This window comes from Paraburkholderia sp. BR10936, from assembly GCF_040965735.1.
In the GTDB taxonomy this organism is placed as follows: Bacteria; Pseudomonadota; Gammaproteobacteria; order Burkholderiales; family Burkholderiaceae; genus Paraburkholderia; species Paraburkholderia nodosa_A.
Genome location: NZ_JBFRCM010000003.1, coordinates 56,314 through 112,674, shown reverse-complemented (window position 1 = coordinate 112,674; position 56,361 = coordinate 56,314). Strand labels below are relative to the sequence as shown.

52 protein-coding genes, 2 pseudogenes and 1 riboswitch (1 of these 55 only partly in view) are annotated in these 56,361 nt (G+C 67.4%); of the genes and pseudogenes, 35 read left to right on the top strand and 19 right to left on the bottom strand.

Annotated features, from left to right (window positions below):
* Positions 1 to 44 precede the first annotated feature (44 nt).
* The 14 genes and pseudogenes from cheW (at position 45) to AB4Y36_RS06980 (ending at position 17,097) form a co-directional block, all read left to right on the top strand.
* A complete protein-coding gene (cheW, locus tag AB4Y36_RS07045; RefSeq protein ID WP_028203349.1) occupies positions 45 to 581 on the top strand; it encodes a chemotaxis protein CheW in 537 nt (178 codons plus the stop codon).
* Between the two features lie 189 nt (positions 582 to 770).
* On the top strand, positions 771 to 2,633 hold the full coding sequence (locus AB4Y36_RS07040; RefSeq protein WP_368606871.1) for a methyl-accepting chemotaxis protein: 1,863 nt from the start codon (positions 771 to 773) through the stop codon (positions 2,631 to 2,633).
* Positions 2,634 to 2,861: 228 nt separating this feature from the next.
* On the top strand, positions 2,862 to 3,809 hold the full coding sequence (locus AB4Y36_RS07035) for a CheR family methyltransferase (RefSeq protein ID WP_069264370.1): 948 nt from the start codon (positions 2,862 to 2,864) through the stop codon (positions 3,807 to 3,809).
* Positions 3,806 to 4,624: a chemoreceptor glutamine deamidase CheD gene (gene cheD, locus AB4Y36_RS07030; RefSeq protein WP_368682624.1), complete on the top strand. Its 819-nt coding sequence runs from the start codon at positions 3,806 to 3,808 to the stop codon at positions 4,622 to 4,624. Before AB4Y36_RS07035 ends, cheD begins: the two co-directional genes overlap by 4 nt.
* Positions 4,621 to 5,742, top strand: a complete 1,122-nt coding sequence (locus AB4Y36_RS07025; RefSeq protein WP_141710660.1) for a chemotaxis response regulator protein-glutamate methylesterase — start codon at positions 4,621 to 4,623, stop codon at positions 5,740 to 5,742. The genes cheD and AB4Y36_RS07025 overlap by 4 nt, the downstream gene beginning before the upstream one ends.
* A gap of 130 nt (positions 5,743 to 5,872) precedes the next feature.
* The gene (gene cheY, locus AB4Y36_RS07020; RefSeq protein ID WP_028203354.1) at positions 5,873 to 6,268 is read left to right on the top strand and encodes a chemotaxis response regulator CheY; all 396 of its coding nucleotides are present in this window, start codon (positions 5,873 to 5,875) and stop codon (positions 6,266 to 6,268) included.
* Positions 6,269 to 6,398: 130 nt separating this feature from the next.
* Positions 6,399 to 7,055, top strand: a complete 657-nt coding sequence (gene cheZ / locus AB4Y36_RS07015) for a protein phosphatase CheZ (RefSeq protein ID WP_069264724.1) — start codon at positions 6,399 to 6,401, stop codon at positions 7,053 to 7,055.
* A 312-nt stretch (positions 7,056 to 7,367) separates the two neighbouring features.
* The gene (locus AB4Y36_RS07010; RefSeq protein ID WP_342949253.1) at positions 7,368 to 7,868 is read left to right on the top strand and encodes a DUF2844 domain-containing protein; all 501 of its coding nucleotides are present in this window, start codon (positions 7,368 to 7,370) and stop codon (positions 7,866 to 7,868) included.
* Between the two features lie 19 nt (positions 7,869 to 7,887).
* A complete protein-coding gene (locus AB4Y36_RS07005; protein ID WP_368682826.1) occupies positions 7,888 to 9,165 on the top strand; it encodes a DUF3443 domain-containing protein in 1,278 nt (425 codons plus the stop codon).
* 240 nt (positions 9,166 to 9,405) lie between these two features.
* Positions 9,406 to 10,578, top strand: a pseudogene (flhB, locus tag AB4Y36_RS07000) (flagellar biosynthesis protein FlhB); the annotation flags it as partial.
* Positions 10,579 to 10,733: 155 nt separating this feature from the next.
* On the top strand, positions 10,734 to 12,833 hold the full coding sequence (gene flhA, locus AB4Y36_RS06995) for a flagellar biosynthesis protein FlhA (protein WP_069264366.1): 2,100 nt from the start codon (positions 10,734 to 10,736) through the stop codon (positions 12,831 to 12,833).
* Positions 12,834 to 13,129: 296 nt separating this feature from the next.
* Complete coding sequence (flhF, locus tag AB4Y36_RS06990) at positions 13,130 to 15,235, top strand: flagellar biosynthesis protein FlhF (protein ID WP_368682623.1); 2,106 nt, start codon at positions 13,130 to 13,132, stop codon at positions 15,233 to 15,235.
* Positions 15,228 to 16,010 (top strand): annotated as a pseudogene (locus AB4Y36_RS06985) (MinD/ParA family protein); the annotation flags it as partial. The gene flhF and the pseudogene AB4Y36_RS06985, both read left to right, overlap by 8 nt.
* Before the next feature lie 355 nt (positions 16,011 to 16,365).
* Positions 16,366 to 17,097: an RNA polymerase sigma factor FliA gene (locus AB4Y36_RS06980; RefSeq protein WP_069264361.1), complete on the top strand. Its 732-nt coding sequence runs from the start codon at positions 16,366 to 16,368 to the stop codon at positions 17,095 to 17,097.
* Positions 17,098 to 17,269: 172 nt separating this feature from the next.
* Here the strand turns inward: AB4Y36_RS06980 and AB4Y36_RS06975 are convergent, their stop codons facing one another.
* The 3 genes from AB4Y36_RS06975 to flgA form a co-directional block, all read right to left on the bottom strand.
* On the bottom strand, positions 17,270 to 17,713 hold the full coding sequence (locus AB4Y36_RS06975; protein WP_069264359.1) for a flagella synthesis protein FlgN: 444 nt from the start codon (positions 17,711 to 17,713) through the stop codon (positions 17,270 to 17,272).
* 50 nt (positions 17,714 to 17,763) lie between these two features.
* Positions 17,764 to 18,108, bottom strand: coding sequence for a flagellar biosynthesis anti-sigma factor FlgM (gene flgM / locus AB4Y36_RS06970; protein WP_368682622.1), 345 nt, complete (start codon positions 18,106 to 18,108; stop codon positions 17,764 to 17,766).
* A gap of 181 nt (positions 18,109 to 18,289) precedes the next feature.
* On the bottom strand, positions 18,290 to 19,591 hold the full coding sequence (gene flgA / locus AB4Y36_RS06965) for a flagellar basal body P-ring formation chaperone FlgA (RefSeq protein WP_368682621.1): 1,302 nt from the start codon (positions 19,589 to 19,591) through the stop codon (positions 18,290 to 18,292).
* 246 nt (positions 19,592 to 19,837) lie between these two features.
* On the opposite strand from flgA, the gene AB4Y36_RS06960 reads away from it, so the two are divergent.
* The 12 genes from AB4Y36_RS06960 to flgL all read left to right on the top strand — a co-directional run bounded on the left by AB4Y36_RS06960 (position 19,838) and on the right by flgL (position 32,087).
* A complete protein-coding gene (locus AB4Y36_RS06960; protein WP_069264353.1) occupies positions 19,838 to 20,353 on the top strand; it encodes a flagellar basal body protein in 516 nt (171 codons plus the stop codon).
* A gap of 93 nt (positions 20,354 to 20,446) precedes the next feature.
* Positions 20,447 to 20,872 (top strand): flagellar basal body rod protein FlgC, encoded by a 426-nt coding sequence (flgC, locus tag AB4Y36_RS06955; RefSeq protein WP_028203363.1) that lies wholly within the window; start codon positions 20,447 to 20,449, stop codon positions 20,870 to 20,872.
* 201 nt (positions 20,873 to 21,073) lie between these two features.
* Positions 21,074 to 21,721: a flagellar hook assembly protein FlgD gene (locus tag AB4Y36_RS06950; protein ID WP_083245249.1), complete on the top strand. Its 648-nt coding sequence runs from the start codon at positions 21,074 to 21,076 to the stop codon at positions 21,719 to 21,721.
* A 26-nt stretch (positions 21,722 to 21,747) separates the two neighbouring features.
* A complete protein-coding gene (flgE, locus tag AB4Y36_RS06945) occupies positions 21,748 to 22,986 on the top strand; it encodes a flagellar hook protein FlgE (protein WP_368618529.1) in 1,239 nt (412 codons plus the stop codon).
* 27 nt (positions 22,987 to 23,013) lie between these two features.
* On the top strand, positions 23,014 to 23,772 hold the full coding sequence (gene flgF, locus AB4Y36_RS06940; RefSeq protein WP_069264348.1) for a flagellar basal-body rod protein FlgF: 759 nt from the start codon (positions 23,014 to 23,016) through the stop codon (positions 23,770 to 23,772).
* Positions 23,773 to 23,835: 63 nt separating this feature from the next.
* Positions 23,836 to 24,624, top strand: coding sequence for a flagellar basal-body rod protein FlgG (gene flgG, locus AB4Y36_RS06935; protein ID WP_069264346.1), 789 nt, complete (start codon positions 23,836 to 23,838; stop codon positions 24,622 to 24,624).
* A 119-nt stretch (positions 24,625 to 24,743) separates the two neighbouring features.
* The gene (locus AB4Y36_RS06930; RefSeq protein ID WP_256094710.1) at positions 24,744 to 25,370 is read left to right on the top strand and encodes a flagellar basal body L-ring protein FlgH; all 627 of its coding nucleotides are present in this window, start codon (positions 24,744 to 24,746) and stop codon (positions 25,368 to 25,370) included.
* On the top strand, positions 25,364 to 26,563 hold the full coding sequence (locus AB4Y36_RS06925; RefSeq protein ID WP_083245231.1) for a flagellar basal body P-ring protein FlgI: 1,200 nt from the start codon (positions 25,364 to 25,366) through the stop codon (positions 26,561 to 26,563). Before AB4Y36_RS06930 ends, AB4Y36_RS06925 begins: the two co-directional genes overlap by 7 nt.
* Before the next feature lie 10 nt (positions 26,564 to 26,573).
* The gene (gene flgJ, locus AB4Y36_RS06920) at positions 26,574 to 27,575 is read left to right on the top strand and encodes a flagellar assembly peptidoglycan hydrolase FlgJ (protein ID WP_069264342.1); all 1,002 of its coding nucleotides are present in this window, start codon (positions 26,574 to 26,576) and stop codon (positions 27,573 to 27,575) included.
* A 268-nt stretch (positions 27,576 to 27,843) separates the two neighbouring features.
* Entirely contained in the window at positions 27,844 to 28,614 is a 771-nt protein-coding gene (locus tag AB4Y36_RS06915; RefSeq protein WP_028203371.1) for a flagellar brake protein, read from the top strand.
* A 210-nt stretch (positions 28,615 to 28,824) separates the two neighbouring features.
* Positions 28,825 to 30,831 (top strand): flagellar hook-associated protein FlgK, encoded by a 2,007-nt coding sequence (gene flgK / locus AB4Y36_RS06910; protein ID WP_368607131.1) that lies wholly within the window; start codon positions 28,825 to 28,827, stop codon positions 30,829 to 30,831.
* Positions 30,832 to 30,842: 11 nt separating this feature from the next.
* Positions 30,843 to 32,087 (top strand): flagellar hook-associated protein FlgL, encoded by a 1,245-nt coding sequence (gene flgL / locus AB4Y36_RS06905; RefSeq protein WP_342949214.1) that lies wholly within the window; start codon positions 30,843 to 30,845, stop codon positions 32,085 to 32,087.
* Positions 32,088 to 32,170: 83 nt separating this feature from the next.
* Here the strand turns inward: flgL and fliR are convergent, their stop codons facing one another.
* The 13 genes from fliR to fliF all read right to left on the bottom strand — a co-directional run bounded on the left by fliR (position 32,171) and on the right by fliF (position 44,195).
* Entirely contained in the window at positions 32,171 to 32,962 is a 792-nt protein-coding gene (gene fliR / locus AB4Y36_RS06900) for a flagellar biosynthetic protein FliR (protein WP_368682620.1), read from the bottom strand.
* A gap of 52 nt (positions 32,963 to 33,014) precedes the next feature.
* Positions 33,015 to 33,284 (bottom strand): flagellar biosynthesis protein FliQ, encoded by a 270-nt coding sequence (fliQ, locus tag AB4Y36_RS06895; RefSeq protein ID WP_069264333.1) that lies wholly within the window; start codon positions 33,282 to 33,284, stop codon positions 33,015 to 33,017.
* Positions 33,285 to 33,294: 10 nt separating this feature from the next.
* Entirely contained in the window at positions 33,295 to 34,038 is a 744-nt protein-coding gene (gene fliP, locus AB4Y36_RS06890; protein ID WP_246089067.1) for a flagellar type III secretion system pore protein FliP, read from the bottom strand.
* 102 nt (positions 34,039 to 34,140) lie between these two features.
* Positions 34,141 to 34,641, bottom strand: a complete 501-nt coding sequence (gene fliO / locus AB4Y36_RS06885; protein WP_368682825.1) for a flagellar biosynthetic protein FliO — start codon at positions 34,639 to 34,641, stop codon at positions 34,141 to 34,143.
* A 125-nt stretch (positions 34,642 to 34,766) separates the two neighbouring features.
* On the bottom strand, positions 34,767 to 35,225 hold the full coding sequence (gene fliN / locus AB4Y36_RS06880; RefSeq protein ID WP_069264329.1) for a flagellar motor switch protein FliN: 459 nt from the start codon (positions 35,223 to 35,225) through the stop codon (positions 34,767 to 34,769).
* Positions 35,218 to 36,216, bottom strand: a complete 999-nt coding sequence (fliM, locus tag AB4Y36_RS06875) for a flagellar motor switch protein FliM (protein WP_069264713.1) — start codon at positions 36,214 to 36,216, stop codon at positions 35,218 to 35,220. Before fliM ends, fliN begins: the two co-directional genes overlap by 8 nt.
* A 46-nt stretch (positions 36,217 to 36,262) precedes the next feature.
* Complete coding sequence (gene fliL, locus AB4Y36_RS06870) at positions 36,263 to 36,766, bottom strand: flagellar basal body-associated protein FliL (protein WP_368682619.1); 504 nt, start codon at positions 36,764 to 36,766, stop codon at positions 36,263 to 36,265.
* A gap of 232 nt (positions 36,767 to 36,998) precedes the next feature.
* Positions 36,999 to 38,564, bottom strand: coding sequence for a flagellar hook-length control protein FliK (locus AB4Y36_RS06865; RefSeq protein ID WP_368682618.1), 1,566 nt, complete (start codon positions 38,562 to 38,564; stop codon positions 36,999 to 37,001).
* Between the two features lie 21 nt (positions 38,565 to 38,585).
* A complete protein-coding gene (gene fliJ, locus AB4Y36_RS06860; RefSeq protein ID WP_069264319.1) occupies positions 38,586 to 39,038 on the bottom strand; it encodes a flagellar export protein FliJ in 453 nt (150 codons plus the stop codon).
* Positions 39,035 to 40,738: a flagellar protein export ATPase FliI gene (gene fliI, locus AB4Y36_RS06855; protein WP_069264317.1), complete on the bottom strand. Its 1,704-nt coding sequence runs from the start codon at positions 40,736 to 40,738 to the stop codon at positions 39,035 to 39,037. The genes fliJ and fliI overlap by 4 nt, the downstream gene beginning before the upstream one ends.
* A complete protein-coding gene (gene fliH / locus AB4Y36_RS06850) occupies positions 40,732 to 41,409 on the bottom strand; it encodes a flagellar assembly protein FliH (RefSeq protein ID WP_069264316.1) in 678 nt (225 codons plus the stop codon). Before fliH ends, fliI begins: the two co-directional genes overlap by 7 nt.
* Positions 41,402 to 42,397: a flagellar motor switch protein FliG gene (gene fliG / locus AB4Y36_RS06845; protein ID WP_069264314.1), complete on the bottom strand. Its 996-nt coding sequence runs from the start codon at positions 42,395 to 42,397 to the stop codon at positions 41,402 to 41,404. Before fliG ends, fliH begins: the two co-directional genes overlap by 8 nt.
* Positions 42,387 to 44,195, bottom strand: coding sequence for a flagellar basal-body MS-ring/collar protein FliF (gene fliF / locus AB4Y36_RS06840; protein ID WP_069264310.1), 1,809 nt, complete (start codon positions 44,193 to 44,195; stop codon positions 42,387 to 42,389). The genes fliG and fliF overlap by 11 nt, the downstream gene beginning before the upstream one ends.
* Positions 44,196 to 44,501: 306 nt before the next feature.
* Here fliF and fliE point away from each other — a divergent pair, with 306 nt between their 5' ends.
* The 5 genes from fliE (at position 44,502) to AB4Y36_RS06815 (ending at position 47,793) form a co-directional block, all read left to right on the top strand.
* Positions 44,502 to 44,837 (top strand): flagellar hook-basal body complex protein FliE, encoded by a 336-nt coding sequence (gene fliE / locus AB4Y36_RS06835; protein ID WP_069264308.1) that lies wholly within the window; start codon positions 44,502 to 44,504, stop codon positions 44,835 to 44,837.
* Between the two features lie 144 nt (positions 44,838 to 44,981).
* On the top strand, positions 44,982 to 45,428 hold the full coding sequence (gene fliS / locus AB4Y36_RS06830) for a flagellar export chaperone FliS (protein WP_368682617.1): 447 nt from the start codon (positions 44,982 to 44,984) through the stop codon (positions 45,426 to 45,428).
* Positions 45,425 to 45,757, top strand: coding sequence for a flagellar protein FliT (locus AB4Y36_RS06825; RefSeq protein ID WP_069264304.1), 333 nt, complete (start codon positions 45,425 to 45,427; stop codon positions 45,755 to 45,757). Before fliS ends, AB4Y36_RS06825 begins: the two co-directional genes overlap by 4 nt.
* An 84-nt stretch (positions 45,758 to 45,841) precedes the next feature.
* Positions 45,842 to 47,389: a flagellar hook-length control protein FliK gene (locus tag AB4Y36_RS06820; RefSeq protein WP_368682616.1), complete on the top strand. Its 1,548-nt coding sequence runs from the start codon at positions 45,842 to 45,844 to the stop codon at positions 47,387 to 47,389.
* Positions 47,389 to 47,793, top strand: coding sequence for an EscU/YscU/HrcU family type III secretion system export apparatus switch protein (locus AB4Y36_RS06815; protein ID WP_368682615.1), 405 nt, complete (start codon positions 47,389 to 47,391; stop codon positions 47,791 to 47,793). The genes AB4Y36_RS06820 and AB4Y36_RS06815 overlap by 1 nt, the downstream gene beginning before the upstream one ends.
* On the opposite strand, the gene AB4Y36_RS06810 is transcribed toward AB4Y36_RS06815, so the two are convergent.
* Positions 47,771 to 49,222 carry a coniferyl aldehyde dehydrogenase gene (locus AB4Y36_RS06810; RefSeq protein WP_368606139.1) on the bottom strand — a complete coding sequence of 484 codons (1,452 nt, stop codon included), beginning with the start codon at positions 49,220 to 49,222 and terminating at the stop codon, positions 47,771 to 47,773. The two genes, AB4Y36_RS06815 and AB4Y36_RS06810, sit on opposite strands and share 23 nt — an antisense overlap.
* Before the next feature lie 81 nt (positions 49,223 to 49,303).
* Positions 49,304 to 51,025 carry an isovaleryl-CoA dehydrogenase gene (locus AB4Y36_RS06805; RefSeq protein ID WP_368682614.1) on the bottom strand — a complete coding sequence of 574 codons (1,722 nt, stop codon included), beginning with the start codon at positions 51,023 to 51,025 and terminating at the stop codon, positions 49,304 to 49,306.
* A 378-nt stretch (positions 51,026 to 51,403) separates the two neighbouring features.
* Between AB4Y36_RS06805 and AB4Y36_RS06800 the strand changes: the two genes are divergently transcribed.
* On the top strand, positions 51,404 to 53,032 hold the full coding sequence (locus AB4Y36_RS06800; RefSeq protein WP_368682613.1) for a GMC family oxidoreductase: 1,629 nt from the start codon (positions 51,404 to 51,406) through the stop codon (positions 53,030 to 53,032).
* A gap of 26 nt (positions 53,033 to 53,058) precedes the next feature.
* Here AB4Y36_RS06800 and AB4Y36_RS06795 read toward each other — a convergent pair whose 3' ends face one another.
* Positions 53,059 to 54,006: a LysR family transcriptional regulator gene (locus AB4Y36_RS06795; protein WP_069264295.1), complete on the bottom strand. Its 948-nt coding sequence runs from the start codon at positions 54,004 to 54,006 to the stop codon at positions 53,059 to 53,061.
* 214 nt (positions 54,007 to 54,220) lie between these two features.
* On the opposite strand from AB4Y36_RS06795, the gene AB4Y36_RS06790 reads away from it, so the two are divergent.
* The 3 genes from AB4Y36_RS06790 to ahcY all read left to right on the top strand — a co-directional run.
* Entirely contained in the window at positions 54,221 to 54,649 is a 429-nt protein-coding gene (locus AB4Y36_RS06790; RefSeq protein ID WP_035512721.1) for a CidA/LrgA family protein, read from the top strand.
* A 38-nt stretch (positions 54,650 to 54,687) separates the two neighbouring features.
* Positions 54,688 to 55,410: an LrgB family protein gene (locus AB4Y36_RS06785; RefSeq protein WP_342949222.1), complete on the top strand. Its 723-nt coding sequence runs from the start codon at positions 54,688 to 54,690 to the stop codon at positions 55,408 to 55,410.
* An 82-nt stretch (positions 55,411 to 55,492) separates the two neighbouring features.
* Positions 55,493 to 55,600: riboswitch (S-adenosyl-L-homocysteine riboswitch) on the top strand.
* A 33-nt stretch (positions 55,601 to 55,633) separates the two neighbouring features.
* On the top strand, positions 55,634 to 56,361 hold the 5' portion of the coding sequence (gene ahcY / locus AB4Y36_RS06780) for an adenosylhomocysteinase (protein WP_069264292.1). 691 nt of this gene lie beyond the right edge of the window; 728 of the gene's 1,419 nt are visible here — the first part of the coding sequence; its start codon is at positions 55,634 to 55,636; the stop codon falls past the right edge of the window.

Sequence of the window (56,361 nt, the reverse complement as noted above, 5' to 3'; positions counted from 1 at the left end):
CGGACGCACTCAACCCATCATCTCCCAACCGTTCAGGGGCTAACGTGGCAGAAGTCCAATCGATTCAAGGCAACGGCGCACACGGCGCGATTGCCGGCGCGCAACGCCGCGACGCGCTGCAGGCCGACGCAGGCGGCCAGGAATTCCTCGTCTTCACCCTCGGCGCGGAAGAGTACGGCATCGACATCCTGAAGGTGCAGGAAATCCGCGGCTACGACAGCGTGACGCGCATCGCGAACGCGCCCGACTTCATCAAGGGCGTGATCAACCTGCGCGGCATCATCGTGCCGATCGTCGACATGCGCATCAAGTTCCATCTGGGCCGCGTCGAGTACGACCACCAGACGGTCGTCATCATCCTGAACGTCGCGCATCGCGTGGTCGGCATGGTGGTGGACGGCGTCTCGGACGTGCTCACGCTGCAGATGGAGCAGATCATGCCGGCGCCCGAATTCGGCGCGACGCTCACGACCGAGTACCTCACGGGCCTCGGCACTGTGGAAGGCCGCATGCTGATCCTGATGGACATCGAAAAACTGATGACGAGCCGCGAAATGGCTCTGATCGAGGCGCTGGTCTAACGCGCCGAGATTTAAACCGGGGGGCCGCGAGGCCAGCGTGAGAGAGAGCGGAAAGCCGCCGCCAAAGAGCGGCAAGCCGCCTTCGTTTTCGCGCGCGCTTCGTGCAGGGGCCCGGGCGTCGCCGTGCCTATGCCGGCCGCGCTTGACCGGACAGCCCGCCCCGATTCGTACAGGACAGGAGCAAACGAGATGCTGCAAAGATGGTCGATCCGCACGACGCTCACGGGCGTCGGGGTCATTCTGGTTGCGCTGACCGTGCTGGTCGGCACACTCGGGCTCGTCGCGCTCGGGCGTGCGAGCGATGCGTTCACCGAAATCGTGCGAGGCGATCTCGTGGCGATGCATGCGCTGAACGACGCGTCGTCGTATCTGCTGCGCACGCGTGTCGCGATCGACCGCGCCAGCGCGCTCACGGCAGCAGGCCAGGCCGACGATGCGAAGAAGGTGATCGATCGCGCCCAGGAATTGCTCGGCAAATCCAACGAAGCCTGGCAAGCGTTCCAGAACGCGCCGAAGGGCGGTCTCGACGCCGCCGCGCTCGACGCGCTCGCGGCAAAGCGCGCCACGCTCATGCAAGACGGCGTGCAGCCCGAATTCGCGGCCCTGCGCGCAAACGATCAACCGGCCTATCACGCCATCGCCGACACGAAGATCAGCCCGATGTTCGTCGATTACGACAACGTCGCCGGTCCGCTCGCGCAGGCCCTGGAACAAAGCGCGCAGGCTCGCGAGGCTGGCGCGCACGACAAGATCGCCGTCATGCGCATCGCGATTGGCGCGGCGATCGCCGTGGCGCTCGTGCTCGTCGTGGTGATCCGCTTCGCCATGCGCGGCCTCATCGTGCAGCCGCTCGAGGACGCAGTGACGTGCTTCGAGCGCATCGCCCACGGCGATCTCACGCAGCCGGTCACGGTCTACAGCGACAACGAGATCGGGCGTCTTTTCAGCGGCATCAAGCGCATGCAGGAAAGCCTCGTCACGCTCGTGAGCGCGGTGCATACGGGCGCAAGCTCGATCGACGTGGGCGCGCGCGAGATCGCCATGGGCAACACCGATCTCTCGCAGCGCACCGAGCAGCAGGCCGCTTCGCTGCAGGAAACGGCGTCGAGCATGGAGCAGCTCACCGGCACCGTGCGCCAGAACGCGGAGAACGCGCGTCAGGCGAGCCAGCTGGCCGTCAACGCCTCCGACATCGCGACGCGCGGCGGCGAGGTGGTGGGTGAAGTCGTGAACACGATGCAGGGCATCGCGGCGAGTTCGGCGAAGGTCGTGGACATCATCAGCGTGATCGAAGGCATCGCGTTCCAGACCAACATTCTTGCGCTCAACGCGGCCGTGGAAGCGGCGCGCGCGGGCGAGCAGGGCCGCGGCTTCGCCGTGGTGGCCGGCGAAGTGCGCAGCCTCGCGCAGCGCAGCGCCAGCGCGGCGAAGGAAATCAAGGAACTCATCAACGACTCGGCCGAGAAAGTGCAAAGCGGCTCGCAGCTCGTGGGCCGCGCAGGCGCGACGATGGAAGAAATCCTTCAGGCCGTGCGTCGCGTGACCGACATCATGGGTGAGATCAGCGCGGCGTCCGAGGAGCAGTCGGGCGGCATCGAGCAGGTCAACCGCGCCGTCACGCAGATGGACACCGTCACGCAGCAGAACGCGGCGCTGGTGGAGCAGGCGGCCGCTGCGGCCGCGTCGCTCGAAGAGCAGACGCGCCAACTGCAGAACGTGCTCGGCACGTGGACGACGGGCGGCACGTCGGCGCGCAGCGTGGGTGCAGGTCCGGCTCGCGTCACGCCGGCCGCGCCGGTTGCCGCGAAACGCGCGACGCCGTCTTCGGCTGCGGCGGGGGCGAAGCCCGCGGCGGCAACGTCGTCGTCGGCGTCGGTCGCAACGTCGGCGGCACCGGCGGACACCGCGAAGCCTGCGACAAAGCCCGCTGCGCAACCGGCAAACAAGGCGGTGGCAAAGCCTGCAGCGAAACCGGCCGCGCCTGCGCGCGGCGAGACGTACGTGAGCACGGCAGCATCCGCCTCGGACGATTCGGACTGGGAAACGTTCTGATCGAACGCGGCATGGAAGAGTAGTGAAGTACTGAACACGACGAGCAACTGCAATGCACATGAGCGCTACACAACGGCAAGACCTGCCGCGCCGGGCCCCACGGCCCACGCGTGCTGCGCAGGCCGCCCATGCGCCGCACGCATTGCAACCGGGCAGGCGCGGCGCGCAGCAGTCCTGCGCCGCGGTATCCCATGCAGTGGGCGGCGCGCAATGCGAAGGAGCATCAGCATGAAAGCGCTGCGAAATACACGCCAGGACGCCGGCGAGACGGGCGGTTCGGGCGTGGAGAGCAACCGCGATTTCGATTTCACCTCGGCGGACTTCGAGCGCATTCGCGCGCTCATTCACCGCCGCGCGGGCATCTCGCTCTCGGACCACAAGCGTGACATGGCATACAGCCGCCTTGCGCGGCGCCTGCGTACGCTCGGCCTCGACAGTTTTCGCGAGTACCTCGACCAGCTCGAAGCGCGCAACGACGCGACCGAGTGGGAAGCGTTCACGAACGCGCTCACCACGAACCTCACCGCGTTTTTCCGCGAGGCGCATCACTTCCCGATCCTCGCGGATTTCGTGAAGCGCAGGGCGGGGGTGGCAGGTGCGCAGCCGGTTTCGGTGTGGTGTTCGGCGGCTTCCACGGGCGAAGAACCGTACTCGATCGCGATGACGCTCGTCGAAGCGCTCGGCGACCGCGCCGCACGCGAGGCGCGCGTGCTCGCCACCGACCTCGACACCCAGGTGCTCGCCAAGGCCGACGCGGGCGTCTACTCGTTCGACCAGGTGAAGCATCTGTCGCCGGAGCGTCTGAAGCGCTTCTTCTTCAAGGGCACCGGCTCGCACTCGGGACTCGTGAAAGTGCGCCCGGAGCTGCGCGCGATGGTCAAGTTCGAGCAGCTCAATCTCACCGACGCGGACTACGGCTTGCGCACGACGTTCGACGCGATCTTCTGCCGCAACGTGATGATCTATTTCGACAAGCCGACCCAGGCACAGGTGCTCACGCGCTTCGAGCCGCTCATGAAGCCGGACGGCCTGCTGTTCGCGGGCCACTCGGAGAACTTCACCTACGTCACGCAGGCGTTCCGTCTGCGCGGCCAGACGGTGTACGAACTCACGCGCGGCGCCGCTGCCAGTGCCGCGCCGCGCCGCGCGAACGACGCGCTCGGAGTGCCCGCATGAGCGCCCGCCTTCCGATCGCGACGAACCGCTATTTCGACGCGCATTTCCAGCGCCCCGGCGTCAAGCTGCTGCCCAACGAGTTCTACACGACGGGCGAGGACATGGTGCTCGTCACCGTGCTCGGCTCGTGCGTGGCGGCCTGCATTCAGGACCGCACCGCCGGCATTGGCGGCATGAACCACTTCATGCTCCCCGACGACGGCGCGGACTCCGCCCACGCCCTCACCGGCGCCTCCGACGCCATGCGCTACGGCGCCTACGCGATGGAAGTGCTCATCAACGAGCTGATCAAGGCGGGTGGCCGCCGTGAGCGTTTCGAGGCCAAGGTGTTCGGCGGCGCGGCGGTGCTCGCGGGCATGACGACGATGAACATCGGCGACCGCAACGCCGTGTTCGTGCGCCGCTATCTCGCGACCGAGAACATCCGCATCGTGGCCGAGGACCTGCAAGGCTCGCATCCGCGCAAGGTGGCGTTCCTGCCGCGCACGGGCCAGGTGATGGTCAAAAAGCTGCGTCTCTCGCAGGACACGAGCGTGGCCGAGCGCGAACAGCAGCTCGCCGCGCAAACCGCCGAAGCGCGCGCCGAACGGCTCGCGCGGGCGCGGGCGCGCGTCGAGCTGTTCGGCGTCGGCGGCGCCGGGCGTGCCGGCCCGGGCGCCACGTCGCCGGCAGCAAACTCGGCAGCTCATGCGCCCCAGATTTCCCAATCCCAGCCGCAGGGCGCGCGCCCTCGCATCGAGCTGTTCGGCTCGAGCGTGTCGTCCGCGCTGCGCGCATCCGGTCAAGACAACGCCAGGACAGTAGAGGAGGCGTGAACGCTGTGCAAAAAATCAAGGTTCTCTGCGTCGACGATTCGGCGCTGATCCGCAGTTTGATGACGGAAATCATCAACAGTCAGCCCGATATGACGGTCGTCGCCACCGCGCCCGATCCGCTCGTCGCGCGCGAGCTGATCAAGCAACACAACCCCGACGTGCTCACGCTCGACGTGGAAATGCCGCGCATGGACGGCCTCGACTTCCTCGAGAAGTTGATGCGTCTGCGGCCCATGCCGGTCGTGATGGTGTCGTCGCTCACCGAGCGCGGCAACGAAATCACGCTGCGCGCGCTCGAACTGGGCGCCGTCGACTTCGTGACGAAGCCGAAGGTCGGCATTCGCGACGGCATGCTCGAATACTCGGAAAAGCTCGCCGACAAGGTGCGCGCCGCCGCGCGCGCCCGCGTGCGTGCGCACCATGCGCCCGCCGCCGCATCGGCGGGCGCGGCAGCGCACGCGCACGGCCACGCCGCTGCGCACCCCGCGGGCCCGGCGCCGATGATCAACAACCCGCTCGTCTCGACCGAAAAGCTCGTGATCGTCGGCGCGTCGACGGGCGGCACCGAGGCGATCCGCGAAGTGCTGCAACCGCTGCCGCCCGACGCGCCCGCGGTGCTGATCGCGCAGCACATGCCGCCCGGTTTCACGAAGTCGTTCGCACAGCGCCTGAACGGGCTGTGCCGCATCACCGTCAAGGAAGCGGAGCACGGCGAACGGGTGCTGCCCGGCCACGCCTACATCGCGCCGGGCCACGCACACCTCTTGCTCGCACGCAGTGGCGCGAACTACATCGCGCATCTGTCCGACGACCCGCCGGTCAACCGGCACCGTCCGTCGGTCGACGTGCTGTTTCGCTCGGCGGCGCTGCACGCGGGCAAGAACGCCATCGGCGTGATTCTCACGGGCATGGGCCGCGACGGCGCAGCCGGGCTGCTCGAAATGCGCCAGGCCGGTGCGTACACGCTCGCGCAGGACGAGGCGAGCTGCATCGTGTTCGGCATGCCGCGCGAAGCCATCGCCATGGGTGGCGCCGACGAGATCGCCTCGCTCTCCGACATGAGCCGGCGCGTGATGACCCGACTCGCCTCGATGGGCGACAGGGTTCAGCGCGTCTAAGAAATTGCCGATATAGAGAGATCATGCAGGCCGCAAACGCTTGCTCGATCGCTCGCGATTAATTTATCTGGATAGGCAGTGCGCTTCTCTGGATAATTGCCCGGGTTTTCGCCTGGAGGAATGGAACGTGATGGATAAGGGAATGAAGATTCTGGTGGTGGACGATTTTCCGACGATGCGCCGGATTGTCCGCAACCTGCTCAAGGAACTGGGCTACTCGAACGTCGACGAAGCCGAAGACGGTGCAGCGGGCCTCGCCCGTCTGCGCGGCGGCAACTACGAGTTCGTGATCTCGGACTGGAACATGCCGAACCTCGACGGTCTCGCCATGCTCAAGGAGATCCGCGCCGACGCCAACCTGACGCACCTGCCGGTGCTGATGGTGACGGCCGAGTCGAAGAAGGAGAACATCATCGCTGCGGCGCAGGCTGGCGCGAGCGGCTACGTGGTGAAGCCGTTCACGGCCGCCACGCTCGACGAGAAGCTCAACAAGATTCTCGAGAAGATGGCCAAGACGGGGAGCTGACGTGAACGAGCCCATCAGTGAGCAGTCCGGCGCTCATTCCGGTGAGTGGCCGGAAGCCGAGGGCATCGAGCCGCTCCCGCAGCCGCCCGAGTTCGACTTCGAGCCGTCCGCCGCGGGCGAAGCCGGCGAGCTGGCGACGGACCGCATCCTCGCGCGCATCGGACACCTGACGCGCAGCCTGCGCGACTCGATGCGCGAACTCGGCCTCGACAAGCATGTGGAGCGCGCCGCCGAGGCGGTGCCCGACGCGCGCGACCGGCTCCGCTATGTCGCGAACATGACCGAGCAGGCCGCCGAGCGTGTGCTGACCGCGATCGACATCGCCAAGCCGCTGCAGGAAACGCTCGAACGCGACGCGAAGGAACTGACGAGCCGCTGGGCGACCTGGTACGACGCGCCGATCGGCCGCGAGGAAGTGCGCCAGCTGATGGACGACACGCGCGCCTTCGTGGATGGCGTGCCGCAAGCCACCGCGGCGACCAACGAGCAACTCCTCGCGATCATGCTCGCTCAGGATTTCCAGGACCTGACGGGCCAGGTGATCAAGAAGATCATGGACGTGGTCTATCTGATCGAGCAGCAGTTGCTCACCGTGCTGGTCGAGAACATCGCGCCGGAGCGGCGCGAGCAGTTCGCGGCGACGGCGGCGGCGCTCGCGGAGACCCAGAGCAGCACGGGCAGCCCCGAAGGCCTGCTCAACGGCCCGCAGATCAATCCGGAAGGCAAGACCGACGTCGTGCAGGACCAGGCGCAGGTCGACGATCTGCTCGCAAGTCTCGGGTTCTGACCCCTAACGTGCAGCTAATCGTTCGGTTAGCTGCCGCATGTAGTCCAAGGCGGGCATACTAGTGCTCATGCCTTCGTGCCCTGCGGCGGCGAACGTCGCGGTGGGGCAACGAAGCATAGCCAGCCGTTGCCCGTCCTGCTGCGTCCCGCCGCGACCTTCCCGCGCGGCCCCGCCAGCGTATGGTGCAACGCGCCATCGCAAGAGGGAGGGGACGCCTTGTATCCATACACATCGTTCTGTGGCAAGGCGGCGCGCTCGTTTGCGCGCCGCGTCAAACGCGGCCGCGCACCCGGCGCGGCGCTTCTCGGTTCCCTGCTTGGTGTGCTGCTCGCGGCGCCGGCGGCTCACGCCGCGCTCGGCGGTGCGCCCATGCCCACGCCGGCGGGCGCGAACGTCAGCACCCTGAGCGCCGCTTCGGCGGCAGCCGCCGCCGGCAACGCCTCGGCCGTGGCGCGCGCAGCGGTGCAAGGCGCGGCGTCTGGCGCTTCCACGACTCCCGCCTATACCGTTCAGCAGACCACGCTCGCCAACGGCACCGTCGTGCGCGAGTACCTCTCGCAGGCCGGCACCGTATTCGGCGTGGCTTGGGACGGCCCGCAGATGCCCAATCTCGCCACGCTGCTGGGCAGCTATTTTCCCCAGTACACGGCCGGCGTGAAGGCGAGCCACGCCGCCGGTCACGTGCGCGGGCCGGGCGTGGTCGAAAACTCGAACGTCGTGGTGCATTCGGGCGGCCACATGGGCGCCTTCTCCGGGCAGGCATGGCTGCCGCAGGCGCTGCCTGCGGGCGTCAGCGCCTCCGATATCCAGTGACGAGCGGAGGCCGAACGTGCTGACTTCACGCTATTCGCGCAACGTGTGGCTGCGCCCTTTCCGGTTCCTTTCGGGCGCCGCGCTCGTTGCCCTGGTTTCGCTCGTCGCCGCCTGCGGGGGCGGGGGCGGCAGCAGCGGTAGCAGTAGCAGCAGCTCGAGCGGCAGCAGTGGCGGCAGCGGCTCCGCGGTTCCCAGTCCCACACAGCAGCCCACCGCGGCTACCGCCGCGAATACCGTGGGCGTCGTCGTGAATCGCGGACTGACCGGCACGCTGCCGAATATTCCGACTGTCACAGTGACGATTTGCGTGGCTGGTACGAACAACTGCCAGCCCATCAGTAACGTTCAGGTGGACACGGCGTCGTTCGGCCTGCGCCTGCTTGCATCGGCGATTCCGTCATCGCTTCTGAGCGTGTTACCTGGAGCGATGGCCAGCAACGGCGGCACGCTCGCCGAATGCACGGCCTTCGCCGACGGTTACACATGGGGCACGGTGCGTCCCGCCGACGTCAAGATCGGCGGGGAGACGGCGTCCAATATTCCGATCCAGATCATCGGCGACCTGAACTCGAACACGGTGCCGTCGGCGTGCGCGAGCTTCGGCAGCGCGCAGGACACGGTGCAGGACCTGGGCGCGAACGGCATTCTCGGTATCGGCGTTGCGCCTTATGACAACCTCGGCACTTATTACTCCTGCCCCGGCGACACGAACTGCGTCACGGCAACGGTCACGCAAACCCAGTTGGTGGCCAATCCGGTGCCCAGGTTCGGCACGGACGGCAACGGCGTGATCCTCGAGATGGCCCCCGTATCCGATAGCGGCGCGCCCAGTGCGACGGGCACGCTCGTATTCGGCATCGGTACGCAGTCGAACAACGCGATGACCGCCGCGCAAAGCTACAACACGGACTCGTGGGGCAGGCTCAGCTCCACCTTCAACGGGCGCACGCTCCAGACCTTCCTCGACTCGGGTTCGAACGCGATCTTCTTCGTCGACAGCGCCCTGCCGCAGTGTGGCGGCAATCTCGGCACGTTCTATTGCCCTACGTCCACCCAGTCCTTCAGCGCTGCACTCGCGTCCAATAACGGCGCAACGACGGGCACCGCGACCTTCAATGTCGCGAACGCGAACGCATTGCTCGGCAGCGGCGCTAACTATGCGGCCAACAACCTGGCAGGGCAGTTCGGGTCGGCCGCGGCGCTCGACCTGGGGTTGTCGTTCTTCTATGGCCGCTACGTGTACTACGGCATGGACATGAGCGCGTCCGGCGGCAAGGCGCCGTTCGTCGCGTTCTGAAATCGCGGGCGCTGAGGGTGCGTAGGCCGTGAAGTTGGCGGCCCGCGAGCGCGCGCGCATCGTGTGCCGGCGTTCGCCGATGATGCCGCCCCGGTTCCATCGGCCGAAATACCCTGATTTCCCCGTCCTACTCCGTCAATCGCCGCTTGGCTTGCGCGGCAATAATCGCTGTCACTGAAAGAGGGCGCGCGCCAGCCGCGCAGCCGCGACGAGCGGCGCGTGCCCGCGACCGGAGCATGCGTGGCTGAGGACAGCGACCTCGAGAAAACCGAATCCGCCACTCCCAAGCGCCTCGAAAAGGCGCGGGAGGAGGGGCAGGTTCCGCGTTCCCGGGAGCTGGCGACGTTCGCGCTGCTCTCGGCGGGCTTCTATGGCACGTGGATGCTCTCCGGCACGATCGGCGAGCATCTGCAAGCCATGATGCGCGGCGCGTTCTCGTTCAATCACGCGGGGGCGTTCGAAACCAGCCGCATGCTGATCGGCGCCGGCGTCGCCGCGCGCGAAGGTCTCATGGCGCTCATGCCGGTGCTCGCGCTCACGGGGCTCGCCGCGCTGCTCGCGCCGATGGCGCTCGGCGGCTGGCTCATCTCGACGAAGGCGCTGCAGCCGAACTTCGGCCGCCTCAATCCGATGTCGGGGCTCGGGCGGATCTTCTCCGTGAACGGGCCGATCCAGCTCGGCATGTCGCTCGCCAAGACGCTCGTGGTGGGCGTGATCGGCGGCTGGGCGCTGTGGAGCCGGCGCGACGAGATTCTCGGGCTCGCCATGCAGCCCGCGCCGCGCGCGTTCGCCGACGCGATGCATCTGATCGGCGTGTGCTGCGGCATGACGGTCGCCGGCATGTTCGTGGTCGCCGCGCTCGACGTGCCGTACCAGCTCTGGTCGTACTACCGCAAGCTGCGCATGACCAAGGAAGAAGTGAAGCGCGAGCACAAGGAAAACGAAGGCGATCCGCACGTGAAGGGGCGCATTCGCCAGCAGCAGCGCGCCGCCGCGCGCCGCCGCATGATGACTCAGGTGCCCAAGGCCGACGTGGTCGTGACCAACCCGACGCACTTCGCCGTCGCGCTCAAGTACGCCGATGGCGAGATGCGCGCGCCGAAGGTCGTCGCCAAGGGCGTGAACCTCGTGGCCGCGCGCATCCGCGAGATCGCGACCGAGAACAACGTGCCGCTGCTCGAAGCGCCGCCGCTCGCCCGCGCGCTCTATTACAACGTCGACATCAACCGGGAAATTCCGGGTCCGCTCTACGGCGCGGTCGCCCAGGTGCTGGCGTGGGTCTATCAGCTCAAGCGCTTTCGCGAGCATGGGGGCGACGTGCCGATGGAGCCGACCGACCTCGACGTGCCACCCGAAATGGACAAGGGCGCGATGAGCGACGAAGACGAAGCCAGCGAAGCCGACGAAGCCCTCACTCCCGAGGAGCGCGCGGCCGCCGAGGCCGCCAGTCGCGCGAACGCGGCAAATTCCACGAACGCAGCGAACGCGGCGAACGCAAACAACGCATCGAATACCGCTGGCCGCGCCGATGACAATCCGGCGCGCGACGGCACTGAAGGAGCAACAGAATGAACGCCCGCACCGGTTTCCTCGCGCGGCGCCCGGAGATGCTGCAAAGCACGAATCTGCGCGCGCTGGCGGGACCGATCCTGATCTGCATGATCCTCGGCATGATGATCCTGCCGTTGCCGCCGTTCCTGCTGGATCTGCTGTTCACTTTCAACATCGCGCTTTCGGTGATGGTGCTGCTCGTCAGCATGTACACCATGAAGCCGCTCGACTTCGCGGCGTTCCCGAGCGTGCTGCTGTTCTCCACGCTCCTGCGGCTCTCGCTGAACGTGGCCTCCACGCGGATCGTGCTGCTCGAAGGCCACACCGGCCCGGGGGCAGCGGGCCAGGTGATCGAGTCGTTCGGCCACTTCCTCGTGGGCGGCAACTTCGCCGTGGGTATCGTGGTGTTCGTGATCCTCATGGTCATCAACTTCATGGTGATCACGAAGGGCGCGGGCCGTATCGCCGAAGTGTCCGCGCGCTTCACGCTCGACGCGATGCCCGGCAAGCAGATGGCGATCGACGCCGACCTGAACGCGGGCCTCATCAACGAAGAAGCGGCCCGCAAGCGCCGCAGCGAGATTGCCCAGGAAGCCGAGTTCTACGGCTCGATGGACGGTGCGAGCAAGTTCGTGCGCGGCGACGCCATCGCCGGCCTGCTGATCATGGTGATCAACATCGTGGGCGGCCTGATCGTGGGCGTCGTGCAGCACGGCATGCCGCTCGCCTCGGCGGGCGAGACCTACACGCTGCTGACCATCGGTGACGGCCTCGTCGCACAGATTCCGTCGCTCGTCATCTCGACGGCGGCCGGCGTGATCGTCTCGCGCGTGGCGACCAACGAAGACATCGGCACGCAGCTCACCGGCCAGCTCTTCACGAACCCGCGCGTGCTGATGATCACGGGCGCGATCATCGTCATGATGGGCCTGATTCCGGGCATGCCGCACTTTGCGTTTCTGCTGCTCGGCGGCGGTGCGATCCAACTCGGCCGCACGCTGAAGAAGAACGCCGCAGCGAAGAAGGCGAGCGCCGTGATCGCCGACGCCGCGCCCGCCGCGCTTGCACCCGTCGAAAACGCCGAGGCGACCTGGGACGACGTGGCGCTCATCGACACGCTCGGCCTCGAAGTGGGCTACCGCATCATTCCGCTCGTCGACAAGAACACCGACGGCGAGCTGCTCAAGCGCATCAAGAGCATCCGCAAGAAGTTCGCGCAGGAAATCGGCTTCTTGCCGCCCGTCATCCATATTCGCGACAACCTGGAGCTGCGCCCGAACGCCTACCGGATTGCATTGAAGGGTGTGGAAGTGGGCACGGGCGAGGCCTACCCGGGCCAGTGGCTCGCGATCAACCCGGGCCAGGTGAGCGCAGTGCTGCCCGGCACGCCGACCACGGACCCGGCGTTCGGCCTGCCCGCCGTGTGGATCGATTCGAACGTGCGCGAGCAGGCGCAGGTGTTCGGCTACACGGTGGTGGATTCGAGCACGGTGGTGGCGACGCACCTGAATCACCTCGTCGTCATGCACGCGGCCGAACTGCTCGGGCGCCGCGAAGTCCAGGCGCTGCTCGAGCGCGTGCAGAAGGACACGCCTTCGCTCGTGGACGACCTCGTGCCGAAGGTGCTGCCGGTCACGACGCTGCAGAAGGTGCTGCAGAACCTGCTGGAAGAAGGCGTGCCGATCCGCGACATGCGCACGATCATGGAATCGCTCGCGGAGCACACGCCGCGCATCACCGACGCCCACGATCTGACGGCGGCGGTGCGCATCGCGCTCGGCCGCGCGATCACGCAGCAATGGTTCCCCGGCAACGCCGACATGCAGGTGATGGGCCTCGACGCGAACCTCGAGCGCGTGCTGTCGCAGACGCTCACCTCGGGCCCGAACCCCGGCCTCGAACCGGGTCTCGCGCACACGCTGCTCACGCAGACCGAGCAGGCGATGGGGCGTCAGCAGGCGCTGGGTCTCGCGCCGGTGATGCTCGTGCAGCACGCGCTGCGGCCCATGCTGTCGCGCTTCCTGCGCCGCAGTCTGCCGCAGCTCAAGGTGCTGTCGTATGCCGAGGTGCCCGATACGCGCAACGTGAAGGTGGTGAACGTGATCGGGGCGCACTGATCGCGCTGCCGTATCTGGACGAGAAAAAGCCCGCTTCTTGCGGGCTTTTTCGTTAGCCGCGCCGCGTGCGAGCCTTTCTGCACGTAATTTTTGCCTGTGCGCACCCCCGCCACCGATTCCGCGAATTGCCCGCATTTCTCCGCCCTGATCCATCGATCATGGGGGGCTCACCTTCGAAATAATTCCAACATCGGAAAAGGCCTTGCACAGGACGCCAGGCCGGCAGCAATCCAGCGCCATTCCAGCAACAGACGACCGGCGGCGGCATTGGCCGCTCACCTCATCAGGGGCTTAGCTTGAACATTCGCAAATTCATCGGTGGCACCAGCCGCGACGCGTTACGGCTCGTACGCGAAGCGTTGGGTGCGGACGCCGTCGTTCTGTCGAACCGTACGCTCGACGACGGCAGCGTCGAAATCGTCGCGCTCGCGGACCGCGATCTCGCGGCGATCGCGCCGGCCGATGCTGCCGCCGCGCAAGGCCTGGGTGGCCTCGTGGCGCAAGGTGGTCAAGGCGCCCCGTTCGCGCAGCCCTCCGCCGCCATGACGCAGATGTCGCGCACGCCGCGCAGCGCGCCTGGCGCCGCTCCCGCGGCGCTCGCCGCCCCGGTGGGCGGTGCGAACCCCTACGCGAGCGGCATGCCGGACGTGTTCTCGTCGGTGTTCGGCGCGAGCCCGGAAGTGGGCGCCGAAAACGGCGGCGCGAGTGCCGAAGCCGATGCCGATGGCGACCAGGCCGCCGACACCGCCGTCTCGCTCGGCAAGGAAGCGGCGGCCGCGTCGGCCGCCATTGCGCCGCTTTCGGCTTCGTCGCCTTCTTCGCGCGCCGCGGCAGGCCAGCAGGCCGCGCAATCCGCGATGCCGCCGACGCTGCAATCCGCGATGCAGGCCGCGCAATCGCAACAAGCTGTCCCGCATGCGCATTCGCCGCTGCAAATGGCGCTGCAGGCCGCGACCGACTCGCTCGCCTCGCCGGCCTTTGCACCATCGTTTGCGTCCACGGCGCCGACCGCCAACGCCAACGCCCAGGCCGCCGCACGTGAAGCCGCAGCGCGGCTCGAACAGGCCGCCGCCGCGCAGACGAGCGACGCGCCGCGCACGATGGCCGAATCGAACCCCTGGCTGATCGACCACGCCCGCCGTATCGCGAACCAGCAGAACGCGCCGCGCGTGCCGGGCATGACGCCTGCCACCGCCGCCGCGCGCGGCCTTGGCAGCGTCGCCGATCCGGTGCTGCCGCCCGACGTTGACGCCAGCACGCCCGACTGGGCGCTCGAGGCCGCTCATGTCGCCGCGCGCCGTGCCGCGCAGCGCCTCGGCCACGGTCCGGAAGCGGCGGGCCCCGCACCCGGCAGCCGCAATGCGCAGGGCGCCGATGCGGCGCAAAGCGTGAGCGAAGCGATCCGCGCGCGCATCGAGCAGGTCGTCAACGAAACCGTGATGAACGAGCTCGCCTCCATGCGCGGCATGATGGAAGAGCAGTTTGCGGGCCTCCTGTGGGGCGAGCGCCAGCGCCGCAGCCCGGTGCAGGGCGCGCTCACCAAGCAGCTGTTCGCCGCGGGCTTCTCGGCGCAACTGGTGAAGATGATGATCGACCGGCTGCCCGACGTGCAGACCGAAGAGGCCGGCATGGAGTGGCTCCAGTCGGTGCTCGAATCGAACCTGCCCGTGCTCGAAGACGAACAGGCGCTGATGGAGCGCGGCGGTGTGTTCGCGCTGATGGGCCCGACGGGCGTGGGCAAGACCACGACCACCGCGAAGCTCGCCGCGCGCTGCGTGATGCGCTTCGGCGCGAGCAAGGTGGCGCTGCTCACCACCGACAGCTACCGGATCGGCGGCCACGAGCAACTGCGCATCTTCGGCAAGATCCTCGGCGTTTCGGTGCACGCGGTGCGCGACGGCGCGGACCTCCAGCTCGCGCTCACCGAACTCAAGAACAAGCACATCGTGCTGATCGACACGATCGGCATGAGCCAGCGCGACCGCGCCGTGGCCGACCAGATCGCCATGTTGTGCGGCGCGGGCCGCCCGGTGCAGCGCCTTCTGCTGCTCTCGGCGACCAACCACGGCGACACGCTCAACGAAGTCGTGCAGGCCTACCAGAGCGGCCCGGACAACGCGCCGCTCACGGGCTGCATCCTCACCAAGCTCGACGAGGCGACCAACCTCGGCAGCGCGCTCGATACCGTGCTGCGCTACAAGCTGCCGGTGCATTACGTCTCGACGGGCCAGAAGGTCCCCGAGAACCTTTACGTGGCGACGCGCCGCTTCCTGATCCGCAGCGCTTTCTGCATTCCGCGAGAGAGTTCGCCGTTCGTGCCGCACGAAGACGATATCCCGGCGCTGCTGTCGGCACTCTCGACGCGTACGAATTCGCAGGCTCCCGAGGTCAGGTTTGGATAAGTTCGTAATCGATCAAGCTGAAGGGCTGCGGCGGCTTCTCGCGCGTGAAGGCTCGCGCGTGGTCGCAGTGACGGGCGGTGCAGGTTCGCCCGGACGCACGACCACGGTGGTCAATCTCGCGGCGGCGCTCACCGCGCAGGGCAAGGACGTGCTCGTGATCGACGAGTGTCTGGGACCCCGCTCGGTCTGTGCGCTGGTAGGCGGTGTGCGCGGCGCAGGCAACTTCGCCGCCGTCGTGCGCGGCGAGCGCACGCTCGACGAAGCCGTGGGGCGCCATGCGCTCGGCTTCGGCGTGCTGGCCGCCTCGCGCGACAATCGCGCGCAGTACACGTCCGCCCAGCTGCAGAAGGTCATTTCGGGCCCCGCGGACATCGTACTGATCGACGCGCAGCTCGACGCCGATGGCGCGCTTTCGCCGCTCGCCATGCATGCGCACGATGTGCTGATCGTGATGCGCATCGGTGCGCAGTCGATCACGGACGCCTACGCGTGCATGAAACGGCTGCACTTCGCGCATGCGATCGCGCAGTTTCGCGTGCTCGCGAATCATGTGGCGAACGCGAGCGACGCGCAGGCCGCGATCGAGAATCTCGCAGGGGTGGCGAGCCGCTACCTGAGCGTGTCGCTCGACAGCGCCGGAAGCGTCGCCGCCGATCAGCACATGGCGCAGGCGCTCAGGCTTGCGCGCTGCATCGTCGATGCGTTTCCGTCGACGGCCGCCGCGCGCGATTTCCGCCACGTGGCCGCCGAGCTGCCGCACTGGCCGATGCGACCCGCGGTCTCGGCGTGCTCGCCGGCCACGGCACGCGCCAATGCACTGTTCGGCGCGAAGGACGAAGAACATGAAGCGGCGGGCCATGCACCCGCCGACGATCCGGACGGCGCGCCGCAAGCCGGCGTCCAGCCCCACGCTACCCATGCAACAAACGCCGCACACAGCACGCTCGCCGCGAACGCCGATTCGTTCGTAGCGGCCGTGACGGGTGTGCATCCCGCACCCAACGCAACATCCGCGTCCGCTCCGGCCCATGTGGGCTGGCGGACCGATACGCCCGCACAGCGGACGTCGCCGCAGCACGTCTGACGTGCGCACGACGACGCCAACAGGGAGATGAGAAGTGGAGAGCACGATGTATAACGCTCAAGGAAAAATTTCGCAGGCCGACGTGCTCGCGAAATACGCGCCGCTCGTCAGACGGCTCGGCTTGCAGCTCGTCGCCAAGATGCCGGCGAGCGTGGACCTCGACGACCTGATCCAGGCCGGCATGATCGGCCTGCTCGACGCGGCCAACCGCTACAAGGAAGATCAGGGCGCTCAGTTCGAGACCTACGCGAGCCAGCGCATTCGCGGCGCAATGCTCGACGAGCTGCGCAGCAACGACTGGCTGCCGCGCAGCCTGCGCCGCACCTCGCGTGAAGTGGAAAGCGCGGTGCACAAGGTGGAGCAGCGGCTCGGGCGCTCGGCGAGCGAGACGGAGATCGCCGAGCATCTGAGCATGCCGCTCGACGAGTACCAGAGCATGCTGCAGGAACTGCATGGCAGCCAGCTCATCTACTACGAAGACTTCGACCGCTCCGCCGAGGACGAACCGTTCCTCGACCGCTACTGCGTCGATCATTCGGACCCGCTTTCGGCGCTACTCGACGACAGCCTGCGCGGCGCGCTCATCGAGGCGATCGACCGGCTGCCCGAGCGCGAGAAGCTGCTCATGTCGCTCTATTACGAGCGCGGCATGAACCTGCGCGAAATCGGCGCGGTGATGGAGGTGAGCGAGTCGCGGGTGTGCCAGCTGCACAGCCAGGCGGTGGCGCGCCTGCGCACGCGGCTGCGCGAGATGTCGTGGGCCGGCCAGGAGAATTGAGGCGGTAGACGGCGCGCGCGGCGGCCAGCGCGAGCGGGACTGAAGTTGCAATGAAAGAGCCGGGGTGCGAGAGCGCCCCGGCTTTTTTGTTGGCGGACTGGACTCGCGCAAAACAAAAAAGCCGAAGCATCACTGCTTCGGCTTTTGTCTTTGGCGGATGCTCTACGCGCGCTTACAGCCCGAACGCCGGCAGCCGCCCATCGGGACCGTACAGCATCGAGCCGTTGCCCGTTTCGCCGCGCAGGATCGAGAGCGCGCGGCGGTTATGCTCCATGCGCGTGCGGATCATCATGCCAATGGTGAGATTCTTGCGGCGCGCGCGCTCGGTCGACCCCTTGAGCAGCGCCCACTGACTTGCCAGACGCGCGTCGCCGTCGCAGGCCATTTCGATGCCCTTGCGGCCGCCCGGCAGGCCGAGGCCGGCCAGTTGCGCGTCGCGCGCTTTTTCGAGGCCCGCGAGACGCTGCGTGAGCGTCGTCTTCTGCTCGACGATTTGCGGGAGCGCCTCCATGCCATCGGCCGACACGAGCGCCTTTTCTTCATAGGCGAGCAGCGACGCGAACGCCTCGACCGTGGCGTGTTCGTCGATCAGTGTGGCCAACAGGGCATCTTTCATTGCAAGGCACCAAAAAAAGCGAGGTTTGCGCGGCGCTCGCGCATCGGGCGTCAGTTGCCCGACGTCGGCTTCATGAGGTCGCGCGCGGTCTGGATCACGCCGTCGGCGATCTTGCCGGAGTCGATCTGCAACGTGCCGTTGCGGATCGCGTCCTTGATCGACTGCACGTGCGCCGTGTCGATGTCGGCGGAACCGCTCGCCGCGAGCGAGCGCATCGTCGACGAGAGCGACGACAGGCTCACGTTCGCGCCGCCTTGGGCGGCGGCGGTCGTGCCGCCTGCCGTGCCGGAGGTGGTAGCGGTGTCGGTGCTTACGCCGGTCGAATCGGCTTGCGAGCGCGCGAGGCCATCCTGCAGCGTGCGCGGATCATTGCGGGTGGAGGAGTCAACTTTCACGATGGGCGTTCCTGATCGATTTGACCTTGATAACGGCACAGGTCGGGCCGAACTTTAGCCGAAAAATCCCACCGTTACATGCTGTTACGTGTGCTGGCGCACAAAGCCGGAGACGGCCGGATCGGGCCGCCGGACGGGGCTCGGCGCGCCCTGATCCGGCCCTTGCCAGCGCTTACCGGCCCTAGATCTGCACCTGCACGGTACCCGCGTCCTTGACCACGCCCGAGATGATCTGGCCGCCGCTCGTGCGCACGCGCACCTGCTGGCCCGGCTCGGCGTTGTTGAGCGCGCTGCCCTCGGCGGAGATCGTGAAGTTGCTGCCCACGGCAATCACCTTGACCGTCTGGCCGATAACCACCGAGGCGGCGCTGCGCAACATGTCGGTGCGCAGCGGCAGTCCCGCGGAAATCCGGGCGAGCGCGACGGCGCCGGTCGCCTGGTTGGGATCGGTGATGATGGTCTGCGGCAGGTTCGCGAGGTCGCCCGCGCGCGGCATGAAATCGGCGGCCGAAAGCGCTTCGCCCGCGCCGATCTGGCGCGAGGCCACGTAGTAGGTCACGTCCACCGCAATGCGCGCGCTCACATAGAGCGTCCACGGCTTCGCGCCGATGCAGCGCACGCCCACGGTCGTGTGGCCATAGGTGCGCGCGCCCGGCGGCATGAACGGCTCGAGTGACGTGCAGGCTGCGAGGCCACGCGGAAACACCGGCGCGACCGTGATGCTCACGTGGCCCGGCAAGCCAGCCGACTGCTGCTGCAGGAAGGCGAGCGCGGCGGCGCGGATCGATTCGCCGTCCTGCTGGCCCGGCGGCGTGGCCTGCACGTTCGTGGCGACGGCGCTGGTATTGGGATTCGGCGGCGCGCCGGCGCTTGCGCTGGCAACCGGCTTCGCGAGCGTCGCCGCGCCGGCGTCCACGACCACCGGGGCGACGCGGTTCGCGGCGGTAGACAGGTTCACGCGCTGCAGCGTGCCCGCGTTGTTCGCGTTGGCCGCCGGCACGCGCATGGGCTGGGCGCTCGCGCCCGGCGCGGGAACCGTGACGATGCGCGGCGCGTCGCCTTGGGGTGCGCGCTCGCCGGGACCCGGTATCGTGATCATGCCGTTCGACTCGACGCCCGCGCGTGCATCCTCCGGCACGCCGCGCGAATTCAGATCGGCGTAGCTGGCCGCGCGCAACGGTGCGGCCTCATTGGCGGGAGCAACGCTGGCTACAGCCGCGGCGGGCTTCTTCGCATTGCTCGCGAGCATCGCGTTCATCTGCGCGGCGTCGGCGCCCGAGCGGTCGCCGGGGCCCGCAATGAAGATCTGGCCGCCGGCGGCTTCAGGTTGCGCCGGAGTTTGTGCATGAGCGAGCGTGCCGCCAATGAGCGCACTGCCGAGGGCGCAGGCCAGCACGCACGTCCAGGACGCGCGCCACGACAGCGCGCGCGCACGCCGCTCCAGGCCGGCGTGCGGCCTACGGAAAGGGGCAGTCTGCGGCATTGTCGTTCTCCATCGATTGCATTGACACGCCTCGCATTCTAGGCGGCGCCCCCCGCGCGCTTGCGTCGAATAGAGGGGCGCTTTACCGGCTATTCGTCCGATTGGTTCTTGCCACCCCCGCCTAATATTCCACTCCATGCGCAAAGGCCTTCGGACCACGCGCCTAACGTTTGCGCCGGTTTCCCCGCCGCCTGGCGAGCCCGCCGCGCTCACGCCGAATCCTTTTCGTTTCACGGAGAACGCCCGATGCTGGACAAACTCGATGCCGAATTCGCCTTTGGGCGCGAAGCGCTCGATGTGCGCGCCACGCGGCAGGCATTGATCTCTTCGAACATCGCGAACGCCGACACGCCGGGCTACCAGGCGCGCGACGTGGACTTCGCGGCGTCGCTCGCCGGCGCGCTGCGCCAGCAGGGCGCCGGCGGCACGGTGGGCATGAAGGCCACCTCGGGCGGCAACGCCCAGCCGCTCGCCATGGCGCAGCCCGCGGGCGTGACGAGCGGCATGCAGATGGCGTCGACCAAGTCGGGCCACATGGCCGGCGACGCGAAGCTGATTCCGACGGGCGGCCCCGCCGACACCTACAAGAGCCAGCTCATGTACCGCACGCCGGTGCAGCCCGCGCTCGACGGCAACACGGTCGATCTCGACACCGAGCGCGTGCAGTTCGCCGACAACGCGCTGCACTTCGAGTCGGGCATGACGGTGGTCTCGCAGCAGATCAAGACGATGCTCTCCGCGATCACCTCGGGTTCGAGCTGATCGCCGCTGGTAGCGCAGCCGGAAAACGCAGTAACGAAGCCATGAACGACCAACGCGCGCGTGACGCGCACCTGATGTGAGGTCTACGAAACCATGCCATCCCTGATGAACATCTTCAGCGTTGCGGGCTCCGCCATGACGGCGGAATCGCAGCGCCTGAACGTGACGGCGTCCAACCTCGCCAACGCCGACAGCACGACCGGCCCCGACGGCCAGCCGTACAAGGCGAAGCAGGTCGTGTTCGCAGTGAACCCGCTCGGCGGCGCGCGCACGGCCTCGGGCCAGCAGGTGGGCGGCGTGCGGGTGACCGGCGTGGTGGACGACCCCACGCCCATGAAAGAGACCTACGACCCCGACAATCCCTCCGCCAACGCGGACGGCTACGTGACGATGCCGAACGTCGATCCGGTGCAGGAGATGGTGAACATGATCTCGGCGTCACGCTCGTACCAGGCCAACGTCGAAACGCTGAACACGGCCAAGACGCTGATGCTCAAGACGCTCACGATCGGAACGTAAAGCGGCAGCCTGAAGCACGGCAAGCCGCAGTCAGTACGGACACTGCAGTACATACAGAGACCAGCGGGCGCGAAATGAAGCAGCGCCTGCCACCACCACACGCCAAAGCACGAAGCGCAATCGAGGGAGAACGCGTTGAGTTCCAGCAACACAACCATCGGCGGCAGCACCGCCACCGTGTCGCAGCAACTGCTCGACACCATGAACGGCACGAGCTCGAGTTCGTCGTCGGCGTCGTCGAGCGGCACGAGCGCGAGCGACCTGCAGTCCACGTTCCTGCGGATGCTCGTCGCGCAGTTGCAGAACCAGGACCCGACCAATCCGATGGACAGCTCGCAGATGACCTCGCAGCTCGCCCAGATCAACACGGTGTCGGGCATCCAGCAGCTCAACACGTCGCTGTCGTCGCTCTCCACGCAGCTTTCGGCGGGCCAGAACGCGCAGGCCGCGCTGCTGATCGGCTCGACCGTGCTCGCCCCGGGCAGCAGCGCCGCCGTGTCGAGCGGCAGCGCGCCGCAGCTCGGCGTGACGCTGCCTTCGGCGGTCTCGGACGTGAAGCTCACGATCACCAATTCGGCAGGCCAGGTCGTCAACACGCTCGACCTCGGCGCGCAGTCGGCCGGCACCGTGCCGGTCACCTGGAACGGCAAGGACAGCTCGGGCAATACGGTCGCCGACGGCACCTACACGATCAGCGCCAGCGCGACGACCAACGGCCAGTCAGCCACGGCAACCGCGCTCGTCGCGAGCCAGGTGCAAGGCGTGGTGCAGAAGTCGGACGGCACCCCGAGCCTCTCGCTCGCCAACGGCAAGACCGTCGCGCTTACGAGCGTCGGCGCCATTCTCTGAACACGATAAACGCGGAGTAGACAACCATGGGCTACCAGCAAGGATTGAGCGGCCTCGCCGCGTCGTCGAACGACCTCGACGTGATCGGCAACAACATCGCCAACGCGAACACCGTCGGCTTCAAGCAGAGCACGGCGCAGTTCGCCGACGTCTACGCGAACACCATCGCGACGTCGGTGGGCAACCAGATCGGCCTCGGCGCCTCGCTCCAGACCGTGCAGCAGGACTTCGCGCAAGGCACGATCAGCACGACGGGCCAGGCGCTGAACGTCGCCATCAACGGCAACGGCTTCTACCAGATGTCGCACAACGGCACGATCACGTATTCGCGTAACGGCGTGTTCCAGCTCGACAAGAACGGCTTTATCACCGACGCGTCGGGCAACGACCTGATGGGCTATGCCGCCAGTTCGACGGGCGTGATCAACACCGCGCAGACCGTGCCGCTGCAGGTGCCGACCACCAACATCGCGCCGGTTGCGACCAAGAACATCACGGCGCAGCTGAACCTGAACGCGCAGGCCACGACGCCTACCACGACGACCTTCAGCGAAACCGACTCGACGAGCTACACGTATTCGACGTCGGTCACGGCTTACGACACGCTCGGCGGCGCACAGACGGTCAACATGTATTTCGCGAAAGACGCGACGAGCGGCCAATGGGACGTGTATGCCGGTCAGCCGGGCTCGGTGACGAAGCTCGGCACCGCACAGTTCAGCTCGTCCGGCGCGCTCCAGAGCATCACGGCCAGCGCCCCGGCAACGACCAACGGCACCACGTCGTTCAGCTTCAACATCAACCCGACGGACGGCTCCACGAAGCCCCAGTCGCTGACGCTCGACCTCGCGGGCACGACGCAGTACGGCTCGGCCAACGGCGTGAACAACCTCGCCCAGGACGGCTACGCGAGCGGCACGCTGTCGAACTTCTCGATCGCCGCGGACGGCACCATCACCGGCAACTACTCGAACGGCCAGACCATGTCGCTCGGCCAGATCGTGCTCGCCAACTTCAACAACCCGAACGGCCTTTTGAACCTGGGCGGCAACCAGTTCCAGCAAACGGCGGCCTCGGGCGTCGCACAGGTCTCCACGCCGGGCAGCACGAACCACGGCACGCTCACGGGCGGCGCGCTCGAAGCGTCGAACGTCGACCTGACGAACCAGCTCGTCGACCTGATTACGGCCCAGCGCAACTACCAGGCGAACGCGCAGACCATCAAGACGCAGCAGACCGTCGACCAGACGCTGCTGCAGATGTAACGCGGCTAACCACGTACCGGGCACATCATGGACCGACTGATCTATACCGCGATGACGGGCGCGAGCCAGGCGCTCGAGCAGCAGGCCGTCGTCGCGAACAACCTCGCGAACGTCTCGACCACGGGCTTTCGCGCGCAGCTCGCCAACTTTCGCGCCGTGCCGATGTCGTTCGGCGACGGCTCGACGGTGAACGACCAGACCACGCGCACCTACGTGCTCTCGGCAACGCCTGGCTCGGACATGACGCCCGGTGCGATCTCGCATACCGGCAACCCGCTCGACATCGCGATTCAAGGCCAGGGTTTCATGGCCGTGCAGACGGCCGACGGCAACGAGGCCTATACGCGTGCGGGCAACCTGCACGTCGATGAAAACGGCCAGCTCGTCACGGCCAACAACCTGCAGGTGATCGGCGGCGGCGGCCCGATCGCGGTGCCGCCGGGCTCGGCGATCACGATCGGCAAGGACGGCACGGTATCGGCCATCGCGCCGGGCAGCCCCGCCAACGCGATCGCCATGATCGACCAGATCAAGTTCGTCAACCCGCCGGCAGGCGCGATTACGCGCGGTGACGACGGCCTGTTCCACACGTCGGACGGCAACCCCGCCGACGCGGACCAGACCGTCCAGGTCGCAACCGAGTCGCTCGAGGGCAGCAACGTGAACCCGGTGGCGGCGATGGTCTCGATGATCACCAACGCGCGCCAGTTCCAGATGCAGACCAAGCTGCTCCAGAACGCGGACCAGAACGAGCAGAGCGCGAACCAGCTGCTCAACTTCAGCTAAGCCATTTCAAGTTAAATGAAGGCCGCCTCGCGCAGCGCGAGGCCGGACCGGGAGAAAGACACCGTGAACCGATCGCTCTACATCGCCGCCACCGGCATGAACGCCCAGCAGGCGCAGATGGACGTGATCTCGAACAACCTCGCGAACGTGAGCACCAATGGCTTCAAGGGCTCGCGCGCGGTGTTCGAGGACCTCATGTACCAGACGCTGCGCCAGCCGGGTGCGAACTCGACCCAGCAAACCGAACTGCCTTCGGGCAGCCAGGTGGGCACGGGCGTGCAGCAGGTGGCGACCGAGCGTCTCTATACGCAGGGCAACCTGCAGCAGACCGGCAACTCGAAGGACGTGGCGATCAACGGCGCCGGCTTCCTCCAGGTGCAGATGCCCGACGGCACGACGGCCTACACGCGCGACGGCTCGTTCCAGACCAACGCGCAAGGCCAGCTCGTGACGGCGAGCGGCTACCAGGTGATGCCGGCGATCACGGTGCCCGCCAACGCCACCTCGCTCACCATCGGCAGCGACGGCGTGGTCACGGTCACCACGCCGGGCTCGAGCAACAACACGACCATCGGCACGCTGCAGCTCGCCATGTTCATCAACCCGGCCGGCCTGCAGTCGAACGGGCAGAACCTGTTGTCGGAAACGGCATCGTCGGGCGCGCCCACGGTTTCCACGCCGGGCCAGAACGGTTCGGGCACGCTCAACCAGGGCTACGTGGAATCGTCGAACGTGAACGTCGTGCAGGAACTCGTGAACATGATCGAGACGCAGCGCGCCTACGAAATCAACAGCAAGGCGGTCACCACTTCTGACCAGATGCTGCAAACCCTCAGCCAGATGCAGGTCTGAGGTCTCCCTGGTTAATCAAGTCGGTGAAGAATATGTCGCAGTCCGTTCGAAACCATCCTCGCATCCGCGCGCGGCATCCGGGCACCCCCCGGGCGCTCGTGGCGGCTGTGGCGCTCGCGATGCTGGCGGGCTGCGCCTACCTACCCAACCGGCAGCCGATCACGCAGCAGCCCATGACGGCCGTGCCGCCCCCGCCGCCCGCGAACACCTCGCCGGGCGCGATCTACAACCCCGGCTACGCGGGACGGCCGCTCTTCGAGGACCAGCGTCCGCGCAATACCGGCGACATCCTCACGATCGTCATCTCCGAAAACATCAATGCGACCAAGTCGTCGGGCGCGGCCACCAAGCGCGGCACCAGCGCCAGCTTCTCGGGCACCGCGAACTTCCTGCCGGGCTTCTTCAACCGCGCGAACCTGAATACGACGGGCGCGAACCAGTTCGACGCCACGGGCGGCGCGAACGCTTCGAACACGTTCACGGGCGTCATTACCGTGACCGTGACGAACGTGCTGCCCAACGGCAATCTCGTCGTGTCCGGCGAGAAGCAGATGCTCATCAACCAGGGCAATGAATACGTGCGCTTTTCCGGCGTCGTCAATCCGAACACCGTTGCCGGAGACAACTCCGTGCTATCGACCGACGTCGCCGACGCGAAGATCGAATACTCCGCGAAAGGCGTGATCGACGAGGCCGAGACGATGGGCTGGCTGCAACGCTTTTTCCTGAACATCGCGCCATGGTGAAGATCCGCTTCCATCGTTCGCGCCGCTCGCGCATGAAGGACGTGCTCGCCGCGCTCGGCGTGGCATTCGGCTTCGTGGTGGCCTGCGGTGCGCTCGTCGCCTACGCGACGCCGGCGCGCGCCGAGCGAGTGAAAGACCTCGCGACCTTCCAGGGCGTGCGTGACAACCCGCTCATCGGCTACGGCCTCGTGGTGGGTCTCGACGGCACCGGCGACCAGACGACCCAGGCGCCGTTCACGACGCAGACGCTCGCGAACATGCTCGCGAACCTCGGCATCTCGATCAACAACACGTCGAGCTCGTCGGGTTCCTCGTCGACGCTCAACAACATGCAGCTGAAGAACGTCGCCGCCGTGATGGTGACGGCCGTGCTGCCGCCGTTCGCGCGGCCGGGCGAGCAGATCGACATCACGGTGTCGTCGCTCGCCAACGCGAAGAGCATTCGCGGCGGTACGCTGCTGCTCACGCCGCTCAAGGGCGCCGACGGCCAGGTCTACGCGCTCGCGCAGGGCAACGTGGCCGTGGGCGGCGCGGGCGCCTCGGCCAACGGCAGCAAGGTGCAGGTGAACCAGCTCGCCGCGGGGCGCATTGCCGGCGGTGCGATCGTCGAGCGCGCGGTGATCTCGCCGGTTTCGCAGCAAGGCGGTCTGCTCACGCTGACCGTCAACGACATGGACTACGACACGACGCAGCGCATCGTCTCGGCCGTCAACAACATGTTCGGCCCGGGCACGGCCTCGCCGCTCGACGGCCGCACGATCCAGGTGCACGGGCCGGCCGATCCGGGGTCGCAGGTGGGCTTCATCGCGCAGATCCAGGACCTCAACGTGAATCCGGCCACGCCGGCCGCGAAGGTGATCCTGAACGCGCGCACCGGCTCGATCGTCATGAACCAGATGGTGACGCTGGAGAGCTGCGCGGTCGCGCACGGCAATCTCTCGGTCGTCGTGAACACGCAGACGGCGGTGAGCCAGCCCGGCGCGTTTTCCAATGGCCAGACGGTGGCGACGCGGCAGTCGCAGATCCAGCTGAAGCAGGACAACGGGTCGCTCAAGCTCGTGACGGCGGGTGCCAATCTCGCCGAGGTCGTGAAAGCGCTCAACGCGCTGGGCGCCACGCCGGCGGATCTGATGTCGATCCTGCAGGCGATGAAGGCGGCGGGCGCACTGCGCGCCGACCTCGAGATCATCTAAGGGGTGCAACTTGGATAATACGAAGAACATCGGCGGCGGCAGCCTCGACCTGACCAACCGCTTCGCGCTCGACGTGCAGGGTTTCGACTCGATGCGCGCCGCGGCGAACGCCTCGCCCCAGCAGGGCGTGAAGATGGCCGCCAAGCAGTTCGACGCGGTCTTCACGCAGATGATGCTCAAGAGCATGCGCGACGCGACGCCCGACGACGGCCCGCTCGACTCGCACGACGGCGCGCAGTTTACCTCGATGATGGATCAGCAGCTCGCCCAGCAGATGTCGAACAAGGGCATCGGCGTGGCGAACGCGATGCTCAAGCAACTCATGCGCAGCATGGGGGGAGCTGCCGGTGCCGATGGCGCGGGTGGTGCCGGTGGTGCGGGCGGCGTGGCGGGCGCGATCTCGGGGCTTTCGGGCAAGGACGCGAGCGAGGGCAACCTCGCCATGCTCAATGCGCTCGGCCGCGCCTACGGCAACACTGCCGCCAATGGCGCGCTCGCCAACGGCTCGGGCTACAGCGGCAACAGCGCGCTCACGCCGCCGGTCAAGGGCAACGGCGACGCTTCGGTGGACGCCTTCGTCGACAAGCTCGCCAACGCCGCGCAGCAGGCCAGCTCGACCACGGGCATCCCGGCGCGCTTCATTCTCGGCCAGGCTGCGCTCGAATCGGGCTGGGGCAAGCGCGAGATCAAGAACGCCGACGGCTCGGCGAGCCACAACGTGTTCGGCATCAAGGCGAGCAAGGACTGGACCGGCAAGACCGTCTCGACGGTCACGACCGAGTACGTGAACGGCCAGCCGCATCGTGTGGTGGAGAAGTTCCGCGCCTACGACTCGTACGAAGACGCGATGACCGACTACGCCACGCTGCTCAAGAACAATCCGCGCTACGCGTCGGTGATCAACGGCTCGAAGAGCGCCGAAGGCTTCGCGCACGGCATGCAGCGCGCGGGCTACGCCACCGACCCGCACTATGCGAAAAAGCTGCTGACCATCATGCAGCGGATGGCCTGACGATCGATTCGACGCCCGGCGCCGCGGTTGACGTCAATTAGGCAACCGCAAACGTTGGCTCGGCGCAGTTGCCGGAAGAAGCTGCGCACGCGTGTTTCATGCAGGGAAAAGGCACATTTTTTTTACGCCCAATCCCTAAATTTTTCGTCATGTCTGCCGCTAATGCAGGCGAGATGGAAAAGCAATCCGGGCGGTCGGACCGCCCGAACGGCGCGGGCGGAAAGGGTCCGCTCTCGCGCCGGCACGTTCACGAATTTCCGGCAGGCCGATGAATACCGTTCAGTCGAATCCACAGGAAGCAGGCGAGGGCGCCGAGGGTGCCGACGGCTCCCACGATTTTGGGCGCCGCAATCCGCTCGAGATCGGCGTCCAGCTACGCAATCTCGTCAATCGCGGCGACTTCCTGACCCTCCAGTATCGCGGCGGACAGCTCGTCACGCGCATTCTGGCCGTCAACGGGCGCGAGCGCACTTTCGTGTTCGACTGGGGCGCGATGCCCGAGCAGAACACGGGCGTGCTCGCGGCGCCCGAGTGCCTGTTCCACGCCTCGCCCGACGGCGTACGCGTGGAGTTCAAGACGGCTACGCCGCGGCGCACCGAGTTCGAAGGGCACCCCGCGTTCGAAGCCGATTTCCCCGAAGTGCTGTTCTACGTGCAGCGGCGCGAGTACTTCCGCGTCGACACGCCCGTGCTCGAGCCGTGCATCTGCCGCGGCGAGCTGCCGAGCGGCGGCCCGCGCTTTGCGTACGAGGTGCATGACCTCTCGCTCGGCGGCCTCGGACTGCGTACGACCGAGGAGCGCGTCGCGGACCTCGCCATGGGGCTCGTGCTGCCCGACGTCGAACTCGACCTGCGCGCGCACGGCAAGCTGCGCGTGGATCTCGCGCTCGTCGTGCTGCGCTTCATCGATCTGCCCAACGGCGACCGCCGCTATCACATGGGCTTTCGCTTCGACGCGCTGCCCGGCGCCTCCGAGAACACGCTGCAGCGCTATATTACGCAGCTCGAGATGAAGCGCCGCGCGCTCGCGCGTGCCTGAGCGGCACGCGCCTCGCCCGCACGATCCGCCACACCCCGGACGGCGCAGCGCATGCTGCGCCGGTTCGCCCGCCGCGCGGCAGCCGCGCACGCGCCCACTCGCTAACGTTTTCGTCCCCATCGGGCGCTCAATTTTTGCAGTGCGTTGCCGTTATACCGTGAGTACACCACGCGGTTTGCCAGGGGGGCAGGCCGCTTTCGAGGATTACGCATGTCCAACATTTTCTCGATCGGTCTGAGCGGCCTGCAGGCGGCGCAGATTGGTATCTCGACCACCGGCGAGAACATCAGCAACTCGACGACCGCGGGCTACACCGTCGAGAAGCCGGTGTACCAGGAATCGGCAGGCCAGTACACGTCGAACGGCTATCTCGGCAGCGGCGTCACCACCGCGACCGTGCAGCGCGCGTACAGCCAGTACCTCACGACGGCCGTCAACAATGCGCAGACGGCCAGCAGCTCGTACACGGCTTCGTACAACCTCGCCACGCAGCTCTCGAATCTCGTGGGCAGCCCGACCTCGGGCATCGCCACCGCGATCACGAACTTCTTCACGGGCCTGCAGAACGTCTCGAATTCGCCTTCGGATACCGCAGCGCGGCAAACCGTGCTCTCCGACGCGCAGACGCTCGCCACCCAGATCAACGCCGCGAGCCAGCAGTACGACGCGATGCGCCAGAGCGTGAACACGCAGCTCACGAGCGCGGTCTCGCAAATCAACACCTACACGCAGCAGATCGCGAACCTCAACGCGCAGATCACGTCCGCGAGCTCGAGCGGCCAACAGCCGAACCAGCTGCTCGATCAACGCGATCAAGCGGTCGCGAACCTCTCGCAGCTCGTGGGCGTCCAGGTCGTGCAGGGCAGCACCGGCTACAGCGTGTTCCTCGGCAACGGCCAGCCGCTCGTGGTCAGCAGCCAGAGCTACAACCTCGGCACGCAGCCTTCGAGCACCAACCCGCAGGAACTGGCCGTGACCTGGCAGGGCCTGAACGGCGCGAGCGCCGCATCGCAAGGCGCGCCGCAGGTGCTGTCGTCGGCCGCACTGCAGGGCGGCACCGTGGGCGGCCTCGTTTCGTTCGTCTCGTCCACGCTCGATCCGGCGGAGTCGCAACTGGGCGCGATCGTGACGAGCTTCGCCGCGCAGGTGAACTCGCAGAACGCACTCGGTCTCACGCTCTCGGGCGGCGCGGGCGGCAATCTGTTCACGGTGGGCAACCCGCTCGTCACGGCCAGTTCGACGAATCCCGACACGCAGACCACGGTCAGCGCGACGCTGACGAACAGCACGCAGCCGCTCACCGACAACTACAAGCTGAGCTACGACGGCACGAACTGGAACCTCACCGACACGACGACGAACTCGCTGGTCGCGACCCAGCCGAACGGCACCGCGCCGATCAAGATCGGCGGCTTTTCGATTACGCCTTCGGGCACGGTGAGCGCGGGCGACTCGTTCATGATCCAGCCGACGGCCGGCGCACTCGCGAGCTTCTCGGTCGCGACCAGCGACCCCGCGGCGATCGCGGCGGCCACGCCGGTCGTCGTGTCGGCGTCCACGAAGAACGCAGGCACGGCCACGGTTTCGCAGGGCACGGTCGGCGCAGGTTACTCGACCAGCGCGCTGCCTGTCACGCTCTCATACGCCTCGACGAGCACCACGACCGGCACGCTGAGCGGTTTCCCCGTCGGTTCGAAGGTGCAGGTCACCGTGGCCGGCTCGAGCACGCCGACGACGTACACGATCACGAGCAACACGACGCCGGTGAGCTACGACGCCACCACGGGCGCGACGATCGCCATCATGGATTCCACGGGCACCGTCACGAACGCAAGCTTCACGATGACGGGCACGCCCTCGAACAACGACACGTTCACGGTGGCGGGCAACAAGAGCGGCACGCAGGACGGCCGCAACGCGCTCGCGATCGCGAACCTCACGTCGAGCACGGCGTACACGGGATCGACCACGCTCACCACGGCGTATGCGAACTACGTGAACTCGATCGGCGACACGGCAAGCCAGCTCAAGGCGTCGAACACGTCGCAGCAGTCGCTCGTGACGCAGCTCACTTCGCAGCAGCAGTCGGTGCAGGGCGTGAACCTCGACGAGGAAGCGGCGAACCTGCTGCAGTATCAACAGCTCTATCAGGCCAACAGCAAGGTGATCCAGACGGCGGCATCGCTGTTCCAGACCCTGCTCGGCATTTTCCAGTGAGGCGCTGACCCATGCGTATCGCGACTTCCCAGATTTTTTCCTCCAGTCTGTCGACGATGGAGAACCAGCAGTCCCAGCTCCTTCAGGTCCAGCAGCAGATCTCGACCGGCGTGGCGATTTCGAACCCGGGCGACAATCCGCTCGGCGCCGCGCAGGCCGTGACGCTTTCCGCCACGAGCGCGACGCTCACGCAGTACACGTCGAACCAGACCACGGCGCTCACTGCGCTGCAGCTCGAGGACACGACGCTCTCGAGCGTGACGAGCACGATGCAGAGCATTCACTCGCTCATCATCGAAGCGCAGAACGGCTCGCTCACGGACCAGGCGCGCCAGGCGATCGCCCAGCAGATGCAAGGCGACCGCAACCAGCTGCTCACGCTCGCCAATACCACGGACGGCGCGGGCAACTACATCTTCTCGGGCTTCCAGAGCACCTCGCAGGTGTTTTCGAACAAGTCGGGCGGCGGCGTGACTTACAACGGCGACGCGGGCCAGCGCGTGATGCAGGTGGCCGGCACGCGCAACATCGCGGTCGGCGACACGGGCACGACGGTGTTCCAGAGCGTGCAGGCCGTGGGTTCGGCCAACGTGGCCTCGGGCAGTTCGTCGAACAAGGGCACGGGCGTGATCAGCGGCGTGACGGTGACGGATCCGACCCAGGCGACCAACAACGACCACTACTCGATCGCGTTCGCCACCGACGCGACCACGGGCGCGCTCACCTACACGGTGACCGACAACAGCGTCAGCCCGGCGACGACCACGACGCCGGCCAATTACACCGAAGGCAATCCAATCTCGCTCGGCTCGGGCATGAGCGTGACGATGTCGGGTACGCCCAGTGCGGGCGACTCGTTCTCGGTCACGCCGGCCACGGCGTCGCAGAACACGGACGTGTTCGCGAGCATCGACAGCATCATCGCTGCGCTGAACACGCCCACGAGCGGCTCCACCGCCGCGGTCGCGAACCTCAATAACGCGCTGAACACGGGCCTCACGCAGATCGGCAACTCGCTGTCGAACGTGATCACGGTGCAGGCTTCCGTGGGCGGCCGCGAGCAGGAAGTGAAGGCGCTGCAAACGGTCACGTCGACCAACTCGCTGCAGGTCACGTCGAACCTCTCCGACCTCATGAGCACCGACACGGTGGCCGCGATCAGCCAGTTCGAGCAGCTGTCGAACGCGCTCACGGCTTCGCAAAAGAGCTTCGCGGCAACGCAAAATCTCTCGCTGTTCCAGTACATCAATCCTTGATCGTGAGGCATTGATCGGTCGAAAAAAAGCGGATTCCGATCCGCTTTTTTATTGCGCTGCGCGCGCGTCGTGCGAGGCGCGTTTCAACCGTGCGGCCGCAGCGCGCCGGCCACGCGGCCCATCTGGTCGATACCGCTGTCGAACAGTCGCGCGAAGTAGGGAATCAGGTTCGGCATCATCAGCTGAATGAGCAGCAGGCCCACTAGCATCGTGAGCGCGAAGCCGATCTGGAAGATACCGATTTGCGGGGCCGCGCGGTTCAGAATGCCGAGCGACAGATTGGTGATGAGAAGCGCGACCACCACCGGCAGCGAAAGCAGCAGGCCCGAGGTGAGGATCGTCGCGCCATAGCTGGCGATCAGCTGCCAGCCCGAGGCGCCGAGCACGCTCGCCGTAACGGGCAGCGTCTGGAACGTGGCGACGAGCGCCGCGATCATCTGCAGATGGCCGTCGAACACGAGGAAGGCCAGCATCGCCATCATGTTCAGCCAGGAGGAGAGCGCGGGCGAACTGGTGTTGGCCTGCGGGTCGAAGAAGCTCGCGAAGCCCAGACCCATGCCGAGGCTCATCATGTCGCCCGCCGCGGTGACGACCGCGAACACGAGCTGCATCGTGAAGCCGAGCGCCACGCCGATCAGGAACTGGTTGACGAGGATCCACACGCCCTCGGCGGAAAACACCGTGACTTGCGGCATCGCGCCGAGCGTAGGCGCGACGATCAGCGTGATGAAGCCCGCGAGGCCGATCTTCACGCGCGTCGGCACGGAGCGGTTGCCCACCACGGGCGCGATCGCCACGAGCGCCAGAATGCGCGTGAACGGCCAGAGGAAGGCCGTGAGCCAGGCGTTGAGCTGCGCGTAGGTGACCGTAAACATCGTGTGCCGGAAGACGAGCGCCGAAAGCGCAGAGGGGCGGCCGGGGCTGCGCTTAGCCCGCGAGCTGCGGAATGCTCGTGAAGATGCGGTGCATGTAGTCGAGCATCGTCGTGAGCATCCACGGGCCGGCGATCACGAGCGTGACCGCGATGGCGACCAGCTTCGGGATGAATGCGAGCGTGGATTCGTTGATCTGCGTGGCCGCCTGGAAAAGGCTCACCACCAGGCCCACCACGAGCGCGACGAGCAGGAGCGGCGCAGCAAGCAGGAGCGCCACATACATCGCCTCGTGAGAGAGCGTCATGACCATTTCGGGCGTCATGTCTGTGTCCTCAGGTAAAGCTCTGCGCGAGCGAGCCGATCAGCAGTTGCCAGCCGTCCACCAGCACGAACAGCATCAGTTTGAACGGCAGCGAAATCGTCGCGGGCGACACCATCATCATACCCATCGACATCAGCACGCTCGCCACCACCAGGTCGATGATGAGAAACGGGATGAAGATCGTGAAGCCGATCTGGAAGCCCGTCTTCAGCTCGCTCGTGACGAACGAGGGCACGAGCAGCGTGAGCGGCACGTCCTCGGGTCCCTGCATGGGCGCCGCGTGCGAGATGCGCGCGAAGAGCGCGAGGTCGGACTCGCGGGTCTGGCGCAGCATGAAGGTCTTGAAGGGCGCGACACCGCGCGCCACGGCGTCGTCCATCGAAATCGTGCCGGCCGAGAACGGCTTGTAGCCGTCGTTGTAGGCCTTGTCGAGCACCGGCGACATCACGAACAGCGTGAGAAAGAGCGCCAGGCCCACGAGCACCTGGTTGGGCGGCGTGGTCGTCGTGCCGAGCGCCTGGCGCAGCAGCGAGAGCACGATGATGATGCGCGTGAAGCTCGTCATCATCAGCACCATCGCCGGCAGGAACGACAGCATCGTGAGCAGCAGCATCGTCTGCACGCTCAGCGAGTACGTCGTTCCGCCGTTGGGGCCGGGGCTCGTGTTGAAGGCGGGGAGGCCTTGCGGGCCGCCCGCGCTCTGCGCGTGCGCCAGGTGCGGCAGCGCGAGGGCGAAGGCGCCCGCGCCGAGCATCAGCGCGAACGGAAGCGCCGTTCTGGCGATCTTCGCGAGGGTAGCCGCGCGCGCGCGGACATCGCCGCCTGCGCCCGGCGCATGAAGGGAACTGCCGTGCATTTACTGCGCTCCGCCGTCGTGACGCATGAAACGCGCGTTGATGCGTTTGTTCGCCTCGCTTTTCAGCGCGTCACGAAAGCGCTGTGCGAAGGTGCCCGAGAGGGCGGGGGCGTTGGGAGCGGCCGCTGCGACGCCTGCGGGAAGCTCGCCCGCGGGCAGCGTGTGGAGCAGGCGCACGTTGCCGGGCGCGGCGCCCAGCACGAGCCAGGTATCGCAGATCTCGACGACGGCCACGCGCTCCTTGCCGCCGAGCGATGCGCCGCCCACGGTCTTCACGAGCGCGTTCTTCGGGCCGCCCTGGAGGCCGAGACGCCGCGCGAGCCAGGCGCAGCCGAATACCACGGCAATCACGAGCGCCAGACCCAGCACCGTCTGCACCACCGCGCCGAACCCGAGCGCGGGGACCGCGCTGCCGGCGATCACGGCGGAGGCGCCCGAAGCAGCCGATGCCGCGCGCGTGGCTTCGTTGAGCGCCTGAAGGTCGGCGGCTCGCGCGCTCATGACCGCGAAGACGGCGGCGCCGGCGAGCGAAAGGTGTACAGCGAGGCGCCACGAGAATCGCAGCACGCGCGCGCCGCGGGACTTCTGCGTGCGTCGCGCGTTGGCGCCGGGAACAGCCTGGGGTTTCATCGGTTCAGCTTCCGGATCCGCTCGGACGGCGTGATGATGTCGGTGAGACGAATGCCGAACTTGTCGTTCACGACCACCACTTCGCCCTGGGCGATGAGGCAGCCGTTCACGAGCACGTCCATCGGCTCGCCGGCCATGCCGTCGAGTTCCACGACCGAGCCCTGCGCGAGTTGCAGCAGGTTGCGGATGGCGATCTTGGTGCGGCCCAGCTCCACGGTCATCTGGACGGGAATGTCCAGAATCATGTCGATGTCGTTGGCCGTCCTGGTCGAATCGACCTTCGAAAGCGGCTGGAACACGGCCGCCGGTTGCGCGGCGGGCGCTTCGTTGCTGTTCTGCTCGGCAAGCGCGCTCGCCCAGTCGTCCATCGAGTCGCTGCCCGCTTCCGGCGCCGCAGCCTCGAAACCCGGGTCGAGCACCGGCTCGTCTGCGCTCGTGCCGTTGATGTCACTCATATCCACCTTCCTTCATCGTGTCGGCTGCGCTGATCATCTTCTGGACCCGCAACGCGTATTGACCATTGAAAATTCCGTAGCCGCACTCCATCACGGGCACGCCGTCCACCTTGGCGGTGATGTGCTCTGCGATGTTCATGGGCAGCACGTCGCCCTTCTTCATGTTCAGGATCTGCTCGAACGTCACGGGCACCTGCGCGAGGTCGGCCGTGAGCTCGACTTCGGCGGCCTGCACCTGCTTCGAGAGCACGCGCACCCAGCGGCGATCCACGTCGAGCACTTCGCCTTGCAGCGGCGAGGCGAGCACGTCGCGGATCGGCTCGATCATCGAGTACGGCATGCAGATGTGCAGCGTGCCGCCCGTCGGCCCGAATTCGATCGAGAACTGCGTGACGATCACGATCTCGTTGGGCGTGGCAACGTTTGCGAACTGCGTATGCATTTCAGAACGCACGTATTCGAACTGGAGCGGCCGCACGCTTTTCCACGCGGTCGTGTAGTGGTCGAACACGAGATTGAGCAGCTTGCCGATGATGCGCTGTTCGGTCTGCGTGAAGTCGCGGCCTTCCACTCGCGTGTGAAAACGGCCGTCGCCGCCGAACAGGTTGTCCACGACGAAGAACACGAGGTTCGGGTCGAACACGAACAGCGACGTGCCGCGCAGCGGCTTCACGTGCACGAGGTTCAGGTTCGTCGGGATCGGCAGGTTGCGGGTGAACTCGCTGTACTTCTGCACGCGCACCGGACCGACCGAGATTTCGGCGGTGCGGCGCATGAAATTGAAGATGCCGACGCGCAACAGGCGCGCAAAGCGCTCGTTGATGATTTCGAGGCCTGGCATCCGGCCGCGAACGATACGTTCCTGCGTCGCGATGTTGTAGGGCCGTACGCCCTGCTTCTCCGAGCCGCTCGAATCGGAATCGACTTCGCCGGTGACGCCTTTGAGGAGGGCATCGACCTCCTCCTGGGACATGAACTCGTCGTGACCCATCGTCATGATGACTGGCCCTCCATCGCGGGAATCATGTCAGTCACGCTCACTGGACGACGAATTCGGTGAACAGCACGTCGTCGACGTGCATCGGCTTCTCGTTCGCGCCGGCAGGCTGCGAGATCAGCACGGCGAGTTCCGTGGCGAGCGCACGCTTGCCGTCGAGCGGTGCGAGGTCGGACGGATGCTTGTTCGAGAGCGCGAGCAACAGGCGGCTGCGGATCTCGGGCATGCGCGCGACGAGCGCGTCCTGGGTGGCCTGGTTGTCGAGCTTGAGCGTGAGGCCGATGCGCAGGTAGTGCGACTCGCCGTCGTCGGCCTGCAGATTGACGGTCATCGGCTCGAGCGCGTAGTACACGGGCATTGCCGGCGGCGCGGCGGCCGGCGTGACCGGCGCGCTCGCCGTGTGGCGCGACATGAAGAACCACGTCGCGCCGCCCGCCGCGGCGGCGGCGAGGATCGCAATGAGCGCGATGACGATAATGCGCTTCATCGGTCCGGGTTTCGCGCCCTGGGGCGCGGCTTGCTGGGATGCGGTGGTGGTCGCCATGTCGAAAGTCAGCCTGGATGCTTGCAAGGGTCCGGGGCACCGACCTGGTGGTCAGTCCGGGCATGCTGCATTGTTCCGGCTTTTGCCTTTCAGCGATGGGAGGAATAGACGGGGGAATTCCGGCTATCTCGTGGTTTTGTTGCGCGCCGCGGCAAGCCGGGCGCGCAAGGACGAGAGGTCAGGGCGCGCAGCCGCTGGGCGCGGCTGCGTAAGGCAGGGTGTCAGGAAGGTGTCAGGCGAAGGTGTCGATCAGGCCGACGGAGCGCTGCGTGACGCTCGCGGCGCTGCTCGTATCGTCCACGGTATCCGTTGCGGCGAGCGTGCTGCCCGAGCCGGAACCGGAACGGCCGGAGCGGCCCGAACCGCTGCCGTCCTGCTGCGCCTGCTGGTTCATCTGGCGCGAGAAGCCGTCGCTCACGCTCGCGCTGCCAAGGCCGATGCCGTTTTGCTCCATGGCCTCGCGCAGCTTCGGCAGGGCCGCCTCGACGGCCTCGCGCACCTGCTGGTGCTGCGAGACGAAGAGGGCGTGCGCGTGGGTGTCCGAGACCTGCAGCACGACCTGGAGCGGTCCGAGATCCTTCGGATTGAGCGTGAGTTCCGCCGACTGCTGGTGTGCGTTCGAGAGGAACACGACCTTCTGGCTGAGCGCGTCTTCCCAGTCGTTCGTGCCGACCTGCGGCGCGATCGACGCGGAGGCGGCCGCCGCCGCCGGATTCGCGCTTGCGCTGGCCGCCTGGGCGGCCTGAGCCTGCGCGGCCGTCGCGGCGGCGACCGCTGCGGCCTGGGTCGCGGCGAGCGCGTCGGTCGTGGCGGTGCTTGCCGTGGCGTCGGTCTGCGTGGCGGCGCCTGCCTGCTGCTGCGCCGCTGCCGTGAGCGCGTCGGTGGCGGCCTTGGCTGCGTCGGTCGCGGTGGTCGTGGCGCCCTTGGCCGCGTCGGCGCTCGCGCCGCTGCTTGCGGCCGTGCTGAACGCCTTGCTCTGGGCGGTCGCGCTCAAATGCGAGGCGAAGCTGCTGACGATGTTCGAACCCGAGCCCGTGCTGGCCGTGGTTGCGCCATTCGCAGCCGATCCGGCCGTGCTCACCGCATGCGTGGCGAGCGTAGCCGCGCCGCCGCGCAGCTGCGCGAGCGCGGCTTGCAGGGCGTCGTGCACCGACGTCGAGGTGCTGCTCGCGGCGCTGCCCGTGGCCGTGCCGTCGCCTGCCGCGCCGGCAACTGCTGTGGCTGCCGTGGCGGCCGCTGCTGCCGCCGCGGAGGCGACGCCGGCGAGCGTGCTGTCGCTGCTCGTCTGGCTGCCGTCGGCGTTCGCGTCGGTGCTCGTGTTGTCCTGGGTCTGCTGGCCCTGCTGCGCTTGCTGCGTTTGCTGCGCCTGCTGGGCTTGAGCCGCGGCGGCCTGCGCGCCTGCGTCAGAGGCCTGTTTTTGCTGGGCGCGCGCGGCGGCGGCGCGGCGATCGGCGCTCGACGTGCCCTGCGAGGCCTGGCTCGAGCTCGAGCTGGACGTCTGCGATGCACCGCTGTTGCTGTTGGTGCTGCTTTGCGAGGCGCTGCTGCTCGACGTGTTCGAATTGGACTGCGCCGACGCATTCGACTGCGCGCTTTGCGCCGCCTGGGCGTTCTGGTTCGCCTGTGCGCTTTGCGCGTTCATCTGCTGCTGCAGCGTCTGCGCAAAACCCTGGCTGGCGGCATCGGCCTGGCTGATGGAGTTCGCTGCCGTGTTCGACACGGCGTTCGAGGTGGAATTGCCCGTCACGGCGTCCGTGGCGGCGCCGAACAGCGAAGAAAGGGAAGAGAGGAGCGACATACTGGCGGCCTCGAAAACGTGTTACGGATGTTGCGACGTTCGCATGCGCAGCACGCGGGCGGCGTGCTCGTCGGCGTCGCGCTGTTCGCGGCGGGCGTCCTTGCGGGCCTGCACATCGTCATGGCGGGTTTGCAGCACCTCGTACGAGCCGAGCTTCTGCTTGCTGCGCTGCCACTCGGGCTTGGCGGCCTCCACGCGCGCGGTGGCCTGCTCGAGCAGGCGCCGCTGCTGTTCGATCGCCGCGTCGAGCGTGTCGATGAACGCCTGGAAGTTGCGCACGTTGCCCGCGGCCATGCCGCTGCGCGCCGATTCGGTGAAACGCGTGTGGTACTCGTCACGGTAGGTGATGAGCGCCTGGAGCTGCTTTTCGACCTCGACGCGCTCGCGCTGCACGCGCCCGAGCTTCTGCGTGGCGGCGTCGACGTCGTCTTGCGCGAGGCCGATCAAGGTTTGCAGCGCGGTTTGTTTCGTCATGTCCTGGCTCCAATCAGCTGGCCGAGCATCTCGACGCTCTGATCATAGTTCGCGGTTTCGCGAAAACCCTGCTGAAGAAAGGCCTCGATGCGCGGATACAGCGCGATCGCGCGGTCGAGCACGGCGTCGCGCCCGCTCACGTACGCACCCACGTTGATGAGGTCGCGGTTGCGCTGGTAGCGCGAAAGCATCTGTTTGAGCGCGCGCGTCTGGTTCAGATGCTGGTCGTCGATCAGCGCGGTCATCGCGCGGCTGATCGAGGCCTCGATGTCGATGGCCGGATAATGCCCCGCTTCGGCGAGCGCGCGCGAGAGCACGATATGGCCGTCGAGAATCGCGCGCGCCGAGTCGGCGATCGGGTCCTGCTGATCGTCGCCTTCGGTGAGCACGGTGTAGAACGCCGTGATCGAGCCGCCGCCCTCGGGGCCGTTGCCGGTGCGCTCGACGAGCGCCGGCAGCTTGGCGAACACCGAGGGCGGATAGCCCTTGGTCGCGGGCGGCTCGCCGATGGCGAGCGCGATCTCGCGCTGGGCCATCGCGTAACGCGTGAGCGAGTCCATGAGCAGCAGCACGTGCTTGCCCTGGTCGCGAAAATATTCGGCCAGCGACGTCGTGTACGCGGCGGCCTGCAAGCGCAGGAGCGGCGAAACGTCGGCCGGCGCGGCCACGACGACCGAGCGCGCAAGGCCGTCCTCGCCCAGGATCTGCTCGATGAATTCCTTCACTTCGCGGCCCCGCTCGCCGATCAGGCCGATCACGATGACTTCCGCGCTGGTTGCGCGCGCCATCGTGCCGAGCAGCACCGATTTACCGACGCCCGAGCCCGCGAAGAGGCCCATGCGCTGGCCGCGCCCGACCGTGAGCAGCGAGTTGATCGCGCGCACGCCCACGTCGAGCACCTTGTGGATCGGCTCGCGGTTCAGCGGATTGATGACGGGCGAGGTGAGCGGCGCGTCGGCCTCGGTGTTCAAGGGGCCCAGGCCGTCGAGCGGGCGGCCCGAGGCATCGACCACGCGGCCGAGCATGCCCCAGCCCACCGGCAGGCGTTTCGCACCGGCCTTCGGGTCGGCGATCGGCGCGGTTTCCAGCGGCCAGACGCGCGCGCCGGGCAACAGGCCCGCGACTTCGGTCGTCGGCATCAGAAAGAGTTTGTCGCCGCCGAAGCCGACCACTTCCGCTTCGGCCATCGGCAGCGAGCTGCCCGGCGGCAGCTCGATCATCACCTCGGCGCCCACGGAGAGGCGCAACCCCACGGCTTCGAGCACGAGGCCCGCCGCGCGCGTGAGGCGCCCGCAGCCGCGCAGCGGCAGGGCGAGCGCATTGCGCTCGCGCACGCCGCGCAGTTGCGCGTTCCACGAGGTCAGGAACGGGTTGGCCGGGTCGTAGTTCGCCGGCGGTACGTAGGGTGCGCTCGGGGTTTCGGCCGCCACGACCGGCGCGCCGTGATCCGTCATGCCTGGCGGCGCATCGGCGGCGTCCGCGGCGAGCGCGGCGTCGATCGCATCGATGGCGCCTTGCTCGCGTGCCTCGCGTTTGGCCGGAATGCCCGGAATGTCGAGGTCGCCCACGAGCAACGCGCCAAGCTGTGCCGGGTCGCTCGCGAGCGGGCCGAACGAGGCGAGCGCGAGTTCCTGCTCGAGCGGCGTGAGACCGCCCGTGTGGATGGTCTGATGGCTCGGCGGTTGCGGGTGGTTCACCATGGCCGTGCCTTGCCGAGCGCGGCCGTCACGCGCTCCCAGCGCGTGCGGATGCTGGCGTCGGTTTCGCCCGTCGCGGCCTGCGCGCGGCAGCCGCCGCGCTCGATGGTCGGGTCGGTGCGCACGCTCCAGCCGCGCGTCTGAAGGTCGTCCAGCAGATAAGCCTCGACGATCGGCAGATCGGCGGGGCTCACCACGAGCTGCGGGGAACCGGCGAGCTGCGGCTCGGCCACGAGCACTTCGCGCGCGACCGCGACGAGCGCCGTCGGGTCGTGCTGGACGTGCTGGCGCACGACCTGCTGCGCGATGTCGAGCGCGAGTTCCACGAGCGTCTCGGCCACGCCGGCCTGCGCCGTTTCGAGCGCGTCGCTAAAACGGCTGGCGAGCGCCGCGAGCTGTGCCGCCTGCGCGCGCGCCTCGGCCTGGCCCTGCTCGAAGCCCTGCTGGCGGCCCTGTTCGTGCCCGGCCTGATAGCCGAGCGCCTGGCCCGCCACGTGACCGGAGCGCAGCCCTTCCTGGTGGGCCGCGTCGCGCAGCGCATGGAGCTGGGCCTCGAACGCCGCGGTTTCGTCGGGCGTGGGCGGCGGCGGCGGGGGAGGCGGCGGGTCGAACGAGGCCATCTCCCAGCGCTGGTACGCCGAGCGATGGCTGTTCGCGGAGCTCGTGTCAGACATAAGCGTCTTCTGCCTTGCCGCCTAGAACGATCTGGCCGCTCTCGGCGAGGTTGCGCACGATCTGCAGGATGCGGCGCTGCTGTGCCTCGACTTCCGACACGCGCACCGGACCGCGCGCGTCGAGGTCTTCGGCGAGCAGTTCGGCCGCACGCTGCGACATGTTCGAGAGGAACTTGGTGCGCAGCGCGGGCGGCGCACCCTTGAGCGAAATGATGAGCGACTCCGACTCGACTTCCTTGAGCAGCAGCTGGATCGCGCGGTCCTCGAGGTCGAGCAGGTTCTCGAACACGAACATCTGATCGATGATCTTCTGTGCGAGTTCCGCGTCGTACTGGCGGACGTTCTCGATCACCCCTTCTTCGTGCTGGCTCGTCATGAAGTTGAGGATTTCGGCCGCCGTGCGGATGCCGCCCATCGGGCTGCGCTTGAGGTTGTCGCTGCCCGAGAGGAGGTTCGTGAGCACGTCGTCGAGTTCGCGCAGCGCCTGCGGCTGGATGCCGTCGAGCGTCGCGATACGCAGCAGCACGTCGTTGCGCAGGCGCTCGGTGAAGCACGAAGCGATTTCCGATGCCTGGTCGCGGTCGAGGTGCACGAGGATCGTCGCGATGATCTGCGGGTGCTCGTTCTTGATGAGTTCGGCCACCGACCCCGAGTCCATCCACTTGAGGCCTTCGATGCCGCTCGTGTCGCCGCCTTGCAGAATGCGGTCGATGATCGCGCCGGCCTTGTCCTCGCCCAGCGCCTTGTTGAGCACGTTGCGGATGTAGTCGTTCGAGTCGAGCGAGAAGGCGGTGTGCTGCTCGGCTTCCTTGACGAATTCCTGCAGCACGACTTCGATCTCTTCGCGCTTGACGTTCCTGAGCGCCGCCATGGCGGCGCCGATTTTCTGCACTTCGCGCGGACCGAGGAACTTGAAGACCTCGGAGGCCTCTTGCTCGCCGATCGACATGAGCAGCAGCGCGCTCTTGGTTGCGCCTTCAGCGTTCATCGTTCACCCAGCTTTTCACGACGGTTGCGACGATCTTCGGATCCTGGCGCGCGATGTTGCGCGCGTATTCCAGGTTGCGTTCGAACTTGTTCTTCTCGTTTTCGAAGGCGAGCAGGGCGGCTTCGCTTTCCGCGCTGTCTTCGCCTTCCGCGCCGGTGCCGCCGATGCGCACCGCTTCGGGGAGACCGTCGAGCATCAGCGGCTCGCCGTCGCCCATGCCGGGCAGCGCGGGCGCAACCGGCTCGGGCGGCGGGAACGCGCGGCGCAGCGCCGGCTTCACCATCACGAAATAGAGGAAGAGAGCCACCGCGCCAATGCCGAGCCACGTCGCAATCTGCTTGGCAAGGGCGAGGATGTCCGGTTGACGCCACCACGGCAGGTTCGCGTTCGGGTCCACTTCGGTCTGGAACGCGGCGTTCACCACGTTCACCGAGTCGCCGCGCTTGGCGTCGTAGCCCATGGCGTCCTTCACGAGCTGCTCGACCTGCGCGAGCTTCTGCGCGTCGAGCGGCTGCATGGTGGCGTGGCCCTTGGCGTCCATCTTCGGCTGATAGTTCACGATCACGGCGACCGACAGGCGCTTCACGTCGCCCGGCGCTTGTTGATAGTGGCGCACGGTCTTGTCGAGCTCGTAGTTCGTGGTGGTGTCGCGATGATCGGAGACCGGCACCGGAGCCGACGCGCCGTTGGCACCCGCCGGCGCGCTGATGGGCGCCGAAGCCGGCTGCGGCGGCTGGTTCGTGAGCGCGCCGGGCACGCCGCCCGCGCCGCTTTGCTGCATTTCCGTCGAAATGTTCTGCTGCTGGCTGCGGATGGCGGCGGCCTGCGGATTGGCGTTCGGACCGTAGGCCTCGGAGGTCTGCTCGAGCTTCGAGAAGTCGAGGTCGGCGCTCACCTGCGAGCGTGCGTTGCCGGCGCCGAACAGGGGCGCGAGGATCGCATCGATGCGCGCCTGGGTGTCGTGCTCGACCTGGCGCACGTACTTGAGCTGCGAGGCATCGAGGCCTACGCCCGTGGCGCTCTGCGTGAGCAGGTTGCCGTCCTGGTCGACCACCGTCACGTTGCGCACCGGCAGGTCCGGCACGGCCGAAGCCACCATGTGCGTGATCGCGGCGACCTGGCCGTCGTCGAGGATGCGGCCCGGATACAGGTTCACGAGCACCGAGGCGGAGGGCGCTTCGCGCTCGCGCACGAACACCGAGGGCTTCGGAATGGCCAGATGCACGCGCGCCGACTTCACGCTCGCGATCGACTGAATCGTTTGTTCGAGCTCGCCTTCGAGCGCGCGCTGGTAGTTCACCTGCTCGGCGAACTGGCTGATGCCGAACTTCTGGTTGTCCATCAGCTCGAAGCCGACCGAACCGTTCTTCGGCAGGCCCTGGGAGGCGAGGCGCAGGCGCATTTCGTTGACCTGCTCGGCGGGCACGAGGATGGCGCCGCCGGCGTCCGAGAACTTGTAGGGAACGTTTGCGGCCTGGAGCGCAGTAATGATGGCGCCGCCGTCGCGGTCCGACAGGTTGCTGTACAGCACCTTGTAGTCGGGCGCGCGCGACCACAGCACGAGACCCGCGACCACGGCCACGAGCACCGCCACGGCAAAAATGAGCGGCGCGCGCGGGTTGCCGCGCACGTTGCGCAACGACGAGAGCGAGCCGAGGCGTTGCGCGAAACCGCCGCCGAGGTCATCCGCGCCGCCCAGGCCTGCGCCCGCGCCAGCGCCGGGCGCGGCGCCCGCGCCAGAGGTGGCGAGGCCCATGCGGGCGTCGGGGTTGATCAAAGAATTGGCAGTCGAATCCATGCGACGGGTATCTCCGGAGGCTTCCAGGTCTCGCCTTGCATGGCGGAGACTTTCACGAGACGCATTATCCGGGGCCACTGGCAAGCCGATTGCGCGAATAGAGCCGGGTTTTCCCCCTAGTTTCGGGGCTGCCGAAACGGACCCGCTGCTATGCTCTCCTCCAGATTCGGCATCTGTCGGTGCGCCGTCTCGGCCGGGCCCGCAGGATCGCTGTGCAATCGCTGAAGATTGCGGCGCAATCGCTGAAACTCCGGCATTGGGGCTCGTCCCCGGAATACCCTGCCGTCCCCTTTTCGTGGAGCAAACATGACCGTGCCAGTATCCCCGCTCACGTCCGCCTTGGCGCAAATGCAGTCGATGGCGACCCAGGCGGCCGGCGGCCCCACCGCAGCCGACGAAAAATCGGGCGCGGCCACGGCCGGCGGGTTCGCGGCGGCGCTCAAGTCGTCGCTCGACCAGATCAGCGACGCCCAGCAGAAGGCCGTTGGCGAGTCGCAGGCGTTCGAACTGGGCGCGAACAACGTGTCGCTCAACGACGTGATGGTCGACATGCAGAAAGCCAACATCGGCTTCCAGTTCGGCTTGCAGGTGCGCAACAAGCTCGTGGCCGCCTACACCGACATCATGCAGATTCAGGTGTGACGGTGCCCGAAGCCTTTGCCCGCTCAACGCGCTAAAGCTTCTCCCCCTACGTTCCGATAACCCGGCTAGAAGAGTCCGTCGCTCGTGCTTGCACAGCGCGTCGGACGACCGCATTCAAGCCAAACGTATCAAGGAGAAGCGCCGATGTTTTCCCCTGCCCAATCTGGAGCTAACGCCTATGCACGCGTGGGCGTCGAAACGGGGGTCATGGGTGCGAGCCCGCACAAGCTGATCGTTCTCCTGTACCAGGGAGCGCGCCAGACCATTGCGCAGGCACGTATGCATTTGCAGGCCGGCAACGTCGGGCCGCGTTGCGAGGCGATCGCCAAGGCGATCCGGATTATCGAGAGCGGACTTCAGCTCGCGTTGAACGTCGAGGCGGGCGGCGAGATCGCTCAACGCCTGAATGCGCTGTACAGCTATATGACGAAGCGCCTGCTGGAAGCCAATATTAAACAGAGCGAGACCATGCTGGTCGAGGTCGATCGACTGCTGGCTACGCTCGAAGAAGCCTGGTTGGGGATAGCGCCGGAAGTGGCGAGGATGGCCGAACAGGCATCCGCGTCAGCGTCCGGCTCATTGATGAGATGAGTTCAAAAGCAGACTACTTCGCCCGCTACGAAGCGATAGCGGCCGTGTCGGAGCAGATGCTCCATGCGGCGCGCGATGCGCACTGGAACGATCTGATCGGCTTGCAGGAGGAGTACCGGATCCTCGTCGATGCCTTGAAGGACGCCGAAGCCGCGGTGCGGCTCACGGTTACCGAACGGGCTCGCAAGTACGAGCTGATCCGCCAGATCCTCGCCGACGACGCCGCCATTCGCGATCTCGCAAGCCCTTGCATGGCACGGCTTTCGGCGCTCTTTTACGGCACCGTGCAGCCCGCGCGGGTCTTGCAGGAAATCTACGGCGCCCGCTAGCGCGGCGCGTGGCGCCTCGCGAGGCAACGGCGCGCAACGCCCCATGAACCGGCAGCTCAGCGCCGTGCGCAGATCCGGAACACCATGAACGGAATCGACACCGGAGCCGCCGCGCTCCTCGCGAGCCGCATTGCGGCGCTCACGCCGGTCGGGCCGCAGAGCGCCTCCGGCGCGGCGCAGACGGGCGTCTCCGCGCTCGCAACGGGCACTGCCGCACTCGCCGACACCGCGACCAACACCAGCAGTACGCAGGACTCGACCGAGACCGTCCTTTCGGCGGTTGCGCTGGCGCTCGACGCCATCATCCGCTCGGGCGGCGAAGCGACGCCCGCCGTAGTGGGCCGCGCGCCGCTCTGGGCCAGCCCCGCTGCCGACGCGGCGCCCGGCGGCGCGGCCACGTTGCCGCTGCCGGGTCTTGGCGGCGAGCAGGCGCAGGCGGCGCAAGCGGCACAAGCGGCGCTGCTCGCGGACGTGGCGCTCGCGGCCCAGGGTCCGGCCGGCGAAGCGCTGGCCGCGGCGGCCGACGCCGGGTCCGATGCTTCCGCGCAGACGGCGTCCTCGCAAAACCCGCAGGCCGGACAAACCACCCAAACCGCTCAAACCGCGCAAACCGCCGCCGCACAGGCCGGCCCGGTCGCCGCGCTCGCGGCGTCGCTCGCGCAGACGGTCAGCGCGAGCGGACTCTTCTACGAAGCCCACCTCGCGCAATGGTTGCGCGGCCAGCTCTCGCCCGCCGACCTTGCCGACGAGCCGCAAAACCGTCTGCTCGGCGCGCACTCGCAACTGCCGCTCGACTGGAGCCCGGCCGACGACGAGATCGACGACGTGCAATGGACCGAGACGTTCGCCGACGCGCCGGGCGCCGCGCGCGGCGAAACGGGCAATGCCCAGAACGCGGCAAACGCGCTCAATGCCGCACTGGCGCGGGCCTTTCCCGGGCTGGCCGATCTGCACGGCGACGCGGCCGCGAACCAGGCCCAGGCGCGCGCGACGCTCGCCGACACCCTGTTGCCCGCGATGCATGAGGCCGCCGCGCAGGGCGCCGGGCCGACGGTCCATCCGGCCGTGATTCCGCTCGTGCGCCAGCAGCTCGATCTGCTTGCCACCGGTGAGTTTCGCTGGAACGGCGAGGCCTGGCCGGGCGTGCGGGTGGACTGGAGCATCCAGCAGGACGACTACGATGCCCGCGACCCGCACTCGGGCGCAGGCGGTGTGGATGCCGACGACATCCCATGGCGCACGCGGCTCACGCTTGCGCTGCCGAAGCTCGGCACCGTCGACGCGGAACTGACGCTCACAGGCTCGACGCTCGCCGTGCGCGTGCAGGCGAATGCGGGCGGCGCCGCGCGCCTGACCGCAGAAAGCGAATCGCTGCGCGGTCGGCTCGAAGCGCTCGGGCTCACGCTCGCGGGGCTCTCGATCCGCGAGATCGGCAGCGGCCCCGCGGCAAGTCCCGCCGAGGCGGCCAGGGCAGCGAGCGCTGCGAGCGCCTACGCCGCACAAACCACTTCCGCCGCATCCACCACGCAGACCGCGCAGGCTGGCGCCGCGGCGGAGGCGTCCGCCGCGCGACCGGGCGCCGACGCGACCGATCAGCGGAACCACCGCCTCGACCACGACTGGGAGTTGTGATGAGCCGCACGCACCGCAAGAGCGCCGCCGCGCTCGCCTACGACGCCCCCGACGGCGACGGCGCGCCCCGCGTGGTCGCGAAGGGCTACGGCCTCGTCGCGGAGATGATCGTGCAACGCGCGAAGGAAGCGGGCCTCTACGTGCACGAAGCGCCGGAGATGGTCTCGCTGCTAATGCGCGTGGACCTCGACGCCAAGATCCCGCCGCAGCTCTATCAGGCGGTGGCCGAACTGCTGGCGTGGCTGCACCGCCTCGAAGCGGATAACGACGCGAAGGTCAAAGCCGCCGCGCAAACGCAAGCCGCCGGAGCGACAGCCGGCGGCGCCCCACGCGATATCAGCGACGTCCGCCGGATCGCCGGCACCCGCCCCGCGCTGCCCTTCAACCCCTCAACATCAACTTGATCAGCCAGGCGACGCGCTTGCCGTAGGGCGGCGCGATGAGCCCGCGCGCATTCAGCCGCGCCTGGGTGAAGACCGGCTTCATCTTCGAGAACGTGACGAAGCCCTCGTAGCCGTGATACGCGCCCATGCCGCTCGGGCCGACGCCGCCGAACGGCAGCCCCTCGGCGGCGATATGCATGAGCGTCTCGTTCACCGACATCCCGCCCGCCACCGTTTCGTGCGTCACGCGCTCGACCGTGCGCGGGTCGTCGGCATAGAGATAGAGCGAGAGCGGGCGAGGGCGCGCATTCACGTAGCGCAACGCTTCGTCGAGCGTGTCATAGGGCACGAGCGGCAAGAGCGGCCCGAAGATTTCCTCCTGCATGAGCGCCGTCTGCGCGCCGGCGTTCGTCACGATGACGGGCGCGAAGCGCCGCGTGGCCGCGTCGTGCGTGCCGAGCGCGTGCAGTTGCGCGCCGCACGCCTGAGCTTCGTCGGCGAGGCGTTGCAGGCGCTCGAAGTGGCGCGCCGAGATGATCGACGTGTAGTCGCGGTTGTTCGCGAAGTCCGGATAGAGCTGCGCGAAGCGCGTGCGCGCGCGAGCGATGAACGCCGCCTCCTGGCCGCGCGGCAGCAGCACGTAGTCGGGCGCGATGCAGGTTTGCCCCGCGTTCAGCGTCTTGCCGAGCAGCAGGCTGTCCACGGCGTAGTTCAGGCGCGCGTCTTCACCGATGATCACGGGCGACTTGCCGCCCAGTTCGAGCGTGACCGGCGTGAGGTTTGCGGCAGCTGCGCGCATGACCTCGTGCCCCACGCGCGTCGAGCCGGTGAAGAGCAAATGGTCGAACGGCAGCGCACTGAAGGCGGCGCCGACCGACGCGTCGCCGTTTACGACCGCCACGTGGTCGCGCGCGAAGGTCTTGCCGATCAGCTCCGCGAACAGCGCGGACGTGCGCGGCGTCAGCTCCGACATCTTGATCATGGCGCGGTTGCCCGCCGCGAGCGCACACACGAGCGGGCTCGCGGCCAGCTGCAGCGGATAGTTCCACGGCACGACGATGCCCGCCACGCCAAGCGGCTGCGGCACCAGCTTCGCGCGTCCGGGCAGCAGCCATTTACCGACCGGTCTGCGGCGCGGCTTCATCCAGCGCGCGCCGTGCCTGAGCGCCGCGTCGATCTCCTGCTTGAGGACGACGAATTCCGCGAGCGCGACCTCCGCCTTCGAACGCTGGCCGAAGTCGGCGTTCATCGCCTCGGCGAGCGCGTCGCGGTTCGAGAACAGCACGTCGCGCAGCGCCCTGAGATGGCGCGCGCGTGCGTCCCACGACGGGAACGGGTCGCGCAGGAAGGCTTCGCGCTGCGCGGCGAGCAGCGTGTCGAGCGCGGCGCGCGGGTCGTCGGGGGCGTCGTGTGCGTTGATCGCGAAGTCTTCGGGCAGGTCCTGCTTCATGGTCGGTCCTCTTGGGTTCGCCCACGCTTTGGCGCGGACGAACGGAAAAATCGGTTCGTGCTATCGGTTCGTGCTGAGTGGTCACACCGGGCGCGACGGAAACGCCCGCTCGATGATCGCGGCGTGATCGAAGCGCGCGGGCAGCGTGCCGAATACTCGGTCGCAGTCGGCGTCGTGCTCGTCCAGGCGCGTGGCGATGAACGCTTCGGCGATCTCCGGCGGACCGTCGCGCAGCAGCATGGCCTGCGCGATCAGCACGATCTGCTGTGCGATGCGCCGCGCGCTCGTCTCGCGCGTGCCCGGCGCGCCATTGAGCAGCGCCGAGAGGCGGTCGAGCGCGGCGTTCAGAACCGGGTGAGTCTGCGCGTCGCGCCGCCACGCGAGAAAGAGCGCCTGGGCGGCGTCGGCCTCGCGCTCCAGCGCGCGCAGCACGTCGAGGCACATCACGTTGCCCGAGCCTTCCCAGATCGAGTTGACGGGCGCTTCGCGATAGAAGCGCGCCATCGGCCCTTCCTCGACGTAACCGTTGCCGCCCCAGACTTCCATGGCCTCGCCCGTGAACGCGAGCGCGCGCTTGCAGACCCAGAACTTCGCCGCCGGCGTGACGATGCGCCGCCAGGCGCGTGCTTCGAGCAACGTGTCGTCGGTATCGCCGGGTTTCGCTTCGGCGCTGTCTTCGAAGGCGCGCGCAAGCCGCATGAAGAGCGCCGTCGCCGCTTCCGATTCGAGCGCGAGATCGGCGAGCACGTTTTGCATGAGCGGCTGCTCGGCGAGCACGCGGCCGAACGCGCTGCGGTGGCGCGCGTGGTGGATCGCCTGCACGAGCGCCGCGCGCATGAGCGCCGCGCTGCCGATCACGCAGTCGAGCCGCGTGTAGTTCGCCATCTCGATGATGGTCGGCACGCCGCGGCCTTCGTCGCCGATCATCACGCCGTACGCATCGAAGAACTCCACTTCGCTGCTCGCGTTCGAGCGGTTGCCGAGCTTGTTCTTCAGGCGCTGCACATCGACCGCGTTTTTCGTGCCGTCCGGCCGGTAGCGCGGCACGAAGAAGCAGGAAAGTCCGTCGTGCTCCGTGGTGCGCGCGAGCACGAGATGCGCGTCGCACTGCGGCGCCGAGAAAAACCACTTGTGGCCGGTGAGCAGATACGCCGCGCCGCGTCCGGCTTCGATGCCCGCGGGGCGCGCCTCGGTGCGGTTGCTGCGCACGTCCGAGCCGCCTTGCTTCTCCGTCATGCCCATGCCGATCATCATCGAACGCTTCTGCGCGAGCGGCAGGTCGCGCGCGTCGTGCTCGCGCGTGTAGAGCGGCGCGCGCAGCGTTTCGAACAGCGCCGGTTCGCGCTGCAGCACGCCAATGCTCGCGAACGTCATGGTCAGCGGGCACAACGACCCCGATTCGAGTTGCGCGTGCAGGAAGTAGCCTGCGCAGCGCGCGGCCATCGCGCCAGGCTGCGGGTCCGAATAGGGCAGCGCGTGCAAGCCCTGCTCGCGCAGCAGCGCGAGCAACTCGTGCCAGGCGGGGTGGAATTCGATCGCGTCGATACGCTCGCCGCGCGGGCTATGCGTGTGCAGTTCGGGCTCATGGCGATTGGCGAGATCCGCGAGCGCGAGCGTTTGCGCCTTGCCGAGCGTCTCGCCATGGCGCGCTAGCGTTTCGCGGTGCCAGTTCGCGCCAGCGCGCGCGAGGGCCTCGCCGAGCGCCGCGTCGGTGGTGAAGAGGTTGTAGTCGACGAGCGGCGGCGCCTGGTTCGTCACTTCGTGGGTCGTGCCGGGGCGATGCGTGACTTCCGTCGGGTTCATCTGCCTGTCTCCGATGCAAGGCTGCTGCGTGCGGCGTGCTTCACGCGCGGCCGTTCGTGTTGTATTCGCTCTCGTGACGGGGGAGGCGTGCGCAGCGGCCGCTCCATGGGAAGCGTCCGTGAGGTGAGTGATTCTTGTGCGCTCCAGCGCTCCCTTTGCCGCTTGCTGGAATCTCGCGGGTTTCAGCTCTGGCGGCTGAACCGCCTTCCATCATAGGCGTCGATCCGCTGTCAGGTTTAGAGGAGATGCTCTGACATAAAAGCTGACCTCCGAATCAGACGCTTCCTACAATGCGCCATTGAAGCCGAAAACGAACGAGCGTGCAATTAGCGCGCCGGGGCCTCGCAAGAGGCAGGCATGGGGCAGGAGACGGAGACGATGCAATACGACTACATCATCGTAGGCGGCGGCTCGGGTGGCGCGTCGCTGGCGGGCCGGCTGGCCGACCGTTGCCCGCAGGCGAGCATCGCGCTCGTCGAAGCCGGGCCGCATACGGCGCGCAACCCGTTCGTCAACATGCCGCTCGGCGTCGCCGCGCTCGTCCCGTTTCGCACTAAAAACAACTACGCCTATGAAACCGTGCCGCAGCCGGGACTCGCCGGACGGCGCGGTTACCAGCCACGCGGCCGCGGCTTCGGCGGGTCGAGCACCATCAACGCGATGATCTACACGCGCGGCCATCCGCTCGATTACGACGAATGGGCGCAGCTTGGCTGCACGGGCTGGGCGTGGCGCGACGTGCTGCCGTACTTTCTGCTCGCCGAGGACAACGAGCGCGGCGCGAGCGCCTGGCATGGCGCGGGCGGCCCGTTGGGCGTCGCCGACCTGCGCGAGCGCAATCCGGTGGCCGCGCGCTTCGTCGAGGCCGCGCGCGAGGCGGGCTTTCGTATGAACGACGACTTCAACGGCGAGGAACAGGAGGGCGTCGGCTTCTATCAGGTGACGCAGCGCGGCGGCGAACGCTGCACGGTGGCGCGCGCGTATCTGTATGGGCGCGAGCGGCCGAACCTGCATCTGATCGCCGATGCGACGGTCCTGCGCGTGCGCTTCGACGGCGCGCGCGCGAGCGGCGTGGAGCTTGCGCGCGGCGGTGCGATCGAGACCCTGCGGGCGCGTGCCGAGGTGATCCTCGCGGCGGGCGCGTTCAACTCGCCGCAGTTGCTGATGTGCTCGGGCATCGGCCCCGCCGACGAACTGCGCGCGCTCGGCATTGCGGTGCGCCACGACGCGCCCGAGGTCGGCCGCAACCTGATCGACCATATCGATTTCACCTTCAACAAGCGCGTGCGTTCGAGCGACACCGTGGGCTACTCGCTGCGCGGCGCGGCGCGCATGACGGCGGGCTTCGTGCGGTATCTGCAAGGGCGGCGCGGCATGCTCACGACCAACGTGGCGGAGGCGGGCGGCTTTCTGAAGAGCCGCCCGGAACTCGACCGGCCCGACCTGCAGCTGCACTTCTGCACGGCACTCGTCGACGATCACAGCCGCCGCCTGCATTGGGGCCACGGCTATTCGCTGCACGTGTGCGTGCTGCGCCCGGCGAGCCGCGGCACGGTCACGCTCGCGAGCGCCGACGCGCGCGTGGCGCCCACGATCGACCCGCGCTTTCTCTGCGATCCGCGCGACCTCGACGCGCTCGTGCAGGGCGCACGGCTCGCGCGGCGCATACTCGACGCGCCCGCGCTCGCGCAGCTGGGCGGCCGCGAACTCTACACGCATGGCGAGCAGAGCGACGCGCACTTGCGCGAGACGATCGCCCGCCATGCCGACACGATCTATCACCCCGTCGCGACCTGCCGCATGGGCGGCGACGCGCGTTCCGTCGTCGATCCGCAGTTGCGCGTGCGCGGCGTGACGGGGCTGCGCATCGCCGATGCCTCGGTCATGCCGACACTCATCGGCGGCAACACGAATGCGCCTTGCGTGATGATCGGCGAGCGGGCGGCCGACTTCATCGCACAAACGAGATGCGAGCGCGATGCGGCGCTTCAGCACGTCGACGCCTGAGGGTTCGCCCTCGCTCGTCGCAGGTTTCAGCCAGGTTTGCCCGGCTGCTTTTCCATCCCCGGCGGGTGCACGAAGTCGTCGAGAAACGTGAAGGGCTTGCCGTATTCCGAGCGCGCGACGTCGAGCCAGGCGCGCGCCGCGTGCGAGAGATAGCCGCTGCGTTTCCAGCCGATCGCCATGTCCCAGGTGATCTGCGGCTCGCTCACGGGCAGGCAGGTGAAGCGCTCGGCGTCGAGCCGGCGCACGTACGGCGCGGGCAGCAGCGCAATGCCCACGCCCGCGAGCACGAGTGCGGCCATCAGGTCCCAGTGGCCGCTACGTCCCACCACCTGCGGCACGAAGCCGGCCGTGCGGCACGCGTTCAGCACGACGTCGTTGAGCGCGAGGCTTTCGCCGTAGAACACGAACGGCTCGCCGGCCAGCTCCGCGAGCGGCACGGCGAGCTTGTTGTCCCAGCGCGAGCCGCGCCGCGCGACGAGCCACAGCACCTCGTGCGAGATCGGCAGGACGTCGATCAGTGCGGGATCGACGGGCAGCAGCACGCCGCCCAGTTCCAGCTCGCCTGAGATCAGCGCGGCTTCGATGGCACGCGACCCCTGCTCGAAAAGCTTCAGCTCGATCTTCGGATAGCGCTGGCGAAACGTGGCGATGGCGGGCGTGAAGAGCGAGCCGCCCATCGGCGGGATGCCGATCGTGAGTTCGCCGCGCCCGAGGGTGCCGAGATCGGCGAGTTCGGCCTGGAGCTGCGCCTGCGCAGCGAGCACGTCCTGGCCGCGCTGGTAGACGATGCGTCCGGCGTCGGTGAGCACCATCTGGCGCGCGTCGCGCAGCAGGAGCTGGGTGCCGGTCTCGTCTTCGAGTGCCTTCACCATCTTGCTGATGGTCGGCTGGGTGACATGCAGTTTTTCGGCCGCGGCGGTGAAGCTCTGTTGCCGCACCACCTCGATGAAATAGCGAAGCGCGCGCAGTTCCACGATCGGGACTCCACAAATGTGCAGAAAACACGCTCAGCCGGGTGCTGAGTTGGTGCATTCCAATATGGAATGTAGCAGATGATCTTAAGTCATTATGTTTATGCTGCGCTGCACCCTATACTGACTTCCATTCCAGTGTCACTTAGGGTTTGCCATGACTACCTCCAACGCGACCGCGAAAGTCTCCGAAAACGCCGAGCGTAAAGCGGGCGGCATGGCGAGCTTCGGGCGCCGTATCGGCCGCATTACCGTGCAATCGGCGCTGCTCGCAGGCGTCTGGTACGCCGCCGACGCCCTCACGCGCTTCACGCACCTGCCGGTGCCGGGTGGCGTGGTGGGCCTCGTGCTGCTGCTCGCACTGCTCTTTTGCGGCGGCGTCACGCCGCGCTGGGTCAAGGCGGGCGCCGACTGGCTGCTTTCCGACATGCTGCTGTTCTTCATTCCGGCTGCCGTCGCAGCCGTGAAGTATGGCGGCCTCTTTCGCGCCGATGGCTGGCGACTCGCGCTCGTCGTGGTCGGCGGCACGCTGATGGTAATGGTGGCCGTGGCGTTTGCGGTCGAACAGGCCGCGAAGCTCGAGCGGCGCCTCGCGCTGCGCCGCGTGCGCGATTCGCGGCACTCGCGCCATCTGGCGCGGGCTTGAGGCTGCAACGTCCTGAATAGAGTGAGGATGATTCCGTCATGAACACGTTTTATTCGTCCCTGTTCGCCGACGACGCGGCGCGGCTCATCGCCGCCGGCTGCTTCATCCTCACCGTTGCGCTCTATTTCGCCTCGAAGGCGCTCTATGCGCGCTTTCGCTCGCCCTGGCTCACGCCACTCGTTGCGGTGCCCGCCGTGCTCGGCGTGTTCGTGCTGGTGCTCCATATTCCGTACCCCGTGTACTTCCAGGACACGCGCTGGCTCATGTGGCTGCTCGGGCCGGCCACCGTGGCCTTCGCGGTGCCGATCTACGAGTACCGCGACCTGCTCAGGCGCCACTGGATCTCGCTCACCGTGGGTGTGACGGTCGGCATCATCGTGGCAGTGGGCGGTTCGCTCGCGCTGGCCAAGCTCCTGCACCTGTCGCCCGATCTGCAGCGCAGCCTGATGACGCGCTCGATCTCCACGCCGTTCGCGCTCGCGGTGTCGGACAAGATCCACGCGCCGCGTGACCTCACCGCGCTCTTTGTGATCGCTACGGGCGTGTGCGGCATGCTGTTCGGCGAACTGGTGCTGGGCCTCGTGCCGCTGCGCACGCGCCTCGCGCGCGGCGCGCTCTTCGGCGCGGCGGCGCACGGCGTGGGCACGGCGAAGGCGCGCGAGCTGGGCAGCGAAGAAGGCGTGGTGGCGAGCCTCACGATGATGATCGCGGGCGTGGTGATGGTGCTGCTCGCGCCGGCGCTCAGTTTCTTGCCGGTTTAAAGTCCTGCGGGCTCGTTCGCGCCCGCTTTTTTGGCCTGCGCACGCGCGCGGACGCCATCCCGATTTGCTACAATCTCGGCTCGCTTTCGAGGAGCGTTGCGACGGGTTTTCTGTAACCCGCCAGGCTCGAAAGTGCTTCAATCCGGTTGAATCCACTGAATCAACCGCACTGAAACGGCGCTCACGTCTTTAATTTCTAGTCACTTTTAGAAAGGAGGGCGTGATGAACGCCGCAGTTCCGCAAGATCAAGCCAAAGATTTCATCGTCGCCGATATGTCGCTTGCCGCCTGGGGCCGCAAGGAACTCAATATCGCCGAGACCGAAATGCCGGGTCTCGTGCAAACCCGCGAAGAGTACAAGGCGCAGCAGCCGCTCAAGGGCGCGCGCATCGCCGGTTCGCTGCACATGACGATCCAGACGGGCGTGCTGATCGAGACGCTCACCGCGCTCGGCGCCGATGTCCGCTGGGCCTCGTGCAACATCTTCTCGACGCAGGACCATGCCGCCGCCGCGATCGCGCAGGGCGGCGTGCCGGTGTTCGCGTTCAAGGGCGAATCGCTCGACGAGTACTGGGAGTTCTCGCACCGCATCTTCGAATGGCCGAACGGCGAGTTCGCCAACATGATCCTCGACGACGGCGGCGACGCCACGCTGCTGCTGATCCTCGGCTCGAAGGCTGAAAAGGACCGCTCGGTCATCGCCAAGCCGACGAACGAAGAGGAAGTCGCGCTCTACAAGTCGATCGCCGCGCACCTCGACGTCGATCCGCAGTGGTACTCGAAGCGCCTTTCGCACATCCAGGGCGTGACCGAAGAAACCACGACCGGCGTGCATCGCCTGTACCAGATGGAGAAGGAAGGCCGTCTGCCGTTCCCCGCCATCAACGTCAACGATTCGGTCACGAAGTCGAAGTTCGACAACCTGTACGGCTGCCGCGAGTCGCTCGTGGA

What these genes read in the sequence shown, in the direction of transcription:
- AB4Y36_RS07040 (WP_368606871.1), top strand. Translation starts at nt 771, where the DNA reads ATGCTGCAAAGATGGTCGATCCGCACGACGCTCACGGGCGTCGGGGTC.
- AB4Y36_RS07035 (WP_069264370.1), top strand. Translation starts at nt 2,862, where the DNA reads ATGAAAGCGCTGCGAAATACACGCCAGGACGCCGGCGAGACGGGCGGT.
- cheD (WP_368682624.1), top strand. Translation starts at nt 3,806, where the DNA reads ATGAGCGCCCGCCTTCCGATCGCGACGAACCGCTATTTCGACGCGCAT.
- cheY (WP_028203354.1), top strand. Translation starts at nt 5,873, where the DNA reads ATGGATAAGGGAATGAAGATTCTGGTGGTGGACGATTTTCCGACGATG.
- flhA (WP_069264366.1), top strand. Translation starts at nt 10,734, where the DNA reads ATGAACGCCCGCACCGGTTTCCTCGCGCGGCGCCCGGAGATGCTGCAA.
- AB4Y36_RS06980 (WP_069264361.1), top strand. Translation starts at nt 16,366, where the DNA reads ATGTATAACGCTCAAGGAAAAATTTCGCAGGCCGACGTGCTCGCGAAA.
- AB4Y36_RS06975 (WP_069264359.1), bottom strand. Translation starts at nt 17,713, where the DNA reads ATGAAAGATGCCCTGTTGGCCACACTGATCGACGAACACGCCACGGTC.
- flgA (WP_368682621.1), bottom strand. Translation starts at nt 19,591, where the DNA reads ATGCCGCAGACTGCCCCTTTCCGTAGGCCGCACGCCGGCCTGGAGCGG.
- AB4Y36_RS06960 (WP_069264353.1), top strand. Translation starts at nt 19,838, where the DNA reads ATGCTGGACAAACTCGATGCCGAATTCGCCTTTGGGCGCGAAGCGCTC.
- flgC (WP_028203363.1), top strand. Translation starts at nt 20,447, where the DNA reads ATGCCATCCCTGATGAACATCTTCAGCGTTGCGGGCTCCGCCATGACG.
- AB4Y36_RS06950 (WP_083245249.1), top strand. Translation starts at nt 21,074, where the DNA reads ATGAACGGCACGAGCTCGAGTTCGTCGTCGGCGTCGTCGAGCGGCACG.
- flgE (WP_368618529.1), top strand. Translation starts at nt 21,748, where the DNA reads ATGGGCTACCAGCAAGGATTGAGCGGCCTCGCCGCGTCGTCGAACGAC.
- flgF (WP_069264348.1), top strand. Translation starts at nt 23,014, where the DNA reads ATGGACCGACTGATCTATACCGCGATGACGGGCGCGAGCCAGGCGCTC.
- AB4Y36_RS06930 (WP_256094710.1), top strand. Translation starts at nt 24,744, where the DNA reads ATGCTGGCGGGCTGCGCCTACCTACCCAACCGGCAGCCGATCACGCAG.
- AB4Y36_RS06925 (WP_083245231.1), top strand. Translation starts at nt 25,364, where the DNA reads ATGGTGAAGATCCGCTTCCATCGTTCGCGCCGCTCGCGCATGAAGGAC.
- AB4Y36_RS06915 (WP_028203371.1), top strand. Translation starts at nt 27,844, where the DNA reads ATGAATACCGTTCAGTCGAATCCACAGGAAGCAGGCGAGGGCGCCGAG.
- flgK (WP_368607131.1), top strand. Translation starts at nt 28,825, where the DNA reads ATGTCCAACATTTTCTCGATCGGTCTGAGCGGCCTGCAGGCGGCGCAG.
- flgL (WP_342949214.1), top strand. Translation starts at nt 30,843, where the DNA reads ATGCGTATCGCGACTTCCCAGATTTTTTCCTCCAGTCTGTCGACGATG.
- fliR (WP_368682620.1), bottom strand. Translation starts at nt 32,962, where the DNA reads ATGTTTACGGTCACCTACGCGCAGCTCAACGCCTGGCTCACGGCCTTC.
- fliQ (WP_069264333.1), bottom strand. Translation starts at nt 33,284, where the DNA reads ATGACGCCCGAAATGGTCATGACGCTCTCTCACGAGGCGATGTATGTG.
- fliP (WP_246089067.1), bottom strand. Translation starts at nt 34,038, where the DNA reads ATGCTCGGCGCGGGCGCCTTCGCCCTCGCGCTGCCGCACCTGGCGCAC.
- fliO (WP_368682825.1), bottom strand. Translation starts at nt 34,641, where the DNA reads ATGAGCGCGCGAGCCGCCGACCTTCAGGCGCTCAACGAAGCCACGCGC.
- fliN (WP_069264329.1), bottom strand. Translation starts at nt 35,225, where the DNA reads ATGAGTGACATCAACGGCACGAGCGCAGACGAGCCGGTGCTCGACCCG.
- fliM (WP_069264713.1), bottom strand. Translation starts at nt 36,216, where the DNA reads ATGGGTCACGACGAGTTCATGTCCCAGGAGGAGGTCGATGCCCTCCTC.
- fliL (WP_368682619.1), bottom strand. Translation starts at nt 36,766, where the DNA reads ATGGCGACCACCACCGCATCCCAGCAAGCCGCGCCCCAGGGCGCGAAA.
- AB4Y36_RS06865 (WP_368682618.1), bottom strand. Translation starts at nt 38,564, where the DNA reads ATGTCGCTCCTCTCTTCCCTTTCTTCGCTGTTCGGCGCCGCCACGGAC.
- fliJ (WP_069264319.1), bottom strand. Translation starts at nt 39,038, where the DNA reads ATGACGAAACAAACCGCGCTGCAAACCTTGATCGGCCTCGCGCAAGAC.
- fliI (WP_069264317.1), bottom strand. Translation starts at nt 40,738, where the DNA reads ATGGTGAACCACCCGCAACCGCCGAGCCATCAGACCATCCACACGGGC.
- fliH (WP_069264316.1), bottom strand. Translation starts at nt 41,409, where the DNA reads ATGTCTGACACGAGCTCCGCGAACAGCCATCGCTCGGCGTACCAGCGC.
- fliG (WP_069264314.1), bottom strand. Translation starts at nt 42,397, where the DNA reads ATGAACGCTGAAGGCGCAACCAAGAGCGCGCTGCTGCTCATGTCGATC.
- fliF (WP_069264310.1), bottom strand. Translation starts at nt 44,195, where the DNA reads ATGGATTCGACTGCCAATTCTTTGATCAACCCCGACGCCCGCATGGGC.
- fliE (WP_069264308.1), top strand. Translation starts at nt 44,502, where the DNA reads ATGACCGTGCCAGTATCCCCGCTCACGTCCGCCTTGGCGCAAATGCAG.
- fliS (WP_368682617.1), top strand. Translation starts at nt 44,982, where the DNA reads ATGTTTTCCCCTGCCCAATCTGGAGCTAACGCCTATGCACGCGTGGGC.
- AB4Y36_RS06825 (WP_069264304.1), top strand. Translation starts at nt 45,425, where the DNA reads ATGAGTTCAAAAGCAGACTACTTCGCCCGCTACGAAGCGATAGCGGCC.
- AB4Y36_RS06820 (WP_368682616.1), top strand. Translation starts at nt 45,842, where the DNA reads ATGAACGGAATCGACACCGGAGCCGCCGCGCTCCTCGCGAGCCGCATT.
- AB4Y36_RS06815 (WP_368682615.1), top strand. Translation starts at nt 47,389, where the DNA reads ATGAGCCGCACGCACCGCAAGAGCGCCGCCGCGCTCGCCTACGACGCC.
- AB4Y36_RS06810 (WP_368606139.1), bottom strand. Translation starts at nt 49,222, where the DNA reads ATGAAGCAGGACCTGCCCGAAGACTTCGCGATCAACGCACACGACGCC.
- AB4Y36_RS06805 (WP_368682614.1), bottom strand. Translation starts at nt 51,025, where the DNA reads ATGAACCCGACGGAAGTCACGCATCGCCCCGGCACGACCCACGAAGTG.
- AB4Y36_RS06800 (WP_368682613.1), top strand. Translation starts at nt 51,404, where the DNA reads ATGCAATACGACTACATCATCGTAGGCGGCGGCTCGGGTGGCGCGTCG.
- AB4Y36_RS06790 (WP_035512721.1), top strand. Translation starts at nt 54,221, where the DNA reads ATGGCGAGCTTCGGGCGCCGTATCGGCCGCATTACCGTGCAATCGGCG.
- AB4Y36_RS06785 (WP_342949222.1), top strand. Translation starts at nt 54,688, where the DNA reads ATGAACACGTTTTATTCGTCCCTGTTCGCCGACGACGCGGCGCGGCTC.